The organism is Cribrihabitans marinus (genome assembly GCF_900109035.1).
In the GTDB taxonomy this organism is placed as follows: Bacteria; Pseudomonadota; Alphaproteobacteria; order Rhodobacterales; family Rhodobacteraceae; genus Cribrihabitans; species Cribrihabitans marinus.
The window spans coordinates 1-57671 of record NZ_FNYD01000010.1 but is presented as its reverse complement, the minus strand read 5'-3'; the positions used below and the strand labels follow the sequence as shown (position 1 = coordinate 57671).

Here is a 57671-nt window from a genome sequence, read left to right as displayed (position 1 = left end):
GACGTGAAGGAGATCGAGCTGGTGCTGCCGCGAAAGGACCGCTTCACCGTCCGCCTGCCCGACCCCGATGCGATTGCCCACCAGAAGGCGGTGATTGCCCGTGGCCACGACCCGGCCGTCCTGATGCCGACGATCTACGGCATGGTGGGCAGCGATGCGACCGCCGATGGCTGGCTGGAACTGCGCTCCGATGGCCAGGAGGACGCCGCGGCGGTCCACGAAGTGCGCCTGACCGCGGACGACCCGCTCGACCTGTTTCTCCATCCGTTCCTGGCCGGCTACAGCTGCGCGCAATGCACCTAGAGGCCAGCGGCGCCCTTCAAGAGTGAGCCGAGCCGCGCACGCTGGTCCGGGTCGGCCAGCGGAAAGAGCGACCGGAACCACGCCGCTAGCGCCGCGTCGTCGGGGACATCGTCCCAGATCCACCTTTGGCGGGCGAGGTGCGCGAACTCCGACCAGGCCGCCTGCGCCTCGGCCGGCCGCGCCTGGTGCCACAGCGCGGCCGCTTGCCAGCCGGGCACGTTCACGATCGCGGTGCCGCAGGCCTCGCAGGCCGCGATACATCCCTCCATGTCGCCGGCAAGGAACCGGATCGGCGCGTGGAACCCCCACTGGAAGGGTTCGGTCGTCCAGCCGGACGCGACCACCTGCCGGCTGAGATCGGTGGCCAGATCCAGGTCGCCTCCGAACGCCGCCCCCAGTGCCGAGGATAGCATCGTCCAGGGGTCGTTCGGGTTGCATTCGCGGGCAATATGGAACCCCGTCGCCGCCTTGGCATGCTCACCCAACAGGCAATGCGCCCAGGCGCGATGCAGATGCGCGCGGGTGTCCAACGGATCCAGGGCGATGGCCCGCGTCGCCAGATCCCGCGCCGAGATATGCTCTTCGTCCCGTCGCACATGCCCGGGCAGCATCAGATGCTGACCGTTCTTGAGCCGGGCCAGGCTGCTGTAGCCGATCGACGCGTCGGGCGCGAGGTCGATGACCCGCCGGAAGCATTGGTCGGCCCGGGTCAGGCCCTGCGCGTCGAAACGGTCAAGCTGCATGTTTCCCTGCAGCCAGGCATCGAAGGCCCTGGATCCGAAATCGACACGCGACAGGTGCCGCAGACGTTCCCGCGATACCCCCAGCGACAGCGCCGCGGCGATCCGGCTGATCACCGTGGCCTGCGTCGCCAGCCAGTTCTCGCCAAGACCTTGCCACCGGTCGCTCCAACTCACCGTGCCGGTATCTTCAGCCGTGAGAACCGCAAGCAGCAGTAGCTCGCCCGAGACCATGCCCACCGACAGGTCCAGGACATAGTCGGCAGCGTCGGCGGAATAGTCCCGATCCACCACGCGGAACGTTCGAAACCGCATGAGTGTCGCCGCCATCTCCGCCCGGACCAGACGGGCGACGCTGTCGACGGTCGCATCACCCACCGCCACCGTCCGCCCCAGCGCGATCCTGAGCGCCACGTCCCGCTGCCGCGCGGGCTGTGGCGCGGGCCGCAAGGGGGCGGCGGTCTTGATTGCCACGACAAGCGCCTGTGTCTCGCCATCCGGCTCGGTGTCATAGGTCTCATCCAGGTGCGTCCAGAGCCGCGCGTAGACATCCAGCGCCCGCGCCGTGCGCCCGGCGTGATAGTGGTGCTCCATCAGGTGGCGGGCGGCGCGTTCGTCGGCGGGCTCGATGGCAAGCATGGTCTCCGCGGCGTTCAGCCCCACGGCCTCGTCAGAACCCGCGAGGCACGTGTCGAGAGCTGCCTGAAGTCGCGTCAGGTAGGATTGCCGCTGAAGCTTCAACCATGTCTCGAACAGCTCTCCTCGATGCGGCTCGGCGCCCAGCAACCGGTCGGGCAAGGCGGCGCCGCTCTGCAGGGCTTCGGGCACCTGGCCTGACTCCATTTCCCGCAGGACATCATAAAGGTCGCTCCGAACCTGTCCCGCCAGTGCAACCGTGCCGCGATCGGCGGTCAGAACGGGCCATCGGCTGCCCGACGCCTGCCCCACCTTGTGCAGGGTCTGGCGCAGGTTGTGGCGCGCGGCGCCTTCATCGGAGTTTTCCCACAGCAACGTCGCAAGCCGCTGCCGATCTTCGCGACCCCCGGTGCTGAGCGCCAGATAAGCCAGTAGGATCCGCGCCGCCGCCGAACGCGGCGTGATTTCGACTCCGCCCCGGAACAGTCGGACAGGCCCCAGAACCTGCAGGCGAAACCCCACCTGTGTCATGGCCCCGCCGAGATGTAGAAAGGCCAGCGAACGTGGCCCGAGGGCGGCATCAGGTCGGGGCTGCTGACGCGCAGAACACCGGGATCGGCGGGGGCTGACTCGATGGACCAGCGCAGGCCGGCGCGGCGCAGGGCATGGGCGGGGTCTTCCGCCGGCGCTTCGGTTGCCTTCCCCTGGGGCAGCAGTCGCGCTTGCACTCCGTCCAGGGTCAGGCCGTGAGCGCGGGAAAGAACCGCTTGCGACGCCGGTGACAGGGTCACGCCCCTTGTCGCTCGGTGCCGCTCCAGGGCAAGTCCGAATTCCATCTGGTACAATTCCCGCAAGGCGCCCAGCGCCGCGTCGGATGCATTCGGGCGGCACGCGGCGCCGAAACAAATGGATCGCCCGGCCCCGTCGCAGGACCACGCGACAAGCACCGGCGGCAAACCGCCGGCGCCCAGTTGCACCAGCCCCGTCTTCCGCTCCCGACGCCGGGGCCAGGCCGCGCGGGCGTCGAAAAAGGCGCGCGCGGCCTGCGCGCCCGGCGCCAGTGCCCTGACATCCGAGGCCCCGTGCCACCATCCAAGGCATGTCCAGCGCTCGATCATCTCGCAAAGGGCCCTGCGCAGAACCGCATCGGGCCCATCGTCGCCCGCCGCCATTCCGGACAAGCCGGCCGGAGCCGGCATCACCACCGCCGCCCGCCGTTCGCGCCGTTCCGCGTCATGGCGCCGGCGCGCATCACGCGCCGTCCGGCCGACGCCGGTGGCGCTGACCACGCCGCCCGACCAGTTCGATGCCGATGCGGCAAGAAAAAGAGTGGGCACGTCCGGCATCGTCGACACGACGACGGCACCTGCCGATGCCCGGATCTCAAGGTTCTCGTCGCGGAGGTTTGGCGATGGCACGGACGAGTTCTCCCCAGCCGCTTGGATTGTGGTCGCCCCCTGCGTGCACAAGTCTGCAGCGATGCCCGTCGTTTGTCGATTCCGGATCGTGGCCGGAAATCGTCCGGGTTATGGCCTGGGCGCAGGCTTTTGGTTCGATATTACCCCGGGCGGTGTCACCGTGACCGCCGAGGAACCCGGTTGCGGCACGCATCCCGGTTCTGTTCGCTCCGGGCCCGCCGCCTCAGAGGCCGGCCAGCGATTTTACATGTGCCACGATCCGATCCGTTCCCTGGCCGGCCTTGAGGCAAGCGAACACAACAGGCAGGTCCCCTCGCATCCGGCCCGCGTCCCTGCGCATGACGTCCAACGAGGCGCCGACATGCGGGGCAAGGTCGGTCTTGTTGACGACCAGTATGTCGGACCGGGTGATCGCCGGGCCGCCCTTGCGCGGGATCTCCTCGCCCGCCGCGACGTCGATCACGTAGATCGTGAGATCCGCCAACTCGGGGCTGAACGTGGCCGAGAGGTTGTCGCCACCGGATTCGATCAACACGATCGCCACGTCGGGATGGCGCGCGCGCATCTCCTCCAAGGCGGCGAGGTTGATCGAGGCGTCCTCGCGGATGGCCGTGTGCGGGCATCCGCCGGTCTCTACGCCGATCACGCGATCCGAGGGCAGAACCTGCATTCGCATCAGCGCCTCGGCGTCCTCCTGGGTGTAGATATCGTTGGTGATCACACCGATGGAGTGGTCGTGCTTCAACAGCTCGGCAAGCCGCGCGGTCAGGGTGGTCTTGCCCGCACCGACCGGGCCGCCAATACCGACGCGCAACGGACCATTGAGTTTCGTCATGACTGGAACAACCTCGGTTCAAGGGTTTCGTGCCGCATCGCGGCTATGTCGGAGAGAAAGGCGTTGCCGAAGACGTCGTCCGCATCGGCACCCCTGGTCTGGTCCGCGACCTGCAGGCAGAGGTCCTGCAGGTGCAGGATCACCCGCTGCCCGGCCGTCTGCCCGACGGGAGAGAGCCGGATCGCCGCCGAGGTCAGGTTGGCGACAAAGGCCTGCAGGTAGAGCGCGACCGTCGCGTCGATGTCCAGCCCGGCCAGGCGCGCGGCGCGGCCGACGGCAACGGCCAGGAGCATGTCGGGCAAGGCCAAGTTCCAGATCGCGTTCACGGTGGCCACGAAGGCCGACCCTTGCCGCTCGGCCTCGCGCAGCCGCTCATGACCCAGGGTGAAGGCGCGGGCCTTGGCGTCGATCTCCAATGGGTCGTCCACGACATGCGCCAGGCGCAGCCAGATCGCATCGGCGCGGCCCGTACCGTCTGTCAGGCAGTCCCGCAACCAGGCTTCGAGACCGTCCGCATCGGCGATCCATCCGTCATGGATGGCGGTCTCGATCCCGTGCGAATAGGCGAAGGCGCCGGTTGGAAAGCCGGGCGCCAGCCATTGGGTCAGCGTCAGGAGCCGTGCGTCAATGGGCATGGGCCGTGTGTCCATGATCGTGGGAATGGGTGCGGCCATGACCATAGGCGCCGCCTTCGGGCGCAAAGGGTTCGGTGACCCCGGTCACAGAGGCGCCCAGGTGGCCCAGCATATGGGCGATGACGGGGTCGTCCCGGATCAGAAGCCGCGTTGCCTCGACCTGGCAGGGCGTATGCCGGTTGCCGATATGCCAGGCAAGGCGCGGCAGGTCCGGACCAGTTACTGCCAACAGGGTTTCGGCGGCGGCGACGACTTCCACCAGTCGTCCGTCGACCAGCTTCAGGGCGTCGCCATGATCCAGCGAAACGGTCCGCTCGAAATCCGCTATGAACGACCAGCCATCTTCGGTGGTCAGTTTCCTGCGGCGAAAGAACCGTTGCTCATAGGTGAGCGCGCACCGGACCGCGGGACCGGTCCAGGTGCCTGCGGTGCGGATCGTCTGGGCGAGGGGCAGTTCGGTCATGGGAGCCTCAAAACAGGAAATAGCGCTGCGCCATCGGCAACTCGGTTGCCGGCTGACAGGTCAGCAGCTCGCCATCGGCCCTGACCTCGTAAGTTTCGGGATGCACCTCGATTTCCGGCGTGGCGTCGTTCAGCACGAGATCGCTTTTGCCGATGGCGCGGGTGTTCCCGACGGCCAGCAACGTCTTGGCCAGCCCAAGGGCATCGCCCAGGCCCTCGGCCATCGCGGCCTCCGAGACGAAGGTCACGGCATTGGCCTCGACCGACCGGCCGAACGCCCCGAACATGGGCCGGGTATGGACCGGCTGCGGCGTCGGGATCGACGCGTTGGGGTCGCCCATCTGCGCGCAGACGATGCTGCCGCCGATCAGGACCATCTCGGGCTTCACGCCGAAGAAGGCAGGGTTCCAGAGCACCAGATCTGCGCGCTTGCCTTCCTCGATCGAACCGATATGCGCTGACAGGCCGTGGGCGATGGCCGGGTTGATCGTGTATTTCGCGATATAGCGCCGGACCCGGAAATTGTCGTTTTCACCGGCCTCCTCCGGCAGGGCGCCGCGCTGCTTCTTCATCTTGTCGGCGGTCTGCCAGGTGCGGATGATCACCTCGCCGACGCGCCCCATGGCCTGGCTGTCGGACGCGATGATCGAGAAGGCGCCCATGTCGTGCAGAATGTCCTCGGCGGCGATCGTCTCGCGCCGGATGCGGCTCTCGGCGAATGCCACGTCCTCGGGGATCGACTTGTCGAGATGATGGCAGACCATCAGCATGTCGAGATGTTCGTCGACGGTGTTGACCGTGAAGGGCCGTGTCGGGTTGGTGGACGACGGCAGCACATGGGCCTCGCCGCAGATCTTGATGATGTCCGGGGCATGCCCGCCGCCGGCGCCTTCGGTATGGAAGGCGTGGATGGTGCGGCCCGCGATCGCGGCGATTGTGTTCTCGACGAAACCGCTTTCGTTCAACGTGTCGGTGTGGATCATGACCTGGACGTCCATCGTGTCGGCGACCGACAGGCAGCAGTCGATCGCGCCGGGCGTCGTGCCCCAGTCTTCGTGGAGTTTCAACGCGCAGGCGCCCGCCCTGACCTGTTCCTCGAGAGCGGCGGGCAGCGAGGCATTGCCCTTGCCCGCAAAGGCGAGGTTCATCGGAAAGGCGTCGGCCGCCTGCAGCATCCGGCCCAGGTGCCACGGCCCCGGCGTGCAGGTGGTGGCCAGCGTGCCATGGGCGGGACCGGTGCCGCCGCCGAGCATGGTGGTCAGGCCGGAATGCAGGGCATGCTCGATCTGTTGCGGACATATGAAGTGGATGTGGCTGTCGAAACCGCCGGCGGTCAGGATCCTGCCCTCGCCGGCGAGTACCTCGGTGCCGGGTCCGACGATAATGTCGATGCCGGGTTGCGTATCGGGGTTGCCCGCCTTGCCGATCCTGTGGATGCGCCCGCCCCGCAGGCCGACATCGGCCTTGTAGATGCCTGTGGCGTCCACGATCAGCGCATTGGTGATCACCGTGTCGACGGCGCCGCCCGCGCGCGTGACCTGGGATTGCCCCATGCCGTCGCGGATCACCTTGCCGCCGCCGAACTTGACCTCTTCGCCGTAAGGTCCGGTGAGATCGCGTTCGACCTCGATGATCAGGTCGGTGTCGGCCAGGCGCAACCTGTCGCCCGTGGTCGGGCCATACATACCCGCGTAGTCATGCCGGGAGATCCGGGTCGGCATCAAAGCTCTCCCATCACGTGCCGGTTGAATCCGAAGACCTTGCGCGCGCCGCCGATCGGGATCAGCTGCACCTCGCGTCTCTGTCCCGGCTCGAAACGCACGGCGGTGCCCGCCGCGATGTCCAGCCGCATGCCGCGCGCCACGTCACGGTCGAACTCGAGCGCCGCGTTTGCCTCGCCGAAGTGGTAATGCGAGCCGACCTGCACAGGGCGGTCGCCGGTGTTGGCGACCATCAGGGTGATCGCATCGGCCCCTTCGTTCAGGAGGATCTCGCCCGGTGCGGGCAGCAATTCGCCTGGAATCATTTGCACACCCGGACCATCCGGCGCCGGAGGAGCGCACCGGGAATGGGGCAGTCCCTGGCAGTCGTGACAGGCTTTGTGGGGTCCATTCGACTCTCCTATCGGATCGGATTGTGGACGGTGACCAGCTTGGTGCCGTCGGGAAAGGTGGCTTCGACCTGCACCTCGTGGATCATCTCGGCGATCCCGGCCATGCAGTCTTCGCGGCTAATGACCTCGGCGCCCGCCTCCATCATGTCGGCGACCGAGCGGCCGTCGCGGGCGCCCTCGACCACCGTGTCGGTGATCAGCGCGATGGCCTCGGGGTGGTTGAGCTTCACACCGCGCGCAAGACGCTTGCGGGCGATTTCGGCGGCCAGGGCCACCAGGAGCTTGTCCTTTTCACGAGGGCTGAGCTGCATGGGTCAGAGGCTCCAAAATTTCGGCAAGACCGACCGGGTCAGGCATTCCAGAACCGGCACGAGGGTTTGCCGCAAGAGATAGGAATCCTCGGCAAGCAGCCGGATTGTCAGAAAATCGGGGGCGACGAGGCTCGCGCCGCCGGTCCGTGGCAGTATCTCTCGGACCAGGCGCAAGAGCGCCTCGGCCCGAGGTCCGATGTAGAGGGCGCTGGCCAGGGCGGTCAGACCCCGGGCGATGGCCGGGCGGCAAAGACGGGCGCTCATGAGGCCGGACAGGTCGATCCGGTCGCAATATAGCGGCGTGCCGCCGCGGGTGACCGTGATCCGGTCGCGGAAAACACCCGAGACCCGCGTCTCACCCATGGCACGACGTCCGAAGATGACCGGTTCGACAAGAACCGCCTCGGCCCCGCCCGCCACATCGAGATCCAGCCGACGATCAAGAGCGGCCCCGTCGAAGACGATCATCTCCTGCGGCAGCCAGTGAAGAGTCGCACCTTCGGCCGCGGACAGTCGCGTTCTGATCCGCGCGGTTCCGGACTGGCTGCGATAGGCGCGCTCGGCGGCTTGCGTGGTCAGGACAAGCTGACTGTCCGGCCCGGCCCTTGCATCGGCCTGGAACCGGTCGCCACCGGTGAGGCCGCCCGAGGTGTTGAGCATGATCGCCTCGACCGCATCTGCGCGGCGGGGGAACACCACCTTGGTGGCGCCCGAGGTTCGAAACCTGTCGATCCCGTTGCGCCCTGCGTGACACTTGGCCGACAGGGTCATGGAACCGATGGACCTCGGGGCGGCAAATGCCTCTCGCGGTGTCAGAAGAGCTTGAACCATCTGCGCTGTGCCCTCGAATGCCGGCCCGAAAGGATCAGCACGGGCAGAGCGGGCGTTCCACCTTGCGGCCCGGGAGAAGAGCGGGGTCATGGGCGTCTGCACAACTGCCGGGCTGAATCGCGCCGAACCGCTCAGAACTTGTGCAGATGTTTGATGTCGGTCCTGCCCTGCGGCCTCATCCGATGGCTGACGCACCACGGGTCTCCGGTTACATCGATCCGGCGGCAGACCCGAAAGCGACCGCTTGCCGGCACCCGTCCGGGCCGTTGGAATATGTCGATGGCCTGGCAGTCACTCGGCCTCGATCCGGATATTCCGCCCCACATTCCCCCGGCCCATGACCACGCCCTTCCGGAAGTTCAGAACATGCGGGTTTTCCAGGAATATCCGTTGCTCGACCCGGCTGAAGCAGGTGCCATATCTCCCGCTTCACTTGATCCGGTCAGGCGACGGAGGCCAGGCGCTCGCGGCAGCGTTCGAGAAGGTAGTCGATGAACAGGCGCACCTTGGCGTCCTGCAGCCGCCGGTGCGGGTAGAGGCAGCCCAGCAGCGAGGACTCGGGCGGGGTGTCAGATAGCAACTCGACCAGCGCGCCGCTCGCCAGATGCTCCTCGATGTCGAAGCGGGGCTTGTTGACGATGCCGCGCCCGGCCAGCGCCCAGTCGGTCAGCACGTCGCCATCGTCTGAATCATAGCTGCCCGCCACTTCCAGTTTCAGCGGACCGTCTGGCCCTTTCAGGGTCCAGAACCATTCGGGCGAGCGGGGATAGCGCAGCAGCAGGCAATTGTGGTGGCGCAGGTCCTCGGGCGTGCGCGGAGTGCCGCGTCGCTCCAGATAGGCCGGCGCGGCGCACAGGACCCGCGGCGCATCCATGATCTTCCGCAGCTTCAGGTTCGAATCCGGCGGGCGCCCGACGAAGAAGGCCACGTCCAGCCCGTCCTCCACCAGGTCCACCTTGCGGTCAGACAGGCGCAGCCGCACCGAAACGTCGGGATAGAGATCGACGAATTCCGGCACCAGCGGCGCCACGATGCGCTTGCCCACGCCCAGCGGGGCCGTCACCCGGACGATGCCGCGCGGCTGGGCGGAGAAGCCCGACACCGCGGCCTCGGCGTCCTCGAGCGACTGCACGACCTGCCGCGCGTGGTCATAGAGGGTATGGCCGACCTCGGTCGGGGTCAGCTTGCGCGTGGTGCGGTTGAACAAGCGCACGTCCAGCCGCCGCTCAAGCTCCTTGATGCGGTTGCTGGCCACCGCGGGGGTCAGCCGCAGGTCACGTCCGCCCGCGGTGATGCTGCCCAGCTCGACGACACGGACGAAGACACGCAGACTTTCAAGATAGGGCACGGGTGACCTCTTGTGATTTTATACGATTCGTTGAAATAGCTTACCGTCTTGCGCTGTATTTTTGGACAATCACTTGAAGTAGAGTGTCAGGGTCGGCTTCGATATCGCCCACCGACACCGGAGGACAGATGACACACAGAACCGAGATACGCTTCCTGTTGAACGATCAGACCGTCACGCTGGACCGCGTCGGCGCCAGCGACACGCTGCTGGATTTCCTGCGGCTGGAACGGCGCCTGACCGGGACCAAGGAGGGCTGCGCCGAAGGCGATTGCGGCGCCTGCACCGTGCTGGTCGGACGGCTGCAGGATGGCGCGGTGCGCTATGAGCCGGTCAATGCCTGCATCCGGTTCCTGGCCTCTCTGGATGGCTGCCACGTGGTGTCGGTCGAATACCTCTCGGGCCCCGAGGGGCGGTTGCACCCTGTCCAGCAGGCCATGGTCGAACATCACGGCAGCCAGTGCGGCTTCTGCACACCGGGCTTCGTGATGTCGCTCTATGCGCTGTGGATGGAAAACCCCGACCCGTCCGAGACCGAGATCGAGACCGCGTTGCAGGGCAACCTGTGCCGCTGCACCGGCTACGAGCCGATCATCCGCGCGGCCAAGGCCGCCACCGCGCTTGGAACCCCGGCCGAGGATGCGCTCACCCGCGAGCGGGACAGCGTCCTGCGCAAGCTCGAGGCGCTGCGCGACGGCAGGCGCGTTGTCATCAGCCGAGGAGACAGCCGGTGCATCCTGCCCGCATCGGTCGATGATCTGGCGGAGGTGCTGGTCGAGAACCCCAAGGCCACAATGGTCGCGGGCGCCACCGATGTCGGGCTCTGGGTGACCAAATTCCTGCGCGACATCTCGCCCGTGGTTCTGCTCAGCCATCTCGACGGGCTGCGCAACCTGACCGTGGGCGCGGAAAGTATCGAGATCGGCGCCGGCGTCAACTATACCGACAGCCGCGGCGCGCTGACCGCCGACTACCCGCAGCTGGGCGCGTTCTGGGATCGCATCGCCGGCTGGCAGATCCGCAACATGGGCACGATCGGCGGCAATGTCGCAAACGGATCGCCCATTGGCGACACGCCGCCGGTGCTGATCGCGCTGGGGGCCACCATCACCCTGCGGCGCGGGAGTGAGCGGCGCCGCCTGCCGATCGAGGATTTCTTCATCGACTACGGCAAGCAGGACCTGGCCGAGGGCGAGTTCCTGGAGGCGATCAGCGTGCCGCGCCCCACCGCAGGCGCCATTCACGCGGCCTACAAGATCTCGAAGCGGCGCGACGAAGATATCTCGTCCGTCTGTGCGGCCTTCAACGTCAACGTCACGGATGGGCGCATCACCGAGGCCCGCATCGCCTTCGGCGGCATGGCCGCCACCCCGAAACGCGCGGCGAATGCCGAAGCCGCGCTGGTCGGTGCAGCCTGGAGCGAGGCGGCGCTGATCGCGGCGGCCGACCGGCTGGAGGACGATTTCACCCCGCTGACCGACTGGCGCGCCTCGTCCGAGTACCGGATGCAGGTGTCGAAAAACCTGTTCCGCCGCTTCTGGCTGGAGAGCCAGGACAGTGACGCCGCGCGGTTGAGCGCCTGAGGGAGGATCTGGACATGAGCACCGACAAGACAGTCACCGCCCCCGTGGACACCGAGCTGCGCAGCGACCCGCCGGTCACCGACCGGCTGATGCGGGCCGACCAGGACCGCAGCGGGATCAAGGGCGCGGTCCATACCGACCTGCACCATGACAGCGCCATCAAGCACGTGACCGGGCGGGCCGAATACTGCGACGACATCGCCGAGCCGGCGGGCACCCTGCATGCCTATCTGGGCCTGTCGACCCGTGCGCACGCGCGGATCCGCGACCTGGACCTGGAGGCGGTGCGCAGCGCACCGGGCGTTGTGGGCGTTCTGACCGCCAAGGACATTCCCGGGGTCAACGACGTCAGCCCCACCGGCCTGAACGACGAGCCGGTCCTTGCGGATGGCAAGGTGGAGTTCTGGGGCCAGCCGATCTTTGCGGTGATTGCCGAAACCCGGGATGCCGCGCGCCGCGCGGCCAAGCGCGCCTCGGTGAGCTACGAGGATCTGCCGCATGTGCTGGAACCGGACGCCGCGCGCGAAGCCGACATGCCCTATGTCACGCCGCCCCTCACCCTGAAGCGTGGCGAGGCGGTCTCGGCGATGGAGAACGCCGCGCACCGGATCAAGGGCCGCATGCGCGTGGGCGGGCAGGACCACCTCTATCTCGAAGGCCATATCGCCTTTGCCATTCCGGGCGAGGACGAGGACGTGATCGTGCATTCCTCGACGCAGCACCCGTCCGAGGCGCAGCACATGGTGGCGCATGTCCTGGGTGTGCCCTCGAACGCCGTCACCGTGAATGTGCGCCGCATGGGCGGCGGTTTCGGTGGCAAGGAAACCCAGATGAACCTGTTCTGCGCGGTGGCCGCCGTGGCCGCCAAGAAGTGGAACCGTGCTGTCAAGATCCGCCCCGACCGCGACGACGACATGAGCGCGACCGGCAAGCGGCATGATTTCGTGATCGACTACGAGGTCGGCTTCGACGACACCGGCCGGATCCAGGCCGTGACCGGCGAGTTCGCCGCGCGCTGCGGATTCTCGGCCGACCTGTCCGGCCCGGTCACCGACCGCGCGCTGTTTCACGCCGACAACGCCTATTACTATCCCGACGTCCTGCTGAACTCGCACCCGATGAAGACCAACACCGTCTCGAACACCGCCTTTCGCGGCTTCGGCGGGCCTCAGGGCGTGATCGCGGCGGAACGCATCATGGAAGAGATCGCCTATCATCGCGGAGTCGACAGCCTGGAGATCCGCAAGCGCAACTTCTACGGCGAGGACGGGCGCGACGTGACGCCCTATCACCAGACGGTCGAGGACAACATCGCCCCCCGGATCGTCTCGGAGCTGGAGCAGAGCGCCGATTACCAGGCCCGGCGCCAGGCGGTGCTGGACTGGAACGCCAAGGGAGGGATCGTGCGCAAGGGCATCGCGCTGACGCCGGTCAAGTTCGGCATCTCGTTCACCGCGACCTGGTACAACCAGGCGGGCGCGCTGCTGCACATCTATTCCGACGGTTCGATCCACCTCAATCACGGCGGCACCGAGATGGGCCAGGGCCTCAATACCAAGGTGGCCCAGGTCGTCGCGGACGAGTTGCAGGTCGATATCGACAAGATCAAGATCACCAAGACCACCACCGAGAAGGTGCCCAACACCTCGGCCACGGCCGCCTCTTCAGGCTCGGACCTGAACGGCATGGCGGCCCGGGACGCGGCCATCCAGATCAAGGACCGGCTGACCGCTTTTGCCGCCGAACGCTGGCAGACCGAGGCCGCGAAGGTGCGTTTCGTCGCCAATGCCGTGCAGATCGGCGACGAGACCGTTCCCTTCGCCGACTTCATCCGCGAAGCCTATATGGCGCGGGTGCAGCTGTCGGCGGCGGGGTTCTACAAGACGCCCAAGATCCACTGGGACCGGGCCACCGGCAAGGGCCGGCCGTTCTACTACTTCGCCTACGGCGCCGCCTGTTCCGAGGTTTCGGTGGACACGCTGACCGGCGAGTACCGGGTCGAGCGCACCGACATCCTGCACGACGTGGGACGGTCGCTGAACCCGGTCATCGACAAGGGCCAGGTCGAGGGCGCCTTCATCCAGGGTATGGGCTGGCTGACCACCGAGGAGCTGTGGTGGGACGACAAGGGCCAGCTGCGCACGCATGCGCCCTCGACCTACAAGATCCCGCTGGCCTCGGACCGCCCGCGCGTCTTCAACGTAGCGCTGGCCGACTGGTCCGAGAACCGGGAGCAGACCATCAAGCGGTCCAAGGCCGTGGGCGAGCCGCCCTTCATGCTGGGCATCTCGGTTTTCGAGGCGCTGTCGCATGCAGTCGCCAGCGTGGCCGACTATTCCGTCTGCCCCCGGCTCGACGCCCCGGCCACGCCCGAGCGCGTGCTGATGGCCATCGAAAGACTGAAGGGCTGATCGCGATGTCGCTGGCCACGTTCCTCGAAACCCACCGGTCGGTCATCGAAACCCGCCTGGTCCGTGTGCGCGGCTCGTCCCCGCGCGAGGCAGGGGCGACGATGTTTGTGGCGGCGGATGCGCTGTTCGGCACCATCGGCGGCGGACAGCTGGAATACATGGCGATCGACAAGGCGCGGGCAATGCTGCGCAGCGGGGCCGAAGCGGCCGAGATGGACGTGCCGCTGGGCCCCGAGATCGGCCAGTGCTGCGGCGGCCGGGTGGAGCTGTCGCTGCGGCAGATGGCCGAAGCCGACCGCGCGCAGGCGCTTGCGGCCGAGACCCACCGCCTGGCCGCTCTGCCGCATGTCTACATTCTGGGGGCGGGCCATGTCGGACGTGCGCTGGCGCAGCTGTTCCAGCACCTTCCGGTGCGCAGCGTGCTGGTCGACGGGCGCGCGCCCGAGCTGGAACTGTGTGACGCCGATGTCGAGAAACGCCTGTCGGTCATGGCCGAGGCCGACATCCGCAACGCCCCGCCGGGCAGCGCCTTCATCGTGCTGACCCATGATCACGCGCTGGACTTCCTGCTGACCGCCGAGGCGCTGGCGCGGCGGGACGCGGCCTATGTCGGGCTGATCGGGTCGACCACCAAGCGCGTGAAATTCGAACGCTTTTGCGCAGAGCAGACACCACCCGCCGATGCCACCGGACTGACCTGTCCGATCGGCGCCGGCGGCGGTCCGGACAAGCGGCCCGAGATCATCGCGGCCTTCGTCGTGGCCGAGGTCATGGCAACCCTGACCGCCACCGCGGACCAGGCAAGGGAAGACGCCCGCTAGGGGCACACCAACCAGACGAGAACGGACATGATCCGGTCGCCAATCGGCGCCGGACAACGAGGGAGGAGCTCGCAAATGTCAGATGCCACCTACGACTACAAACTCTTTTCACGGAGCGATTTCAGTGCCTTCTGGGCGCTCTTCACCGACAACCTGGTGAACCTGCTGATCCTGTCGGGGATCTGCCAGTTCGTCTTCCAGATGCCCGCCGAGATCGTGTTCGGCCGCATCGTGCCCGGTGCGGCCATCGCGATCATCGCCGGCGTTGCGGTCTATACCCTGATGGCCAAGCGCGCCGCGCAAAGGCATGGCCGGGACGTCACCGCCCTGCCCTACGGCATCTCGACGCCGGTGATGTTCGTCTATCTCTTCGGTGTCATCGGCCCGATCTACTGGGCCACCGACGACCCGCTGCTGGCCTGGCAGGTGGGCATCGGCGCGGGCTTCATGGGCGGCGTGGTCGCGGGGCTGGGCGCGCTTGTGGGTCCGTTCCTCAAGCGGATCACCCCGCGCGCCGGCATGCTGGGCACGCTCTGCGGCATCGCGCTGGTGTTCATCGGGTCTGTGCCGCTGGCCGAGATCTTCGAGCACCCGATCATCGGCTTCACCTCGCTGCTGTTCATCCTGTGGGGCCTGATCGGGCGGTTCCGCCTGCCGGGCAACGTGCCCGCCGGCCTGGTCGCCATCGCGGTCGGCACGGTGATCGCGATCTTCCTGGGCAAATCCTCGTTCCAGACCGAAGGCATCGGGTTCTACCCGCCGATCCCCTATCTGGGCGACATGCTGGCGGGGATCCAGTATCTCTTTGCCAATCCCGAGCTGTTCCTGGTGCTGATCCCGGTTCAGATCTACAACTTCATCGAGACGATGAACAACGTGGAATCCGCCGAGGCGGCGGGCGACCACTACCCGGTCGCGGCCTGCCAGGTGACAGACGGCGCGGGCACCATGATCGGCGCGCTGTTCGGCTCGCCCTTTCCCACCACGGTCTATATCGGCCACCCGGCATACAAGCGCCTGGACGCGCATGCCGGGTATATCGTCGGCGTGGCCCTGGTGATCGGCGCGGCGGCCTTTCTGGGCTTCCTGTCCTTCCTCGCCGGGCTGATCCCCATCGCGGCCGCCGCCCCGGTGCTGGTCTTCGTCTCGGTCAGCCTGATCACCAACACCGCCTTTGCCGTGAAGCCAATGCACATGGCTGCCGTGGCCTTCGCCATCCTGCCGCATATCTCGGCCTTCCTGGTGACCAAGTGGGGCTCGCTGATGAACGCGCTGCGCAGCGTCGGCACCGAAGGTCTGCCGGGGCTGGGCGATGCCGAGCTGACCGCCGCGCTGCTGAGGGAGGGCGCGCATTACGAAGGTCACCTGGCGCTGTCGCAGGGCGCAATCCTGACCGGTCTGGTCTGGGGCGCCATCGTGGCCGACGTGATCGACGGACGGTTCCGCACCGCCGCCGGGTTTGCGATTGCCGCAGCCGCCATGTCCTCGGTCGGCGTGATCCATGCCTACACGTTGCAGGCGCCGCAGTTCGACGGGATCACCATCGGTTATCTGATCATCGGCGGGTTCCTCTACATCTACCCGATGCTGGCGCCCAAGGAGGATCTGGAACACCGGATCATCGTGCCGGACGAGCCCGATTTCATCGACGACGACACGCCGGCGCGGCAGGCCTGACACACGCGGCGGGGCGGCCATGCGGGCCGCCCCGTCCCCAACCTTCGACCAACGAGGCATGCAATGACCGACACGCTGCTGCGCGGGCGCATCCTGACGTTCCACCGCGATCCCGGCGACGGGACGGATCCGGGGGCGCAGACCTATCTTGAAGATGGCGGCCTGCTGCTCCGCGACGGCATGATCGCGGCCTGCGGACCCTTTGACGAAGTGGCCCGCACCGCCCCCGGCGCAGCCATCACCGATCACCGCCCGCACCTGATGATGGCCGGGTTCATCGACACGCACATCCATTTTCCGCAGGTCCAGATCGTCGCCAGCTGGGGCAGTCAGCTGCTCGACTGGCTCAACGGCTATACCTTTCCGGCCGAGGGGGGATATGCCGACGCCCAGCATGCCCGCGCAATGGCTGGCCGGTTCTGCTCGCTGCTGACCGATCACGGCACCACCACGGCGGTTGCCTTCTGCTCGGTGCACAAGGCCTCGGCCGAGGCGTTCTTTGCCGAGGCCGCCGCGCGCAACATGCGCATGATCGGCGGCAAGACGATGATGGACCGCAACGCGCCCGAGACGGTTCTGGACACGCCGCAGTCGGCCTATGACGACAGCAAGGCATTGATCGCGGCCTGGCACGGCAAGGGCCGCGCCTCCTATGCGATCACCCCGCGCTTCGCCATCACCTCGACGCCCGAGCAGTTGGAGATGGCGGGCGCACTGGTCGCCGAGCATCCCGACTGCTACGTACAGACCCACCTGTCCGAGAACCATGCCGAGATCGCCTATACCGCCGAGCTCTATCCGCAGGCGCGCGACTATCTCGACGTCTACGAACGGTTCGGCCTCCTGGGGCCGCGCACCCTGCTGGGACATGCCATCCACCTCAGGGAGCGCGAGATCGCCGCCCTGTCGGACACCGGCGCGCACCCGGTCTTCTGCCCCACCTCGAACCTGTTTCTCGGCAGCGGCCTGTTCGACGACGCCGGCCTGCGCGCGCGCGGCATCTCGAACGGGATCGCCACCGATATCGGCGCCGGCACCAGCTACTCGATGCTGCAGACGCTGAACGAGGGCTACAAGGTGCTGCAGCTGCAGGACCAGAAACTGCACCCGCTGCGCGCCTTTCACTGGATCACCCGTGGCAATGCCGAGGTGCTGGGCCTTGCCGACCGGATCGGCACGCTGGACGCCGGGACCGAGGCCGACATCGCCGTGCTGGATGCGCGGGCGACGCCGGCCATGGCCCTGCGCATGGACCGCGCCGAAACCCTCGCCGAAGAACTCTTTGCCCTGCAGATCATGGGCGACGACCGCGCCATTGCGCAGACCTATGTCGCCGGGACACCCCAGAAAGGACACGCCAGATGATGACCGTCACAAGACTCGACGCCGCCGATGCCGAGACCCTCATCGCCGGGGCCGAGGCCCATGCCACGCGGATCGGCGTGCCCATGTGCATCGCCATCACCGACGAGTCCGGCCAGCTCATCGCCTTTCGCAGGATGGATGGCGGCAAGGTCACCTCGGCGACCATCGCCATCGACAAGGCCTTTACCGCCGCCGCCGCCCGCAAGGCCACGCATGAATACGGCACCGCCAGCCAGCCGGGCGCACCGGCCTATGGCATCGCCTCGGCGCTGGGCGGCCGGCTGATGGTGGTCGGCGGCGGGCTGCCGGTGATCGTCGACGGCGAGGTCGTGGGCGGGATCGGCGTCAGTTCCGGCACGCCGGACCAGGACCGCGCGGTGGCGCAGGCCGGGATCGACACGTTCGGCGCGGGCGGCTGACACGCCGGAACAGCGATATTCGAATAGGTAGACCCTATCGAACAATAGAGAACAACGATTTTACATATGGTGCCGGGGTGGCATGATTTTCGGGCCGGAGGGGAGGCCCGATTGCCGACACGACCGAATGTCCTGCTGATCGTGATCGACCAGTTCCGCGCCGACCTGCTGCGCGACGGCCCGTTGGGCGCTGTGGCGCAGCTGCCGAACCTGCGGGCGTTGATGCGCGAGGCGGTCAGCTTCGACAACCACTTCTCGGTCGTCGCACCCTGCGGGCCCAGCCGGGTGTCGCTGCTCACCGGCCAATACGCGATGAACCACAGGGCGGTCCGGAACGGAACGCCCTTGCGCCACGACACGCCGAACCTCGCCACCGCAACGCGGACGGCGGGATACGCGCCGCAACTCTTCGGCTATACCGACACCGCGCAGGATCCGCGCGTGCTGGAACCCGACGACCCGCGCCTGGCCAGTTATGAAGAGCTGATGCACGGGTTCGACGAGGCGGTGCGGATGCGCATGGAATCCGGCGACGCGGCCTGGCGCGCGCATCTGCAGGCGCAGGGCATCACGCTGCCCGACTATCCCGACACCTACCGCCCCGCCGGCGACCGCATCGACGATCCCGCACAATACCCAGCCGAGCACAGCGACACCGCCTTTCTCACCGACTGCTTCCTGGAGCGGATGGGGACCGCCGAACCGGGCTGGTTCGGACTGCTGACCTATATCCGGCCGCACCCGCCGCTGGTCGCACCCGATCCCTACAACCGGATGTACGATCCCGCGCGGATGCCCCCGCCCGCCACGGGCGCGCTGGAGCATCCCTTCCTCGCGCCCGCCCGCGACAAGCAGGCGCCCAGTTCGATGGTCGTGGGTTTTCCCGACCTGGAGCGGTCCGAGGCCACGACGGCCGCCCTGCGGGCACTCTACCTGGGGCTGGCAAGCGAGGTGGATCACCATATCGGGCGAGTGATGGACTGGCTGAAATCCAGCGGCCAATGGGACGACACGATCCTTGTCGTCACCGCCGATCACGGCGAGATGCTGGGGGATTTCGGGCTCTGGGGCAAGGGCACGTTTCACGATGCCGCCTTTCACGTGCCGCTTATCATTCGCGATCCCGTCCGGCCGGAGATGCACGGACAGGCGGTCGCGGGCATGACGGAATCCATCGACGTGCCGGTGACCCTGCTGGACCGGCTCGGTATCGACGTCCCGCACGCGATGAACGGCCAGAGCCTTCTGCCACATCTCGCCGACACCGACACGCCGGGGCGGGCCTGCGCGGTTTCTGAATACGATTTCGGAAACCCTGTGTCGCCCACCGCCTGGATGCGCCACCTGGGCCTTGCCTCGAACGAGGCGAATTTCGCCGTGCTGCGGACCCGGCAGCACCGGTTGGTGCAGTTTGCGGCCGAATTGCCGCCGATCCTGTTCGACATGACCGGCGACGGCGAAGGGCGCGACCTGTCCGGGGAGTCCGGGGCGGAGTCGATTTTCCTTGATTTGACGCGAAAGATGCTTTGCCATCGCATGAGGAACCCCGAGGGAACCTTCGCCCGCACCATGGTCGGCGATGGCGGGGTCCGGACGGGGAATGAATAATTGAAAACGAAATCCTGCCGCCATGTCATGACTACGTTACCGATGCCGGTCAGGAAACGGCCGCGGCCGCCGTCACGCCACCCGGCACGCATTGAAGGAGACCACGCTTTTCAGATCCCGGCCTGACACGATCAGGCCGACAACCAAGGCGGGGCAAACCCGCTGCATTTGAACCAACTACGGGAGACAACATGAAACGGATTCTACTTTCAGGCGCGGCGCTGGCCCTGCTGCCCGGCTGGGCGCTGGCCAATTGCCCCTCCATCACCGTGGCCGACATGGGCGGGGTCGCGCCGGGCGCGTTTCCGCAGCAATATGAGCTGAGCGAGTTCCAGGACGCCGCAGGCTGCGAGATGGAATTCTCCGCCAACCCCGAGATCGACGACCTGAACGCCAAGATCAAGGGCAACGGCGCCCTGCCCCCGCTGGCCGACCGCCTGCCATCCGAGCCGCTGGTCATGGTCCCATATGAAAGCGTCGGGAAATATGGCGGCACGCTGGACGTGCTGTCGAACGCGACCGAGGCCGGCACATCGGATTTCCTGTCGGTGCGCCACGTCAACCTCGTGCGCTATTCCGACGACCTGCAGACCATCGTGCCCAACGTGGCCAAATCCTGGGAATGGAACGACGATTACACGCAGCTGACGATGAAACTGCGCGCGGGCCACAAGTGGTCCGACGGAGCGCCCTTCACCTCGGCGGATGTGAAGTTCTGGCACGACAACCTGATGCTGGACACCAACATCTTCGAGAAGCCCAAGGATTACGTGACCGTGGGCGGCGAGACGATGACCGTCGATGCCCCGGACGACACTACCGTGATCTTCAATCTGCCCTCGCCCAAGCCGGGGCTTCTGGCGCATTTCGCCACCCATTACGGCCAGGGCTTCCAGCCCATGCACTTCCTCGGGCAGTTTCACCCCGACATCAACGCCGATGCCGACAGCTATGCCCAGAGCCTGGGTTTCGAGAACGGTTATGACGCGATCAAGGCCTATTACGGCAACTCGGACTGGACCGACACGCCCACTCCGATGCTGTCGCGCCCCGAGCTGATCGACGGGCTGCCCAAGGCGACCTATCCGACGCTGGAAAGCCATATCTACGTGACCGACACCACCGAGGGACGGCACCTGGTCGCGAATCCCTATTTCTTCCAGGTGGATCCGACCGGGCAGCAGCTGCCCTACATCTCCGAACAGGACGAGGTCTATATCAACGACAACGAGGTCCGGCTGCTCAAGATCGTGAACGGCGAGGTCGACTACAAGGCGCAGTCGCTGCAGCTCGCCTCGGCGCCGATCCTGCTGGAGGGTCAGGAGAAGGGCGGCTATACCGTTCATCTGAAACCGGAGATCACCATCGGCGCCTTCGGCTTCAACGTCACGCATGAGGATCCGGCCAAGCGCGAGGTCTTTGCCGACCTGTCTTTCCGCGAAGCGATGAGCCAGGCCATCAACCGTGACGAGCTGAACGAGATCGCGTTCTTCGGCCAGGGCAAGCCGCAGGCCTATGTCGGCTTCTCGCCGCTGCCCGATTTCGTCGATCCGTCGCTGCATGGCTACATGGCCGAGTACGACCCCGACGCGGCCAAGGCCAAGCTGGACGCGCTGGGCCTGATGGACACCGATGGCGACGGCATGCGCGAGCTGCCCAATGGCGACAAGCTGGTTCTGAACATGAACTTCTCGACCCAGGGCATCGCCGGGCAGACCGTCGAGCTGGTGTCGCAGTTCTGGGCAGATGTCGGCATCGCCTCGGTGGTCAAGGAGGTGACCCCGGACGAATACCGCTCGGCGCAATCCTCGAACAAGCTCGACCTGTCCATGTGGCGCAAGGGCCAGCCGCTGGCCATCGTCCTGGGCAACAACGAGCTGTGGGTGCCGCCATATGAAAACTATTTCGGCAACCGCAACGCGATGCTCTGGGCCGAATGGGTCGACTCGGGCGGCTCGGCCGGTGTGGAGCCGCCGGAATGGGCCCAGCAGATGATGGACGACATCAACACGCTGCAATCGGCGGCCCAGGGGTCGGAGACATTCAACGAGGTTGGCGCACGCATGGCCGAGACGATGACCCAGCAACTGCTGTTCATCGGCACGGTCAATGCACCTGCCCCGATGATCCATCGCAATGCGCTCAAGAACTTCACCGAGACCAAGACGCATTCCTACGAGTACTACCGGACCTATCCCTACCGCGCCACGCAGTGGTGGCTGGACGAATAGGCCCCGGGTGTCTCTGTAATCGACAAAAGCGGGGGCGGGCATCCGTCCGCCCCCGGACAAACAGGTAGGATCCGCAACGGAAACACCCGGACATACCGGGGCTTGGCACGGATCGAGGGCTGAAGATGCTGAACTTTGCGCGATTTGTCGGGACGCGTGCCATCATGGCAGCGATCACGCTGATCATCGTCTCCCTGGTCGTGTTCTCGCTGATGGAACTGGTGCCCGGCGACTGCGCCGAGCGCTACCTGGCCTTCAAGAACACGCAAGGGTCGGGCATCTCGGTCGCGGATATCGAGCTGGAACGCCAGCGGCTCGGCCTCGACAAGCCGTTCATCGAACGCTGGAGCCTCTGGATCGTCAACGCCTTCCAGGGCGAATTCGGTGACAGCTGCATCCTGCGGGTGAACATCGCACAGCTGCTGGGCGACAAGTTCTGGCTGTCGCTGTCGATCTGCCTGGCCTCGCTGATGCTGGCCTATGCCATCGCGATCCCGGTCGGCATCATCGCCGCCGCCTCGCATAACGCGGTGCTGAACAACTCGCTGCGGATCGTCAGCTATCTGGGCCTGGCGATGCCGAATTTCCTGCTGGCGCTGATGATCATGCTGTTCGCCACAGTCTATTTCGGCGAGACGCTCACCGGCCTGTTCTCCAGCGAATACAGGGACGCGCCCTGGTCGATGGCCAAGTTCCTCGACCTGCTCAAACATGCCTGGCTGCCGATCTTCATCCTGGGCTGGTCGGCCACCGCCTTTGCGCTGCAGACGGTGCGGGCGCTGATGTCGGACGAGATCGGAAAGCTCTATGTCACCGCCGCCGCCGCGCGCGGGGTGCACGGGCGCAAGCTGCTTTGGGGGTATCCGGCGCGGCACGCGCTGGGGCCGATCATCAACTCGCTGGGCTTCGACCTGAACCGCATCTTCAACGAGCTGCCCATCGTGGCGCTGATCCTGGTGATGACCGATGCCGGCGCCCTGCTGATCGAGGCGCTGGCGCGTTCGAACGACCAGCAGCTGGCCGGTGCGATCATCTTCCTGCTCACCGCCTCGATCGTGACGCTGAACTTCCTGACCGATGTGCTGCTGGCGGTGATCGACCCCCGCGTGAGAAAGAGTATCGTGCGATGACCGACCCGCTGAAGCCGAACCTCGCCGAAACCACCGGCCCCGATGTCGCGGTGGTCGAGACCGAAGCCGCGGTGGAACGCCGCGCCAAGGAGGCCTATTTCACCGCCTCGCAGCGGCAGCTGATCTGGGCCCGGTTCAAGAAACAGCGCGCGGCGATGGTGGCCGCCGTGATCCTGCTGGCGCTGGTGATCTCGGGCATCTTCGCACCCTTCCTGTCGCCCTATGACCCCACCATCGCCGGCCGAAACAAGGACTATACCAACGGCGCGCCGCAGATGCCGCAATTCTGCGACAAGAACGGCTGCTCCCTGCGGCCCTTCATCCACCTGGTCGAGCGGGAACGCTCCATGGCCACGAATTTCCGCTGGGTAACAAAGGTGAACGAGGACGAGCGCAACTATCTCACCTTCCTGCCCAAGGGTGACCGCTACAAGCTGTTCGGCTTCATCCCCGGCGACCGCCACCTGTTCGGCGTGCAGGAGGGCAAGATCCACGTGTTCGGCACCGACGAGGACGGGCAGGACATCTTCAGCCGCACCCTGCATGCGATCTGGACATCGTTGCAGGTGGGCACCATCGGGGTCTTCATCGCCTTTGTCCTGGCCCTCATCATCGGCGGAATATCCGGCTATTACGGCGGTTGGATAGACGGGTTCATCCAGATGATCACCGATGCGGTGCGAACGGTGCCGGCGATCCCGCTCTTCATGGCGGTGGCGGCCTTCATGCCGCCCGAGATGAGCGCCGAGGCGCGGTTCTTCTACATATCCATCATCCTGGGTTTCATCGGCTGGCCGACGCTGGCGCGGCGCGTGCGCACGCATCTTCTGACCGAGCGCAACCAGGAATACGTGCTGGCCGCGCAGCTTTGCGGCGCGTCGTCGTCGCACGTGATCCGCCGGCATCTGCTGCCGTCCTTCACCTCCTACATCATCGTCGATCTGGTGATCTCGTTCCCCTACATGGTGCTGTCGGAAACCGCGCTGTCCTTCATCGGGCTGGGGCTCAAGGATCCGGTGTCGTCGCTGGGCGTGATGCTGCAAAAGGCGACCAGCGCGGATGTAATGCTGAACTACCAGTGGTATTTCATCCCCGTGATCTTCTTCATCGCGCTGGTCATGGCCTTCGTCTTTGTCGGTGACGGGCTGCGGGACGCGGCCGATCCCTATTCGGAGGCCAACAAATGACGCCACTGATCGAGGTCGAGAACCTGACCCTGCAATTCCGCACCGACGAGGGGCTGATCACCGCGGTCGAGGACGTGTCGTTCACCCTGATGAAGGGCGAGGTCATGGGCCTTGTCGGCGAGAGCGGATCGGGCAAGTCCGTCACCGCCAAGGCGCTGATGCACCTGAACGCGCGCAACGCGGTCTATGCGCCCGGATCCAGGATCACCCTGCACACCGAGGCCGGGCCGGTGGACGTGCTGTCGCTGAAGACCCCGCGCGAACTGAACATCGTGCGCGGCGGCGCAATCAGCATGATCTTTCAGGAGCCGATGGCCAGTTTCGCCCCCGCAATCACTATCGGAAAGCAGATGGTCGAACAACTGCAGCTCCATTCCGACATGACCAGGGCCGAGGCCAAGGCGCTGTCGATCGAGATGCTGGACCGGGTCGGCATCTCGGATACCGCGCGCCGCTTCGGTCAATACGCCTTCGAGCTCTCCGGCGGGATGCGGCAGCGGGCCATGATTGCGATGGCCCTGTCGACCAAGCCCGCCCTGCTGATCGCCGACGAGCCGACCACCGCGCTGGACGTGACGATCCAGGCCCAGGTGATCGACCTGATGAAGGATCTGGTGGACGAGTTCCACATGGGCATCATCTTCATCACCCATGACCTTGGCGTCGTGGCGCAGACCGCCGACAAGGTCAACGTGATGTATCTGGGCCGGCTGATCGAGGAAGGGCCGGTGCGCGGCGTGATCCGCGACCCGAAGCACCCCTATACCCAGGGCCTGATCGCGGCGCTGCCCAAGCTCGACGATCTGGATGCGCCGTTGACACCGGTGCCGGGCGACATCCCCTCGCCGCTGGAACGCCCGCGCGGCTGTGTCTTCAACACCCGCTGCGCACAGATCGTCGGCGAGGCGTGCCACCGGACCATGCCGCCCGAGATCCCCGTGGACGAGTCGCACCAGGTCGCCTGCCACATCTACCGGGAGGACAGGGAATGAGCGATCCGCTGATCCGCGCCGATGGTCTGTCGGTGCATTTCACTCTGGGCGGCCTGTTCGACCGCCGGATCCTGAAGGCGGTGGACAACGTGTCGCTGGATATCGAGCAGGGATCGTTCTTCGGGCTGGTAGGCGAATCCGGCTCGGGCAAGACGACGTTGGGCCGCGCGCTGCTCAAGGCGGTCACGATCTCGAAGGGCTCCGCACGCTATGACGACGGCGAGGTCAGCCACGATCTCGCAAGCCTGGACGGGCCGGACCTCAAGGACTACCGCAAGCGCGCGCAGTTGATCTTTCAGGATCCCTATGCCGCGCTCAGCCCGCGCATGACCGTGCGCGACATCATCGCCGAACCGCTGGAGGTGATGGGCCTGACCGCCAACCGCGCGGAGACCGACGAACGCGTGCGCGAAATCGCCGCGAAATGCCGGCTGAATCTCGAGCACCTGCGCCGGTTCCCACATGCCTTCTCGGGCGGTCAGCGGCAGCGGATCTCGATCGCGCGGGCGCTGGTCTCGGGGCCGAAATTCATCGTGGCAGATGAAAGCGTGGCCGCGCTCGACGTGTCGATCCAGGCGGATGTTCTGAACCTTCTCAAGCAGTTGCAGGACGAACTTGGCCTGACATTCCTGTTCATCAGCCATGACCTGTCGGTCGTGGCGCATACCTGCGACCATGTCGCGGTGATGTATCTCGGTCGGCTGGTCGAGACCGCGCCCACGCGCAAGCTGTTCGCGGCGCCGAGGCATCCCTATACCAAGGCGCTGTTCTCGGCGATCCCTTCGCTCGATCCCGACGACCGCGGCACGGCGCAGAAGCTGACCGGCGAGATCCCCTCGCCCACAAACCAACCCACTGGCTGCAAGTTCCACACCCGTTGCCCGCATGCCATCGACCTGTGCATGCGCGAGGAGCCGCAACTGGAATCAGAGGGCGGGCATGACGTGGCCTGCCACCGCTGGAAAGAGCTGATGAGCGCAGTGCCGGCCTGAGCCGCGCCGTCAGGCGCTGGCCACCCGGCCCCCTTCCCAGTGGCCGGCATTCTCGATGATGCGCTCGGCATCCGTGTATTGCTCGCGCAAGAGACGCTCGTAGAGCGCGCCCTCGTCCGCGCGGCTGATCGGCGCGGGCCGGCCGATCAGTTCCGCCAGCGCTGTCTCAAGCGCGCTGACGGTGCCCGACCCCTCGTCGAACTGCGCCTTCTTGCGCCACACCAGGTCATGCGGCAGCAGATCGGCGCAGGCCTTGCGCAGGATCCATTTCTCGGTCGTGGGGCCGGTCGATTCCGGCGCCTCGGGATCAGTGCGCCGCAGCTTGAGCGTGGCCGGCACGGATTGCGCGAAGTCGATCAGGTCGCGATCCAGGAACGGCGTCCGCGCCTCCAGGCTTTCGGCCATGGTCACGCGATCGACCCGCTGCAGGTTGATGTTGTGCATGGTGCCCAGGCTGCGGGTCAGCTCGTCGGCCAATGCGCGCGGGTTGTCGATATAGTCATGGTGATAGCTGTAGCCGGCGAAAAGCTCGTCGGCACCCTCGCCGGTCAGGACCGCCTTGACCCGCTCGCGTGCCAGCCGCGCCGCAAACAGCGTGGGGATCGCGCTGCGTACCAGGTCGATATCCGCGCTCTCCAGGTGGTAGATCACATGCGGCAGATCGCGGATCAGGTCTTCGGCGGTAAAGGCATATTCGTGGTGGTCCGACCCGATATGGTCGGCCACGACCCGCGCGGCCAGCAGGTCGGGCGACCCCTCGGTGCCGACCGAAAAGGTCTTGAGCGGCCCCTTGCCGGCCTTGTCGCGGATTTTCTGCGCGATGGCCGCGATGATCGAGCTGTCGAGACCGCCGGACAGGAAGGATCCGACCTCGACATCGGCCACCATCCACTTGGCAACCGCCTCCTCCAGCACCAGCCGCAACTCGCGCGCGGTGCGCGCGACATCCAGATCCGGCTCGGGTTCGGCGGCGCCGTGCGGCGTGCGATACCAGTCGCGCCACCCGTCCACGCTGTCATAGAGCGACCCCGGCGGGATCGCCTCGACGCTGTCCACCGCAATGCCGTCGAACGCCTTGAGTTCCGAGGCGAAGGCAAAGCCCGCACCGATCCGCGCCACGTAGAGCGGCTTGATCCCCAGGGGGTCGCGGGCGGCGATGATCCGGTTGCGCGTGGCCAGAACGAAGGCGAACATCCCGTCCAGCTTGCTGATCCAGCGGCTTTCACCGGACCGGAACAGGTGCAGGATCGCCTCGCTGTCGCTGGCGGTTTCAAAGGCGCTCTCGCCCAGGATCGCGCGCAGATCCTCGTGATTGTAGATTTCGCCATTGGCGACCAGCAGGTCATCGGTCTGGTGGATCGGCTGCGCGCCATCCTCGGGTCCGATGATCGACAGCCGGCAATGCGCCATGATCACCGGAGCACCCGGCAGGCGCGACACCTGCACCGCATCCGGACCCCGATGCGCGATCTTGCGGATCATCCGGTCCGCCAGCGCCTCGTCACCGATATTCCAAAGACATACGAAGCCGCACATTGGCTCATCCCCCGTTCAGGTCGGGACGAGACCTAGCATACCCCCCGAAAGGTGCAAGGGACGCGGCCTGCGGGTCAGCCGGTCAGGGCCGCGCGGCTGATCTGCTCGAACCGCCCGTCGGGACGTTCGCCCAGCAGCGCGACGGCATCGAGATGAAAGGGCGACGGCAGCGGCGGCAACAGCCCGTGCAGCAGGTCGGCGACCTCATCGACCTGCCGGCGCGGGAGGCGTCCGGTCAGGGTCGTGTGAAAGCGGAATTCGTCGAGCACATAGGGGTATCCCCAGCGACGCAGCAGGGCCTCCTGCCGATCGGTCAGATGGGCCTTGCGCCGGCGCGCCAGCTCGGCATCTTCCGGGGGCGCGCGGAAGGCGTCCAGCTCCCGCACGCAGGCGGCGGCGACCCGCGCCAGCCCGGTCGCATCGCCAACCGGCGTCAAGGCCAGGAAGCGGCCAAGCCGGGTCAGGTGCAACCCGTTGCAGCGTGCGGGCGCTGTGCGCGCCGCCAGCCCGGCCACCGCATCGGCCAGCGCTTCGGGGGTTTGGTCCGGTGTTAGGCGGAATGGCGGCTTGAGCGTGGCGTGGAAGCCGTACTTGGCGGGCCCTTCGGTCATCTCGGCCACGCCTTCGATATCGGGCTGCACAACGGCCCGGCCCCGCACCGCGTCCCAGCCCAACCAGCGCGCGCCGAACGCGGCCAGCGGCCCGTCGGCCGGAAGGAAATAGACCGCAAAGCGGGTGTAGGACATGGCCCCGCGCCTCCCTCAGCCCGACCCGTCCGGTCAGAGCCGCTTTTCGGTCTCCGGGTCGAACACCACGGCCTTGTCCATATTGACGGCAAACGCCACCTCGGCACCCGCGCGCACATCGGTATCCGCCCGCATCCGCGCGATGCAGGTCTTGCCCGAGATCGTCGTGGTGACAAATGTGTCCGATCCCGCCGGCTCGGTCACGTCAACGACGTTGTGCAAGGTCTGGATATTGCCGGATTTCCGGTCGGCCCCTTCCGGGTCGGTGATGGCCTCGGGCCGGATGCCCAGAAGCACCTCGCGCCCGGAATGCGCCGCCAGCCCCGGGTCGGAGAAGCGCAGCTGCGCCGTCTTGCCCCCCTCCAGTCTGATCTTCGCATGCGGCTCGCCGTTCTGATCGACCACCCGCGCCGGGATCAGGTTCATCGAGGGCGACCCCATGAAGGACGCCACGAACACGTTGGCCGGATCGTCATAGATCTCCTTGGGAGTGCCGAGCTGCTGCACATAGCCGCCGTTCATCACCGCGATCCGGGTCGAGAGAGTCATCGCCTCGATCTGGTCATGGGTCACGTAGACGATGGTGGTGCCCAGCTTCTGGTGCAGCTTCTTGATCTCGGTGCGCATGTCGACGCGCAGCTTGGCGTCCAGGTTGCTGAGCGGTTCGTCGAACAGGAACACATCGGGGTTGCGCACCAATGCCCGCCCCATCGCGACCCGCTGACGCTGACCGCCCGACAGGTGCCCGGGCTTGCGGTCGAGCAGCTGTTCGATCTGCAGGAGCGAGGCCACGTCACTCATCGCCTTCTCGCGTTCGGGCTTGGGCACGCCGTGCATTTCGAGCCCGAAGGTGATGTTCTGCCCAACGGTCATGTTGGGATAGAGCGCGTAGGACTGGAACACCATCGCGATGTTGCGCTTGGACGGGTGCACCCCGTTCATCGTCTGCCCCTTGATGGCGATCTCGCCCGTGGTGATCTCCTCCAGCCCGGCGATCATATTCAGAAGCGTGGATTTCCCGCAGCCCGAGGGGCCGACCAGCACGAGGAACTCGCCCTCCTCGGCCGAGATGTCCACCCGGTGCAGCACCTCGACCGGGCCATAGGACTTGGTGACGCTCTTGATGTCGAGAAAACCCATGTGTCAGCCTTTCACGCTTCCGGCCATCAGGCCGCGGACAAAGTACCGCCCGGCGACGATATAGACGAGCAGCGTCGGCAGCGCGGCCAGGATCGCGCCCGCAAAATGGACGTTGTATTCCTTCACGCCGGTCGAGGACTGCACGAGATTGTTCAGCGCCACGGTCATCGGGGCGCCGTCGCCCGACGCGAATGAGGCGCCGAACAGGAAATCGTTCCAGATGTTGGTGAACTGCCAGATCACCGACACCACCGCGATCGGCCCCGAGGACGGCAGCAGGATCCGCCAGAAGATCTGGAAGAATCCGGCCCCGTCGATCTGCGCCGCTCGGACCAGCTCGGTCGGGAACACCGCGTAATAGTTGCGGAAATAGAGGGTGGTGAACCCCACGCCATAGACCACATGCACCAGCACCAGGCCTGCGGTGCTGCCCGCCAGTCCCAGCGTGCCCAGCACCGCCGCCATCGGGATCAGCACGATCTGGAACGGGATGAAACAGGCGAACAGCATCAGCCCGAACAGGATCGTGTCGCCGCGGAACCGCCACTTGGTCAGCACATAGCCGTTGAGCGCACCCAGCACCGTCGAGATCGCCACCGCCGGCACGACCATCGAGATCGAGTTCCAGAAATACGGCCGCAGCCCGGTGGGCTGGACCCCGATCTGCGCGGTCGACCAGGCCTTGAGCCAGGGTTCGAGCGTCCATTGCGCCGGCAGGGACATCATGCCGCCGCCGGTGATCTCGTCCAGCGGTTTGACCGAGTTCACCAGCATCACGTAGAGCGGCAGCATGTAGAACAGCGCGAACAGCAGCAGCACCAGGTAGATCAGCATGCGTGTGACGCGGCCGGTCCGGACGGCGCTGTCCTGGGTGGCGGCGGCCATCACTTCTTCTCCTTCAGTTCGGCGTAGAGATAGGGGATCATGATCGCCGCGATGGTCATCAGCATGATCACTGCCGAGGCTGCCCCGATTCCCATCTGGTTCCGGCTGAACGTGTAGGAATACATGAAGGTCGCCGGCAATTCCGTGGCCCGGCCGGGCCCGCCGCCGGTCATGGCGATCACCAGGTCGAAGGTCTTGATCGCCAGATGCGCCAGGATCACGAAGGCCGACAGGAAGGCGGGCCGCAGCTGCGGGATGATGATCCGGCGATAGAGGTTCCAGTTCGACGCGCCGTCCATCTGCGCGGCCTTCAGGATCTCGTTGTCGATGCCGCGCAGCCCGGCGAGGAACATCGCCATCACGAAGCCGCTGGTCTGCCAGACCGCGGCCAGGACGATCGTGTAGATCGCGAAATCGCGGTTCTTGATCCAGTCGAAGGAAAAGCTCTCCCAGCCCCAGGCCTGCAGGATGTTCTCAAGCCCGATGCCGGGGTCGAGAAACCACTTCCACGCCGTGCCGGTCACGATGAAGCTGAGCGCCATCGGATAGAGGTAGAGCGGCCGCAGCGCGCCCTCGCCACGGATCTTCTGGTCGAGGAAGATCGCCAGCAGCAGGCCAATGGCGGTGCAGATCACGATGTAGAGCCCGGCGAATACGGCCATGTTGCCCAGCGCGATCTCCCAATGCGACAGGCGGAACAGCTTTTCGTAGTTGGAGAACCCGATCAGGTCGAAGGTCTGCTGGCCGTTCTTGTCCACGAAGGGCAGGATCCGGCTGTCGGTGAAGGAAACATAGACCGTGAACAGGATGAACCCGTAGACGAAGACAAAGATCAGCGCCAGCGACGGGGACAGCACCAGTTTCGGAAGCCACGCCTGCAGGCGTGTCCTGAAATCCGCCTCGGCATGAGCGGCCATGAATTTCACCTCTCGTCGATTGCGCGCGGTCGGAACGGGTTGTCGGGGCGGCCGCTGCGGGCCGCCGCTCCGGTCTGCATCACTTGGCGATGGACACCGCGTCGACCAGCTCGGTCACGGCGGTCTCGCTGTCATACTCGCCGTTGAAATGCGCGGTCACGACGTCGTAGATCGCGTTCTTGACCGCCGCCGGGTTGGCGTGGCCATGCGCCATCGAGCCATAGAGGTTGCCCGATGCAGCCGCTGCCGCCAGATCCTCCATCCCCTTCTTGCCGCAATCGTCGAACGCCTCGTTGCTGACATCGGTGCGCGCGGGCACCGAGCCCTTGACCACGTTGAACGCCGACTGGAAGGACGGCGACAGGATCGCCGAAGCCAGCGCGGCCTGCTCTTCGCTCACGGTGCCGCCCTGGTCGAACATGGCGAACTGGTCGGCGTTGAACGTCACCTGGTCCTGCGTGCCGGGGAAGCGGAAGCACAGGAAATCCTCGCCCGGCACCTTGCCGGCGTTGAGGAATTCGCCCTTGGCCCAGTCGCCCATCATCTGGAACGCGGCCTCGCCATTGATGACCATCGCCGTCGCCAGGTTCCAGTCGCGGCCCGAGAAGTTCTCGTCCACATGCTCGCGGATGAATGACATGCGGTCGAACGCCTCCTTCATCGTGTCCGAGCCCAGCGCCTCCTCGTCCAGATCGATGAAGGCCGATTCATAGAAGTCCGGGCCCCCGGTGGACATCACCACCGCGTCGAAGATCGTGGCGTCCTGCCAGGCCTGGCCGCCATGGGCGATGGGCGTCACGCCGGCCGCGTCCAGCTTCTCGACCGCCGCGGTGAACTCCTCCCAGGTGGTCGGCACCGAAATGCCATGCTCGTCCAGCACCGCCTTGTTGGCCCAGACCCAGTTGGTCGAATGCACGTTGACCGGGGCCGAGACCCACTTGCCGTCGACCTGCGCGAACGCCTTGAGGGCGTCGGGAACGACCTCGTCCCAGCCTTCCCTGGCCGCCACTTCGTTGAGGTCGGCCAGAGCGCCCTGGTTGCCCCAGTCGAGGATGTCGAAGCCCAGCATCTGTACCGCCGTGGGCGCATCCCCGGCCGTCACGCGCGCGCGCAGGACGGTCATCGCCTGCTCGCCGCCGCCACCGGCCACGGGCATGTCCTGCCAGCCGATTCCCTGTCCTTCGAGGTCCTGCTTGAGCACGTTGAGCGCCGCCGCCTCGCCGCCCGAGGTCCACCAGTGCAGCACTTCCACTTCATTCGCCTGCGCGGCCCCTGCGCTCAGCGCAACGGCGGCCACGGTGGCCCGCAGACCCAGTCCAAGTCGTGTCATGTCTCTCTCCCTGAGTGTTCTTTGGCGGCGTTCCACGCCGCTTGCCCCTTTTAAACGCGCTGATGTCATTTGGGTCAACAGAGAGTTGCAGGCCAGGCGCGCTTGCCCGCGCCTCGCCCGACAGGTCCGGCAGGATCGGGCCGTCGGGGCGGTCGTCCCGGTGACGGGCCGCGACCGGCAGCAAGGCGTCGGGCGCAAGGCTGCAGCCGGGCAATCTCGTTATCGGTCCGGCGCAGCTGCCCGGCAGCCGTCTCCCGGGCGCGGGCCGAAACCTTTTTGCCGGGGCCGGTATGTCACCCCGGGCGTCCGGTCGTCACCGCGCCGGCCAGCGGGGGTGGGTGTCGTCGATCACGAAACCATGCTCGTGCCGGCGGCTGCCCTGCAGATGCGGGTGGTCGAGCGGCAGGTCGTCATGGCTGTGGTCCAGAACCTCGGGATCGTGGTGCGGCCAGACCCGCAGCGCTATGGCGACGCCCGTTCCGGCTAGGACCGCCAGACCGAGCAGCGCCGGGATTGCCCCGGCGGCGGTCATCAGCCAGCCCGCCAGCGGATAGGTCAGCAGCCAGCAGGCATGTGACAGCGCGAACTGCGCCGCGAACAGCGCCGGCCGGTCCTCGGGATGGGCGGACCGACGCAGGAGCCGTCCCGATGGCGTGAGGACCGCCGAGAATCCCAGCCCTATGACGGCCCAGACCAGCAGCAGCACAGGCCAGGTCAGCCCCGCGAACCCGATCGCGGCGGCCAGCGCCAGTAGCGCGAGGATCATCAGCACCGACCCGCCCAGCATCACCGGCCGGTCGGACATCCGATCCAGGATCCGCGGCAGCGCGATGGCCGCGGCCATCGAGCCGACCCCGAAGGCGAACATCGTCCAGGCCAGTGCCGACTCCGACAAGCCCAGCGTGCCGCGCACCAGAACCACGGTGTTGACCAGCACCATCGCCCCGGCCGAGGAAACCGCGAGGTTCAGCCCCAGCAACCCGCGCAGGCGCGGCGTGGCCAGGTAGATACGGATACCCCGCGTCGTGCGGTCATAGACGCCGCGCGGCTGCGCCGGTTTGGGACTGGGCAGCAGCACCGACACCACCAGAACCGCCGAGGCCAGAAAGCCGATCACCGTGCCAAAGAACAGCGCGTTGTAGGACACTAGGGCCAGCAGCAGGGCCGCCAGCGTCGGGCTGGCGATGGTCTCGAGATCATGCGCCAGCCGGGTCAGCGACAGGGCACGGGTATAGCGCGCCTCGTCGGGCAGCACGTCGGGGATCGTGGCCTGGAATGTCGGCGTGAAGGCGGCCGAGGCCGAATGCAGCAGGAACAGCAACCCGTAGATCTGCCAGACCTCGGTGACGAAGGGGAGCGCCAGCGCCACGGCCGCCCGCACCAGGTCCAGCGTGACCAGCAGCGCGCGCCGGTTGACCCGCGCGGCAAAGGCGCCGGCGATGGGCGCGACCCCCACATAGGCCACCATCTTGATCGCAAAGACGGTGCCCAGCACCATCGATGCCCCCTCGCCCGCCAGGTCGAAGGCCAGCAGCCCCAGCGCCACGGTGGCAAGCCCGGTGCCCAGAAGTGCCACGACCTGCGCGCCGAACAGGTGGCGATAAGTGCGATTGGCAAGGATCTCCAGCATGGTCGGTGCCCCGGTTCGGTTGCCCGCTGCGTCTTGGCGGTTGCGAAAACGCTATCGGGTCGCGACGGGACCGACAAGGCGAAGGCCACAAAGCCCGGGATCAACCCTTCACCCGCTCCATGCGGGGATCGTAAAGCGGCGCCAGCGTGACCTCGGCCCGGACCCGCTCGGTCGCGACCTCCAGCTCGTAGGCGCCCTCCAGGACATAGTCGCGAGTCACTCCGTCGGGATTGCGCACATAGCCCATTCCGATGCTCCGGCCGAGCGCATGCCCATAGCCCCCCGACGACAGCCAGCCGCAGCGCGTACCGTTGCGATAGATGGTCTCGCGGCCCGACAGGATCACACCGGGGTCGGCGGTGAAGGTGGCCAGCATCTTGGTCACGCCGCCCTCGCGCTGGGCCTGCACCGCTGCGCGGCCGCGGAAATCCTGGTTGGTGCCCAGCTTGACGGCCCAGCCCAGCCCGGCCTCGTCCGGCGTATGGTCCGGCCCGATATCGGTCCCCCAGGCGCGATAGCCTTTCTCCAGCCGCAGCGTCTCGATGGCGCGGTAACCGGCGTTGCGCAACCCGTGATCCGCCCCCGCCGCCTGCAGCGCGTCATGGACGGTGCAGGCATATTCCACCGGCAGGTGCAGCTCCCAGCCCAGTTCGCCCACATAGGTGATGCGCAGGGCCAGCACGGGGCAGCCGGCGATTCCGATGCGACGGGCGTGGCCAAAGGGAAAGTCCGCATTGCTCACGTCGTCGCGCGTGCAGGCCGAAAGGATGTCCCGCGCGCGCGGCCCGAACAGGGAAAGCACCGCGTTGGCCGAGGTCACATCGACCAGCTGTGCGTTCAGGCCATCGGGGATATTGCGCGAGATCCAGTCGAAATCATGGGTGGCAAAGCCGGTGCCGGTGACGATGTAGTACTCGTCGGGCGCGGTGCGCACGCAGGTCAGGTCGCATTCGATCCCGCCGAGATCGTTGAGCATCTGGGTATAGATCACTCGCCCCACCGGCCGGTCGACGCGGTTGGCCGCGATCCAGCCCAGCGCCGCCTCGGCATCGGGCCCCTTCAGCACGAACTTGGCAAAGGAGGTCTGGTCGAACAGCGCCGCCGCCTCGCGCACAGCCCGGTGTTCGCGCCCCACCGGGTCATGCCAGTTGGGCCGCTCGAACGTGTAGATGTCGCGCGCGTCCTCGCCCGGCGCGGCATACCAGTTGGGGCGTTCCCAGCCCAGCTTCTCGCCGAACACCGCCCCGGCCGATTTGAGCGTGTCATAGAGCGGCGAGCGGCGGCAGGGCCGCCCGCTCTCGTGCTCTTCGGACGGCCAGGCCATCGTGTAGTGCTTGCCATAAGCCTCGAGCGTGCGGGTGCGCACCCAGTCGGTATCCTGATGCGGCCGACCGAAGCGCCGTATGTCCACCGGCCAGAGGTCATAGGGCGGCGCGCCGTTGACCACCCATTCCGCCAGCGCCATGCCCGCGCCGCCGCCCGAGGCGATGCCGAAGGCGTTGAACCCCGCCCCGACAAAGAGATTGGCCATCTCGGGCGCCTCGCCCAGGATGAAATTGCCATCCGGGGTGAAGCTTTCGGGTCCGTTGATCAGCTGCTTGATCCCGGCGGTCTCGAATTTCGGGACGCGCGGCAGGGCCAGTTCGACCAGCTGCTCGAAATGGTCGAAATTGCTCTCCAGAAGCTGGAAATCGAACGGGTCCGGGATGCCGCCCACCGCCCAGGGGATGCCGTTGGGCTCATAGCCGCCCATCACCAGCCCGCCGACCTCTTCCTTGTAATAGGTCAGCCGGTCGGGATCGCGCAGCGTCGGCAGGTCGGATGGCACGCCGAAGGGTTCGGTGATCATGTATTGATGCTCGACCGGCACAAGCGGGACATTCACACCAACGGTTGCCGCCAGTTCGCGCGTCCACTGACCGCAGCACAGCACCAGCCGCTCGCAGGACACGTCGCCCTGCGGCGTGCGCACGCCGCTGATCCGCCCGCCATCGACCAGGATCTCCTGGGCCGGCATGTTCTCGACCAGCACCGCGCCCTTGTCGCGGGCGCCACGCGCCAGCGCCTGTGTGATGTCGGAGGGGCTGGCCTGTCCGTCGGTCGGCAGGAAGGCCGCGCCCACGACATCGCCGATATCCATCAGCGGCCACAGGTCCTGCGCCTCCTGCGGGGTCAGAAGCTGCATGTCGAGGCCGAAGGAATGGGCGGTCGTCGCCTGCCGTTTCACCTCGGTCCAGCGCTCGGCGTTGCAGGCCAGTCGCAATCCGCCATTCATCTTCCAGCCGGTGGCCAGCCCGGTTTCCGCCTCCAACCGGTTGTAGAGGTCGATGGAATAGCCCAGAAGCTGGGTGATGTTGGCGTTCGAGCGCAGCTGTCCCACCAGCCCGGCCGCGTGCCAGGTCGAGCCGGAGGTCAGTTGCGCCTTGTCCAGCAACAGCACCTCCTGCCCCATGCGGGCCAGGTGATAGGCGGTCGAGCAGCCGATGATGCCGCCGCCGACGATGATGATTTTGGAAGAGGATGGCAGGGTCATGTATGGCCTCAGGCGTTCTTGAAATCGGACAGGGCGGCACTCAGCCGGGCCATGTTCTCGGCGGTATAGGCGGCATAGTCGAAATCCAGGTCGGAATGGATCTCCGAGACCATCGACCACAGCGTCTCGCGCATCAGCGAGGCGCATTTCATCGCCTGAAAGGCCCGCCAGTGCGGGTCGGGATCGGCCTGGAAATAGCGTTCCAGCATCGCGCGTTCCTGCGCCTCGGACAGCCCGTTATTCGAGGCGAGCCCGGCCAGGTCGAAAAGCGGCGTGTTGAATCCGCCATATTCCCAGTCGATCAGCCACAGCCGGGCGCCATCGTCGAGGATATTGGCCGCCAGCAGGTCGTTGTGCCCGACCACAAGCGTCACCGGTCCGGTCGCCACCTCCAGCGCGGCGGCCTGCGTCACCAATTCCGGCAAGGCCCCGGCATGGGCCGAGCCGTCGGCGCGCAGCCGCGTGGCATAGCTGCGGATCACCTGGAACGGCCAGAAGGTCAGCACCGGGGTCGTCAGGTGTTCGGCGATGTGGCGATGCACCCGCGCCACCAAGTCGACGATGCGCGGCAGGTTGGCGGGGTCGCGCACATCCGCCTCCTCCAGCGCGCGCGCCTCGATATAGTCCAGAACCAGCACGCCCGGCTCGGAATGCACCACCGCCGGCGAGATGCCTGCCGCCTCGGCCGCCCGACTGAGCGCCAGTTCGTTCCAGCGCATGATGCCGTGCTCGGGGATGTCCTCGCCCAGACGCACGACATAGCGGCGGCCACCGTCGCGCAGGCTCAGGTTCACATTGGTGATGCCGCCGCTCAGCGGCTGGATGTCCTGCGGGTCGGAAAAACAGGAAAGCGCCGCGGCGCGGGCGATCGGATTTTGCGTCATGTCAGTCCCAGCCTCCTGCGTTGCCCCTCGGCCAGCGCGCTGAGGATGCGGTCGGCGGTGATCGCGATGAAGGCCACGGCCAGGCCGGCGACGATGCCCTGCCCCGCATTGGCCTTGGTCAGCGCGATATAGACCTCCTGCCCCAGGTCGCGGGTGCCCACCAGCGCGGTGATGACCAGCATCGACAGCGCCAGCATGATGGTCTGGTTCAGCCCCAGCAGCAGGTGCGGCGTGGCCAGCGGCAGCTTGATGCGCCACAAGAGCTGCCGCCTGGTGCAGCCCGAGACCAGCCCCGCCTCGATCAGCTCCGGCGGCACCGCGCGAAGCCCGTGGGCGGCATAGCGCACCGCCGGCGCCAGCGCATAGAGGATCACCGCCACCATCGCGCTGAAATCTCCGACCCGGAACAGCATCACCACCGGGATCAGGTAGACGAAGCTGGGCAGCGTCTGCAGCGTGTCCATGATGCCCAGGATCACCCGCCCCGCCCCCGGCCGCTCGGCCGCCCAGATGCCCAGCGGGATGCCGATCAGCGTCGCCAGAAAGACCGAGACGCCGCACAGGTAGATCGTGACCATCGCCTTGGCCCAGAGCCCGTTGGCGGCGATGAACCCCATCAGCAGCGCCGCCAGCAGACCCAGCCGCCAGCCGCCCACGCGCCAGGCCGCCAGTCCCGTCGCGATGATGCCCCAGGCCCAGGGGATGCCGGCAAAGAACTTCTTAACCGGCAGCAGAAGCCATTGCAGGATGAAGGTCTTGATCGCCTCGAACGTGTCGAAGAAATTGACGTTGATCCACTCCATCGCCTGCGACCAGACCGGCCCCGTGGTCACGGTCAGCGCCTCGGGATAGCTCTGCACCGCCGGCAGGAAACGGCCCAGGATCAGGGTGGCGGCGATCACAAGGACAACCGTGCCGGTCCAGGGATGGCGTTGCAGGATGTTGCCGCCGGGGGCATGGCGCATCGTGCGATCGGCAAAGGCCTGGCTGGCCCGGTCCAGCGCGATCGCCATGACCACGATCGCCAGACCCGCCTCGATCCCGCCGCCGATGTCCAGGCGGCGCAGGCTGGACAACACGTCGAAACCCAGGCCCCCGGCGCCGATCATCGAGGCGATGATGACCATGTTCAGCGTCAGCATGATGACCTGGTTGACCCCCACCATCAGCGAGGGCGTGGCGGCGGGCACCAGCACCTTCCACATCATCTGCCGCCGCGTGCACCCGGCCATGCGCCCGGCTTCGGCGATCTCGGGTGGAACCGCGCGCAGGGACACGATGGTGATGCGCACCATCGGCGGCATGGCATAGATCACCGTGGCCACCAGCGCCGCCACCGGGCCGAAACCGAACAGGATCAGGATCGGCACCAGATAGGCAAAGACCGGCACGGTCTGCATCAGGTCCAGCACCGGACGCAGGATCCGCTCGACCAACGGCACGCGAAAGGCGGCGATGCCCAGCATCAGCCCGCCCGCCGCGCCGATGGGCACCGCGATCAGCACCGAGGCCAGCGTGATCATCGCACTGTCCCACTGGCCGAAGACGGCGAGATAGAGGAAACACAGGCCCACAAGCGTCGCCAGCCAGATGTCGCGGGCATAATGCGCGATGGCCGCGATGGTCACGATCACCGCGATCCAGCTGAGCGAGGGCGCGATCTGCACCGCGCTGTCGCCCTGGCCCGAGACGAAGCCCTCGATCAACAGGTTGCGCAGGAACTGATAGGGCGCCTCGATCACCGCCGCGATGGCGCGGGTCAGGTCCTTGAAGCTGAAGAAATAGAAACTCGCGCTGTCGACCAGCCAATCCAGGAAATCGCTGATCCGCCGTTCCAGCGGCAATTGCCAGCCCTTGGGAAAACGGATGACCCAGCGCGCATCGAGCGCCTTGTAGATCTGGAAGGAATAGGCCGAGAGCGCCCAGGTCGCGGCAAACAAGCCAAGCCAGAACAGCCCGCCCGACCCGATGCGCCGCACCGTCATGCCCGGCCCACCAGCACGTCGATGATGGCGGCCCGCGTGATCTGTCCGACCGCCGCGCCATCGCGGAGTACGCGATGCGGCCGATCCGCGGCCTCGACACGGTCGGCGATATCCTCGATCACGGCATCATGGGGCACGTCGCCCGCGAACCGGCCTTCCCCGACCGGCTCCATCACCGAGGCCGCGCGCAGCACCTTGGCGCGGCTGACATGGCGGGTGAATTCCGCGACATAATCGGTGGCCGGGTTCAGCACCAGCTGCTCCGGCGTCGCCACCTGTTCGATTGCGCCGTCCTTCATCACCGCGATGCGGTCGGCCAGCCGGATCGCCTCGTCGAAATCATGGGTGATGAAAACGATGGTCTTGTGCAGGATGTTCTGCAGGCGCATGAACTCGTCCTGCATCTCGCGCCGGATCAGCGGATCGAGCGCCGAAAACGGCTCGTCCAGAAACCACAGGTCGGGCTCCACGGCCAAGCTGCGGGCGATGCCCACGCGCTGCTGCTGACCGCCCGACAATTCGCGGGGATAGTAATGCTCGCGCCCCTTCAGCCCGACCAGTTCCACGACCTCGCGGGCCCGGGCCTCGCGTGTCTTGCGGCCGACGCCCTGCACGTCCAGCGGAAAGGCGGCGTTCTCCAGCACCGTCAGATGCGGCAACAGCGCGAATTGCTGGAACACCATGCCCATCTTCTTGCGGCGGATCCGGATCAGCTCGGCCTCGGAGGCGCGCAAAAGGTCCCGATCCTCGAACCGTATCTCGCCCGCCGTCGGCTCGACCAGGCGCGACAGGCAGCGCACCAGCGTGGACTTGCCGGATCCCGACAGGCCCATGATGACGAAGATCTCTCCGCTGTGGATCCGAACATTGGCCGCGCGCACCGCCCCGATCAGCCCCGCCTTTTTCAACTGTTCCGGGGAAGGATCGGGATGGGTCGCGAGAAAGCTGTCCGCCTGCGCGCCGTAGAGTTTCCAGACATCGCGGCAGTCGAGGATTACGGGTTTGGTCATCCAGCCCTCTGCGCAGGGAACGGTGGCGGCACGGAGCGGTGCGCCAGCGGGAGGCAGGCGCACCGGTGATCGGCAGGGCTACTTGGCGATCCAGCCCATCCAGGTGTCCTTGTTGTCCGCCATCCAGGCCGCCACGGTGTCCTCGACCGATTTGCCCTCCAGGTCGACCTCGGCCACCATCGCGCCCATGTCCTCGTTGGTGATGGTAAAGTTCTCGATGGCCTTGGCCGCGCCGGGCCATTTCTCGGCCACGCCGGACCATGCGACCTTCCAGATCGGGCCGCGCGGCTTGCCGCAGTCATAGGCCGCGTCGGGATTGATGCCCACCGAGGGATCCTCGTAGCACTCGGCCGAATAGGGCGGGAACTCGACGAATTCGCCATCGTATTTCGACGGCGCCCAGTGCGGGGCATAGACCCACATCACGATCGGCGCCTGCCGCTGATAGGCCGATTCCAGTTCGGCGAAGAGCGCCGCGTCGGTGCCGGCGTGAACCACTTCGAAATCCATCTCCAGCGCCTCGACACGCTCGTCGTCGAACCCGCCCCAGGTCACCGGACCGCCCAGGTAGCGGCCCAGCGGCGCGGTCTCGGGCGTGGCGAATTCCTGGGCGCAGTCGTTCAGCGCCTGCCAGTCGGGCAGCCCCGGGCAGACCTCCTTCATGTAGGCGGGATACCACCATTCCTCGATCGCGTTCATCCCGGTCGAGCCCAGATTGACCACGTTGCCGGTGCCGGTGGCCTCGTCCATCGCCTCGCGGCCGGTGGTCTCCCAGATCTCCATCGCCACGTGCAGGTCGCCTGTCTTCAGCCCCGCGAATTGCGCGATATAGTCGGCCTGGACATATTCGACATTGTATCCCGCCTCCTCCAGCACTTCGCCCATCAAGGTGGTGGTGATCAGCTGGCCGGACCAGTCATGCAGGGTCAGCTTGATCGGATCGCTGGATTCTTGCGCAAGCGCAGGCGCGGCGGCGATCAGCCCGCACATTGCCATCGAAAGACGCTTCATTCCTCTTCTCCCTGTTGCGGCCGGCCATTGTTTTTCAGGTCGGGCCCTCGCCCTCGGAGTGCCGGCGTCATGAATTCATTCAACAAGCTTGGGCGCGCATTTCAACAAAAATCAACATTTTGTCGCCCAATATGTAGATTTTGGTCGCAACCGCCCGGGTTACGGGCCGCCCGCTTGCAATCCTGTGGCCTCACCCGGCGCGCACGACCGCGACATGCGCGGCAAAACCCGGGTCGTTCATCAGGGCCTTGCACCGTTCGAACCGGCCGGTGGAATAGGCCCAGAAATCCTCGGCCTCGTTTCCATCGGCATGCTGGATCAGCCCCCAGAGCGTCCACAGCAGGTCACACATCGCCTTGTAGATGACCATGCGCCCTGTCTCGGCCGGTGTCGGCGCGCGCCCGAAATAGGCGTGCATCATCTCGGCGTCCTGGTCCGCGTCCATGCCGGCCTCGACCGACAGGTCGCCCAGGTCCCAAAGCGGGTCGTTCATGCCGGAATACTCCCAGTCGACGATCCACATCACCTCGCCGTCATCCAGGAAATTCTCGCACAGCGGATCGCAATGGCAGGGCGCCAGCGGCAGATCCGCCGCATCCAGCGCCGCGCGCACCGGCGCGGCGGCGGCGACCACCTGGTGATACCCCTCGGGCAGATCCACCTGCTTGCCGCCCAGCAGGTCGAGATAATCGTCGATCATCGCAAAAAGCTCGAAGCGGAAGCGGAACGTCTCGCCCGAGCCGTGGAGCCGCGCCAGCGCGCGGCCGGCCCGGGCCGGCGCGCCCTTCCGCGAACGGAAGAACGGGGGCGTCATCGTCTCGATATCGGGAACCGTGCGGGTGATCATTACCCCGCTTTTCGCATCGGCATGGATCACCTCGGGCGACACGCCGGCGCGGGCCGCGGCCTCTGCATTATGCGCCTCGACCTCGCGGTCGATATAGGCCTCGGTGCCCTCGCCCGGGATACGCACGATCACAGACTCCGTGCCGATATCAACCCGGTGCACCAGGTTGGTCAGCCCGCCCAGCCGCGTGATCGCATCGGCCCGCGTCACCTCGGCAAAGCGCGGCACCTGCCGCAATGCCGCCATCACCTTGTCTTCCAGTTCAGTCATTCGCCTCCCCTTTCATGCCTTGAGCCGGGCGTTTTCCGGATCATAAAGCGGCCCCTCGACCCGGGTGATCGCGTGGCGCTCGCCAAATACCTCCACGTCGAACCCTCGCTGGCCCCAATGCGCCCGGTCAAGATAGCCGCGCAGGATCGTGTGCTTGACGGTGCAGCCATACCCGACGGAGGTCGCAAGCGAGACGACCTGGTCGCCCAGCAGGATCGCCTCGCCCCCCGTGAGCGGCAACGGCTCGGGCGTGGTGAAGGTGCACAGCCGGCGCGACACGCCCTCGGCCTTCTGCCGCTCCAGCGCCGCGCGCCCCAGGAAATCCCCCTTGGATTTCAGATGCACGCGAAACCTCAGCCCCGACTCGTAGGGCGTGTAATCCGGCGAGATGTCGCCCGACCAGTAGACATACCCCTTTTCCATCCGCAGGCTCTCGATCGCGCGATAGCCGACATTGGCGATGCCGTGCGCCTGACCGGCCTGCCAAAGCGCGTCATAGACATGCAGGGCAAATTCCGTCGGAATGTGCAGCTCGAAACCCAGCTCGCCGACATAGCCGATGCGCAGCGCGCGAACCGGCGCCGCGCCGACGACGATATCGGCCATCATGGCGAAGGGGATCGCCGCGTCCGACACGTCGCTTTCCGAGGCAGCGGCCAGAACGTCGCGCGATTTCGGCCCGGCGATATTGATGACCGCATACCCGCTGGTGACCTCGATCATGCTGACGCTGCCATCGGCCGGCAAGTGGCGGCGGATCCAGTCGCTGTCATGCAGGCCGAACCCCGATCCGGTGATCATGTAGAAGTGGTTTTCCGCCAGCCGGACAAAGGTGACATCCGCCTCGATCCCGCCGCGCTCGTTGCAGAGCTGTGTGTAGATGACCGCGCCTGTGGGCTTGTCCATGTTGGAAACCGCAAGATGCTGCAGCACGTCCAGCACGCCCGGGCCCAGGATCTCGAACTTGGCAAAGCTCGACTGATCGATCAGCGCCACACGCTCGCGCACCGCCGCATGTTCCTGCGCGGAATGGCGTTTCCAGCCAGGGTCGAGGAAATCCAGTTGGTCCACCGGCTCCACGCCCTCGGGCGCGAACCAGAGCGGGCGTTCCCAGCCGTTCTTGGACCCAAAGACCGCGCCCTGCGCCTTGAGCAGGTGATAGAGCGGCGACAGGCGCAGCTGCCGGGCGGTATCGGCCTCCTGACCGGGATAGCGCATCTTGTAATGATGCGCGTAATGCTCGACCGCCCGCGGATACATGAAGGCGCGTGTGCCGTGATGCGGCCCGAACCGGCGCACGTCGAGCGGCCAAAGATCCAGCGAGGGGCGCCCTTCGACCACCCATTCGGCGATCATCTCGCCCGCGCCGCCGCCCGCGGCGATCCCATAGAGAAAACCCGTCGCCAGCATCAGGTTGTCGATCCCCGGCTGCCAGCCCATCACGAAATCGCCATCCGCCGAATAGGGGATCGGCCCGTTGATGACCTGCCGGATGCCCACTTGGTCGAGCACCGGTGTCACCTGTGCCGCGCGTTCTGCAAGCGGCAGGAACCGGTCCAGGTTCTCGGGCAGCAGCTGCCGCACGAACCGGCCGGGGATGCCTTGCGCGCCGAAGGGCAAGGTATCCTCCTCATATCCTCCGATGACCAGCCGCCCGCCCGCGTCGGGCTTGTAATAGACCAGCCGCTCGGGGTCGCGCAGTGTGGGAAAGCCGCCGACATCCTGGCCGGTCGGTTCGGTGACGACATACTGATGCTCGACGGCGCAGGCCGGCACGCGCAATCCCAGCTTGGCCCCCAGCTCGCGGCTCCACATGCCGCTTGCAAGGATGACGGTCTCGGCCTCCCAGGTCCCGTCGGTGGTCTCGATGGCGGTGATCCGACCGCCGCTCAGCGTGAAATCCAGCACCTCGACCCCTTGCCGGATCTCCGCCCCCTGCCGTCGTGCGGCGCCCGCGATCGCCTGGCACAGGGATGCCGGATCGACATGGCCGTCGCTGGGGATGAAAGCCGCACCCTCCAATCCTTTCGGGTCGATCAACGGAAACAGGTCTGCAGCCTCGGCCGCCGTGATGATGCGCATCTCAAGCCCGAAACTGCGCGCCATGGTGGCCAGGCGGCGCGCTTCGAGCAGGCGGTCGCGCGTGGCCGCCAGCCGCAGCGAGCCGGTCTTCTTCCAGTCGAATTGCAGACCGTCCTCATCCTGCAGCCGGTCATACATCTCGACCGATTTCTGCAGCATGCGCGTGGTGTTGCGCGAAGACCGCAGCTGTCCCACAAGCCCCGCGGCGTGCCAGGTCGCGCCTTCGGTCAGGTTCGCCCGCTCCAGCAGAACCACGTCCCGCTCGCCCATGCGCGTCAGGTGATAGGCCACCGAGCAGCCGATGATGCCGCCCCCCACGATCAGGTGTTTTGCCGAATTCCCCGCCATGTGACGCCCCCACGGATCGAGCCCTTGCGGGTCAGCCTAACAATAATCAACACACCCTCAACATATTTGTTGTTTTTTGTTGAAATTGGCCCCGGAAACCCGTTCAAATCGTCTAGCTCCTCCTGTCGAACCGGTGTAGCGGAGTGTCGATGTCAAAATACGAAGATCAGCTTCTGCAGACGGTCGACATGCGCGGCACGGTCAGCGTGCAGGAACTGTCGCGCCTGCTGGGCGTGTCGGACCAGACGATCCGGCGCGTCTCGCGACCGCTGGTCGAGCGCGGGGACCTGCGCAAGGTCCACGGCGCGCTGATGTCGAACCGCCCGGCCTCGGACCCGCCCTTCCTGGCCCGGATGAACGTCAACCGCGCCGCCAAGGTCGCCATCGCCCGCCAGGTGGCCGAGATCATCGGTGACGGCGACAGCGTGGCGATCGACACCGGATCGACCTCGGCCTTCGTGGCGCAGGCGTTGCGCAGCCGCCGCAACCTGTCGGTGGTCACCAACTCGGCCTTCGTGGCCAGCACGCTGGCGATGATCCCGGGCAACAACGTGTCGATGGCCGGCACCCAGCTGCGCGACCATGACGGCGCCGCCTTCGACCGCTCGGCCTTCGAGGTGATCGAGCGGATGCAGGTGGATTACGTTCTGCTGTCGGCCTCGATGGTGGAACCCGACAAGGGGTTCCTGGTGCATGAACAATGCGAAGTCGATATCGCGACCGCCATGCTCGCCAATGCCTCACGGGCGATCATGGCGGTCGATCACTCCAAGTTCCAGCCGCAGTCGCGCAAACCGGCCCTGCGGCAGCCCACGCTGAAACCAGGCGACATCCTGGTGTCGGACAAGCCGCCCCCCGCCGCGTTCGACGCGCTGTGCGAGGGGCTGGATCTGCGCCTGGGCTGAGCCCTGCCCCGTTTCGGCCGCGCCTATTCGGCGGCGTCGCGCCGGGGCAGCACCCAACCGGGGCGCGGGAAATGGCAGGTATAGCCACCCGGGAACCGCTGCAGATAATCCTGGTGCTCAGGTTCCGCCTCCCAGAAATCGCCGGCCGGCTTGACCTCGGTGACCACCTTGCCCGGCCACAGGCCCGAGGCCTCGACATCCGCGATCGTGTCCTCGGCGACCGCCTTCTGTTCGGGCGAGGTATGATATATGCCCGACCGATAGCTGGCCCCGACATCGTTGCCCTGCCGGTTCATCGTGGTCGGATCATGGATCTGGAAGAAGAACTCCAGCAATTGCCGATAACTGATCCTGTCGGGGTCGAAGACGATCTCGATCCCTTCGGCATGGGTGCCGTGATTGCGATAGGTCGCGTTCTTCACGTCGCCCCCGGTATATCCGACGCGAGTGTCCAGGACGCCGGGCAGCTTGCGGATCAGATCCTGCATGCCCCAGAAGCATCCCCCCGCCAGAACGGCTCGTTCAGTCATTGGCTTTCCTCCACCTGGTCGAGATATTCGCCGTACCCCTCGGCTTCCATCCGGTCCTTCGGGACAAACCGCAGCGCCGCCGAGTTGATGCAGTACCGCATGCCGCCCAGCTCCTTCGGCCCGTCGTTGAACACGTGGCCCAGATGGCTGTCGCCATGTGTCGAGCGAACCTCGGTTCGCAGCATGCCCAGCGAGGCATCGCGGTGCTCGGTCACATGCGCGGAGGTGATCGGCTTGGAAAAGGCCGGCCAGCCGCAACCCGAATTGTACTTGGCCGACGAGGCGAATAGCGGCTCGCCCGACACGACATCGACATAGATCCCCGCCTCGAAATGCTGGTCATAGTCCCCGGTAAACGGCCGCTCGGTGCCGTTCTGCTGCGTGACGTTGAACTGCTCGGGCGTCAACCGCGAGATGGCCTCGTCTGTCTTGCGATACGTCATGCGACCCTCATCCTTGCACATCTCCCCATATCTGGGGCGAGCGGACCGACTTTGCCACCACTTGCCGCCATCCACCACGCGTTTTTGATGAGCCGCACGCGGCGCTCAATCGCAGTGTCCAATCGCCGCACCAGTTGACGCGCTTTGAAAATGAGCCGCACGGCGTTTTCGCAGCGGGTGCATTGCGCAAAGACATCGCAAGAGGATGGTGTCCTCGGACCCGCGGCGGACAGACGATACGCTCGGTTACCCGGCTACGCGGTCAGAAGCGTGGTATCCCCGAAACACAGCCGCCCGCGGCCGGTGGCGCGGGCGGCTCGGGTTCTGGGTAGGACGGGTTAGTCCTGTGTCTCAAGCTCGACAAGCTTGAGATTGTTTCTTTCAAGGCGCCGGGTCAGATCGAGTGCCTTTCTTTGATAATCCTTTGCCACGTTGCCGAATGCTACCTTGCGCTCTTCGGGGTCGCTGGGCATGTCAGTTAAATGATCATTGTGCCACAGGATTCTCGCCAGCTTCGTGCGCAAGCGCAGTTCCTCTTCGGTTGCCTTGGATCGTACGGTCTCGCTTGGCATGGATTTAGCTCCCTTTCCTGTCAAAAACTGCGATGTCGCCTTAACTTGGCGCGGCGCCACGGCACTTACTTCCTCGTAACAACCCTCGCGCAGCTGCTCAAGGGCTTGGACCAGGGTTTCAGGGGTCGTCGGCCCCTGTGTCACGGCTTTGTCCCCAAGCAATTCCTGCACTGCATCGAATTGCTGCAAAGCTACATCGACCAACTCGTCGAGCGAAGAAATCGCCTCCGGGTGCGCTGCCCCCACGTCGGAAAACGGTTGGCCCAGCCGATCCTCCATCCAGGCGATGTCATCGCGCTCTGCTTCGAGCAGCGGTGCTAGCATCTGCGGAGAGAAGCAGAATTTCCTGTGGCCAATTGTTGCAAGTCGGGAAATATAGGCATTGTTTGCCGAATGCGCGCCATCGAAGCCGGCAACGAAACCACGCCCCAGTTTCCGCTGAACATAGAGCAACGCGACCGCCTCCAGGCTCAGGCTTTCGTTGGTGCGGATGATTTGATCGTCCGCCAAGGGAGCCACGCCGATTAGGTCGGCAAAGTCCTTCACCACATCACGCCCGAGCAACTGATCAGGCATAAAGCTCTTGATCACGACATTCTCGCGGCCAAGGATCCTGTCAATGTGTTCAAATCTTCTTCGATATTGCGGTGACGTGCTTCCGTCTGAAAGATTTGGAACAAATCCACCTTTCAATCGTTGTTGAAATGCGCTTGCCCTAAAGTCGCCTGGAGGGCGAGCGTAACCGATGACGGTGACCTCATTTGACCAATCAGAAAAAAAAGCATGCATTCGCTGCACAGCACTTTGGAGAGACGGAGCCGAAATACTCTCAGCCGAAAAAACCACGGTCTTGGTCCCAGCTTGCGCCAGCTGGTTCGAGACATGCTCTTGCCACTCCTTGCGCAACATGGGCAAGCCTTGAATGAACTCCGACCCGCGGTGCGCGAAGCTGTCGTATTCAGCAAGCTTATCAATGTCCTCGAAAAGAAGAACAAAGAGTGCAGAGTGATTGCCGCTGATACCCCAGTCGATATACTCAAGATCAGGATGCTCGAGCCGTGCAAAAGTGCTCTGGATCGAACTCGACCCAGTCTTGTGCATCCCGATGTGGATGACGATTTTCATAGCCATCATTTCCCCATGTGATCATAGATCAGTCGCTCCAGCCGTTTGAGACGCTGCGCCTGGTCAAAGGTCACCTCGACGAGGTAGTCGATCACCCGGCGTTGAAGCTCGGTATCGTCCGGCAAGTTCGAAGGCCGAGGCTCCTCGTCAAAGAAATCGAACCCGATGTTGTCGCGGATATACTCGAACAATTCCCGCTTCTCAGCAATGATCTCTTCGGCGGCCTGGTGGTTGAAGCATCGCTTCGCCATATCCTGAAGGGAGGGAGGCGGCGCGCTTGAAGAATTCGTGACGAACCTGTCAAACTCATCGGGCAGAACCTTGTCTTGAAAGCGAGTGTTGAACATCGCTCGCAGCAGGGTGTCGGCCGGTTCAGCGCGCTCAAGCCTTCGGGTGTCGGACTTGGGCAAGTCCAAACCCAAAATCCCTGCGAAATCCTGAATGACATCCAAGCTGCTGTCGAACGGTTTCACTTTCAGGGCGGTCCCGAAATTCTCACGCCAGAACCGGATCATCTGGTATTGCGTAATCAGGCGTCGGGCGGCGGTTGGAAAGTCCTGAACCGGGCCTTCGTTCGTCTTGTGCCGGATCGCCCATTGCGTATAGGCCGAAGGTAACCACGCCCTCGGGTCGCGCAAATAAACCACAAAGGAAATAGAGAGCCCTTGTGCCTGTAAGGTGCTAAAAAAGAGCTCTAGTTGCGGCCCAGCCTGAAACAAGCCTTCATTCGAGAAAATGTAAGTTTCGATGCCTTCTTTCTCAGCACGGTCAACAAGGTACCTATGGAATACTTCAGCACTCAATATTTTTTTCTCATCGGCTTCACCTACGAAACGAGAGAACCCCTGTAGCCCCCCGTACGCCGGATCAATCGCATCAAACCACATGCCCATGTAAGCTGATTTCTGATTTGCCAGGGCAGTGGTGCTGTTCGCCAAGGCGTGCTGAATGGAAGTGGTTCCAGTTTTTCCCATCCCTATATGAAAAACGATCCGCATTTCGGTCACACCCTTTTCTGATCCGGCTTGTCCAGGAATACCGCGTTCAGCCCTGCCATTGCGCTCGCCGCCGGCCAGAGCCGCTCGATCAGGTGATAGACGGTGCCGTCAGTGGCAATGGGCTCGTTCGGCCAGGGGTAGTTCTCCCCGAATATTCCGTTCATCTCGGCAACGACCCGTCCGCGTGTCCAGAACATGTTTCCCACCGGGAACAGCAGCGCGTGTTCAGGGATCGGCCCCGGCAGCCTGGGCGCGATTTGCGGCAGAAGGCGGCGCGATCCGGCCCAGTTGCTGACGCCGGGATCGAAGGCCGTGACAAGGCCGGTCTCGGGCGCGGCGACCAGTTCCAGCGCTGCAGAAAACCGGGTGTCGTCACCAAGCAGGATCGCCATCAGGAAGCGGCGCCAGGTCTCTCCCGCGTCCGTGACCTCGAGGGACTTCTTCTGGTGCACATGGCACCAGATTTCATCTTCCTGCGCATGGCCATTGGCGAAGAGCTGCATGAAGGGCAGGATATCGCGGCCCTTGTTCGGAACAACGATAGTCTCAACCCCGATGCCGGCCTGCCTGCCTATCTGGGCGATCCGATCCGCCTTTTCGGTGCTGTCGGTCGTAACGACGATGCGCCGCGCCTCGTGCAGGGTCCGGTAATAGAGCAGGTCGCCACCGAGGTTGTCGAGATAATGGGCGTGGATATGCACGGAGTAGTCGACGGGCGGCACAGTGTCGCTCCAGGCGAAACGCTCTATCCGGCAGTTCTGGTGCACCCAGTTGTCGGAGGCGGCCAATTCGGCTTCAGCCTGCGCGCTTGACCGCCAGACCCAGAGCCGGTTGTAGGACCACATCTTCTCGCGTTCGTTCCTGCGTGCCTCACGGTCGCGTTCATACGTCGTGAACAGCATCGGTATGTCGTAGTCTCCGCCGCCGGCAACAAAATGGCGTTGCTCGGAAAGGCGTTTGTTCAGAGCCTGGGATATGGACTGAAACACATCGGCATCCGATCGCTTGCGCGGGAACGACGGCAGGCCAATTCGGGCGGGTTGTTTCATGGGGGCCGAGAGAAGGGCATCGCAGGCCCCGACCAGGTCCCCGTATTCCACGCGCTGGAGTTCGTCTATGCCTGCGTACACATCGTCGTCGAACGACGTGGCCTTTTCGAATAGAACTGCGCGCGCCCCGAACTGCATCGCTTCAAAAACGACATTCGGCTGTGGATCCGACCTCGACGGGAGGAACAACACGTCGGATGCACGGCACACGTCAAGATAATGCTGTCCAGTGGGTAGAAAGAACAGGTTTCCGCCGGGGTCGTTCGCCCCCGCCTCACGCATATGCTTGTCGAGCCAAACGCCGAAGGGCATGTGCTCGTGATTCAGCCCATCCCCGACCCATACGAACAGAGAATCTGGATCACGCTTCCGCGCCATTTGCGCCGTTAACACGAACAAGTCAGTGCCCTTGCGCCAGTCAACAAAGCCGACACCATAGACTACGCGCCGATTCCTACAATCAACGCCAATTAGTCGCGACAGATGCTCGCGGGCTTCGGAGTATTCCTTTGCCACTACATTCTTTCGCTGGATGACCCGCTGTGGAATGATGACAGAGTCCTGCGCTACATCAAACCGCATATCCTTGAGCATAGGCGTCCAGTTCTGCCTCATTTTTTCCGAAATGAAGACCATAAGGTCAGAGAAGAGCGCGCTCCAAAAAGCCTGACGAACTGGAATATAGTCGGTGAATTCGTGAATGTAATTCGCATACGGGATCGATCGGCGAATGAAGGCCTTGGCAAACAAAAAGGATGCAGCGGAGTTGAGAATTGCGAAATCGACTTGTCCACCGTTGGGCAGGTCAAGAAAGTCAAAATCTTCGTCCGGCCGCGAAGTTACGACAACCATGTTGGCCACCGATTGGAATTCAGCCAGCAAAGGTCCCTGCTCCAGGGACATAATGATTACATTATGCGTATTTTTGGCACCGCGTGCCATCCCAAGGGCGACAATCGGTGCCCCAGTTTTTGTCAACTGATGAACACAGATACAGCATGTCGGCTTTGTTCTGTCGAACTCCAGACTGCCGCGAAACTGGTTCTCGCGAATGTCGCGCAAGCTTCGGCGACCTTCGGTGATGCCAAACCGAGTGAAATGGTGCAATGCAACCAGGCCAGCTTTCTGGACATCCGGGTAAGCCTGAAAATACTGTTGCTCAGAGAAATGCGACAGCATCCTGTCGATCGGGTCGCCGAGCGACAGGAGCTCGAAGATCAACTCGAAGACGCCGTCAGTCTCGGCCTCGATTTCGGCTCGCAACCGGGGGTCGACGGTGATGTCGGCCAGCCGCCGGTTGAGATCAGGCACATGTTTCAGCGTTTCCTGATAGGCGTTCGCGAAACGTCCCTCGGTCTTGCCGTGACTCTCGAAATGCTTACGCAGATCGACACCCGTTGCGACAAGATCGGGGTGGCGGGCACCGTAGAACGCGGGATCAAAGCGAAAATCGGGGCGTTGCTCCAGATGGCCGGTTTCAGCCAGGATCTCTTGCCACAGGTCATCAAGGCTCATCAGGACTGCTCCGCCCTTTGCCAGACGAGATGCTGTTCCATCAACTCGAGACAGCCGCCGATCTGCATTTCCGTTACGCCTTCGTGCAGATTAACGAAGTAGCCCTGGAACAAGGGGTTGGTGACAATTCTCTCACCTAGAACCAGCTTTGAGAACGTGCCATCCGTCGGGTCAGTCTTGGACTCGATCAACCAAGGATCCTGCCTTACTGCAATCTCCAGACGCCGGACCTCCTTGCCTGGAACCTCCTTGTTGCAGAACAGTAGCGGACCGCTCATTTCGATCCTCGCGCGGGCGGCGCGTCCAATGGCGATACGCAGGGCGTCGAAGCTGCTCGCGGGTGCTGTCGCAAAGTCGATCACAACAAAGTCGCCCGGATGCGATGGCCTCGTTTCGCGCTTTGGTTGAGCTTCAGGGTCAGAAATCATGATCCGAGGGCCAGGCCAAGTCATCATGCGGTGCTTCGGGTCAAGCGCCGATAGGTTATCTACTGTAGTGATGATCATGCATGCGCTCCACCAAAATTCACGAGCCTATCCGCTCCTATCAACGCAGCTGTCGCCCGAGGGTTGATCATTCTGCGCGTTTTGGGCCCGCCACATGGTAGCAACGGCCAGCCTGGAACAGGGTCGGCGCAAGGACCCATTGACTACTGCCGCGTCGTAACCACCGGCGAGGAGGGCTGCAAGACCAAACCGCGGCATCTCTGTAAGTAATTGTTTTATTTCTATTTCTCATGCATGCAGTCCAACTCACTCTGCGATCAGGAGCTTTGATCACAATGCTCTCTCTTACACACGACCCGGTATCGCCTAACGGCTGGGATTCCAAGGATCAACCCACCCACCAAAAAGATTGAGCTAAAGGGCGCTTCGGTGCAGCCGCTCAGAGGGTCGGATGAATCGATCCGGCCTCGTTTTGCAGCAAGCGGGAATACGACAAATGCGGGTACCGAAGCCGAGTGCCATCTGGCGACGAACCTGAAATTGGCGCATGTCCATCATGCATAGGACCATTAGATGCCCTACAGTTCCTGGTTGCAGAACCAAGGCTGGATTGTTAGCAGCAGAGAAACCGATAAGCGGTGGCCCATTGGTTCGCACGACCAATGCAGAGGAACAAGAAGTAAGCATGCGCGAATAAGGTGGTCCGAAAGGGGATGGTCGTCCTTTACCGCGTGAACTGCTGGATCATACCGGGACCTTTGCCCAATGAACGAGCGTGTTTTTGTAACAGGCGGTGTCGGCTTCGTCGGAGCAAAGCTTGCGGAACGCTGGGCGCGCGATGGTGCCCATGTGACCGTCTTCGACAACTTCCATCAGCAGGTGGCCAGCATCCACGCCGCGAACCGTAGGCGGCTTGCCTGGCTTGGCGTTGACGTCATTGAGGGCGATGTCCGCGATCGTGCAGCCCTGGACGCGGCAATCGACAAGGCGGCTCCGGATATCGTCTACCACCTCGCGGCGGAAACCGGCACGGGCCAGTCTCATGACGTTCCCGCACGTTATGCCGACGTCAACGTCACTGGAACGGCCAAACTGCTTGAGGCTCTGAAAGCATCGCGGTCTGAGGTTCGAAGGGTCATCCTTGCTGGTTCACGCGCCGTCTACGGCGAGGGCGCGTGCATTGACGCCGACGGAAATCCCGCTGTTGCAGTTGCACGAAAAAGTTCGGCCCTGGCTGCGGGTGATTTTGCGCCGAAGGACCGTTTCGGCAACCGCTTGACCCCAATTGCCACCGATGCAAACTGCCCTGCCAACCCAACGTCAATCTACGCGACGACCAAACTTATGCAGGAGTACATTCTGCAGCAGGGGTTCTGGGGAAGCGGGACCGAAGTCGGTATCCTCCGCTTGCAGAATGTCTATGGCCCGGGCCAAGCGCTGGGCAACCCCTATACCGGCGTCCTGACGATTTTTGCCCAGCAGATCGCCGAGCGAAGGATCCTGGACATCTACGAAGACGGTGAGATCACCCGGGACTTCGTATATGTCGATGATGTCGTTGCAGCATTTTTCCGCATGGGCACTGTCGAAGTCATGCCGGAAGGCATTCTCGACATCGGCAGTGGTGAGGGAACGACAATCGTGGAAGCCGCAAGACGGTTGTTGCTGAATATGTGTGCAGACGACGGGCAACTACGGATCTCCGGCGGGTATCGCCCCGGCGATATCCGACACGCCGTGGCCGACAATTCTCGCGCAAGGCTTGAACTGGGATGGCAACCAGAGTTTGACCTTGTCAACGGAATGGCCCAACTGACCGCTTGGCTGGCCGAGGCGACGTCGTCGACTTCCGGCGACCGAAACGACAATCGGCCAAAGCCAACTGCGGCCCTCGTTGGATTTGACAGCGACACATGAAGACATCACACCGACGGCTGGTTTTACATATTGGGCCCCACAAAACGGCATCCAGTTTCATCCAGGTAAACCTGGAAGAGAGCGGCCTCCCTTTGGGTCAAAGTGGCTGGCTGTACCCCGATGCGGGTACAAAGGAATTGGGAGCGCATCATCACCTTGCACATAATGCGGATGAATACCTTCACCCGCAGGCCCCGCGTCGAAACGTTCTCGAAAAGTTGGGTGAGACAGCTCGCGCCGACAACCGAAGCATCCTGTTCTCCGCCGAAGGGTTTTGCCGTTGGAAGCCAGCGAGTTTCGACATCTTGGCCGACCGACTCGGGTTCGACACATACGAACTGATTTACGTCGTCCGTGATCCGCTCGACGTTTTTCCGTCCTTCTGGGCCGAAGAGGTCAAGCAAGGGCGTTCTATGGGGTTCGCCGAGCGATTTTCCTTGGCAGCCGCGGACCCGTTGCGGTCTCGCCTGCTCAATCCTATGCGCGATCTCAACCATCTGCTTGCCCGGAACCGGGCTCGAATTCATGCGGTGCCGTACGACATTCTAAAGAGGCGCGACATTGACATATATGAGCATCTGACAGGCGCGATTCTGAATTTGCAAGGTTTCCGTGCGCGGCATGTCAATCCGGTCAACGTGAAGTACCCAATCGAATTGACCGAGTTCTTGCGCCTGATGAACCTGATATACGGCCAGGGTCAGCCCAATGTCGGTTCGGACTTGCGCTTGCGGTTCACACGCTCCGTTTCGGTGGAAGAACAACGCGAAATCCGCAAGCTGGTGCAGGAACATGCGCACAGCGCCCGCCGTGTGATCTCTGTACCAAGTGACTCCTTGTTGCGGCTTCGGATCGAAAAAGTCTTGAAAGATCGCCTCAGGGGCACCTGGAGCATCGATGTAGGCGAAGACGAGCAGTTGTTTTCAGCCGAACCGCGAAAGTATGTCCATTACAATATGTATCTTCTGTCCATGGCCGACCCCATCCGCCAGGCCGCAGAGGCCATGGTGCAAAGACTGACAACAAACGAAAGGACAGCGCGATGAATTGCACCGCCATCTATGTCCTACCGCGTGGCCGGATCGGCACGGCGCCGGCAGACCACGCCCTGGCAGAATTGCGCGCGTCGTGCGACCGGCTCGTTGTTGTCACCTCGCACCAGGATGTCAACGGCACGCTGGACCGGTTCCTGCCGGATGATGTTCTGATTGAGCCCCGTGCGGAGACATCCTACCTCGCCGGGCTGCGGGCCGGTTTGCTAGCGGAAACGAGCGGGTCGACAGACCCCAGAGTCCCGATCATCGCAACCGGCGGTCATGTGATTGCGCCAATAGGTCCTGTGGCGCCGATACTCGAGCAGATGGAGGAAACCCAGACCGGGTTGTTTTCACCTTACTGGCACAATACCCAAATCGACGTTCGCATGAAGAACGAGGGACTGCCATCACGTGTGCCCTATCTGGACTTTGCTATTTTCAGTGCCACGTTGCAAGCCGCCGACGGGTTTCGGGATTTCTGGCACAAGGTCAAGGGCAGCGACGACTGGACGGATTTCAGGCTCGGCCTGGGACCGTTCGCACGCTTCCTTGAAACGCAGGGGCATAGCGTCCTGTTTCCACTCGCGCTCGATCAGCTACAAACCAACGATCCACGGCTCTACGAGGTCCATCGCCTTGTCGCGCAAGGATGCCCTTGCCTGCCACTGGAGGTTCTCTCTCTCGATCCGCTGCTCCACGATATCAACGCCATCGCCCTCAGACCCGCACTCGACCTCCTGCGCAAGCGTCATCCGGCGGCATACCAAACGGCAGTTCGCCACACGGTTCTCACAATACCGATGCGCGAATTCAACGCGATCGCCGACCAGTTCGAGGTTTTGCCTACAACGGCGCCGCCATCCGAAAAGAATGAATGGAAATTCGGAACAGTCGCTGTATTCATCCATGCCTACTATCCCAGTATGATCACCGAGCTGACCGAGTTGGCGAAGAATATTCCCGCTCCTCACCACCTGTTTGTCACTACTGCCAGCGAAGACGACAGGCAGAACATCGAGCGCTACCTAACGGAGGCTGGTTACCCGATCGATGCAGTGGAGGTGCGTGTTGTCGAACAGAATCGCGGACGCGATATGGCGTCACTGTTCATCACCTTCCGGGATGTGATCTTGTCCGACAAATATGAGGTGGCTCTTCGCCTGCATTCCAAGCGCACGCCACAGGTTTCGCCACGGGTGTCAGAGGAATTCAAAACACATCTGTTTGAGAACCTGGTTGCCAGCCGCGGCTATGTCAGCAATCTCCTCGACAAGATGGAAGCTGAACCGGATCTGGGCCTCCTGATTCCGCCAATTATCCACATCGGCTTCGGCACCTTGGGTCATTCCTGGTATAACAATTACGCTCCGGCGCGCAGGTTGGCAAATGAACTGAAGCTCAATGTCCCCCTGGACAAGGCCACACCTGTAGCTCCCATCGGCACAATGTATTGGTTTCGCACCAAAGCGCTGCGCCAGATGTTCGAAAGGCCTTGGGAGTGGGAGGAGTACAACAAGGAACCTCATCATGTCGACGGGGGGCTCGCCCATGTGCAGGAACGGCTGATCGGGTATTGTGTGCAGGCCGCCGGCTACCGAGTGCTCTCGGTGATGACTCCGCGGTCCGCCGCACGAAACTACGCCAAACTAGAATACAAAATGCAGCGGCTGATGTCTCATCTCAGTACCGGGAATGTCGTCGACCAGGATCGTACTCTTTCACAGTCCCGAGAAACTTGGCGCGGCAAATTGTTCCATGTCTGTTACGAAACGTACGGCGGGATAATCAGACGCTGGCCGGCTTCCAGACGCTGGCTCAGACCGGTGGTTCGACCAGTTGTAAGCGCCTCGCCGATCCCCTCCTGCCGCTCTGAGGCTGTCTGTGCGAGTCCTGCTGTCGAGATTAGGCAGAGGACTGGACGGCAAAATGGAC

At 64.6% G+C, this 57671-nt stretch carries 47 protein-coding genes (1 of these 47 running past the window's edge); 17 read left to right on the top strand and 30 right to left on the bottom strand.

The genetic code is table 11. From position 1 onward, the window contains the following. A protein-coding gene (locus tag BMX57_RS16110; protein WP_092369483.1) for a hypothetical protein crosses the window boundary here: on the top strand, positions 1-303 show its 3' portion. 240 nt of this gene lie to the left of the window's left edge; the window shows 303 of its 543 coding nt (coding positions 241-543); its start codon lies off the left edge, out of view; its stop codon occupies positions 301-303. On the opposite strand, the gene BMX57_RS16105 is transcribed toward BMX57_RS16110, so the two are convergent. The 10 genes from BMX57_RS16105 to BMX57_RS16060 all read right to left on the bottom strand — a co-directional run bounded on the left by BMX57_RS16105 (position 300) and on the right by BMX57_RS16060 (position 9632). Next, the gene (locus BMX57_RS16105; protein ID WP_092369480.1) at positions 300-2210 is read right to left on the bottom strand and encodes an AfsR/SARP family transcriptional regulator; all 1911 of its coding nucleotides are present in this window, start codon (positions 2208-2210) and stop codon (positions 300-302) included. The two genes, BMX57_RS16110 and BMX57_RS16105, sit on opposite strands and share 4 nt — an antisense overlap. Beyond that, positions 2207-3016, bottom strand: coding sequence for a YcaO-like family protein (locus BMX57_RS16100; protein WP_177175482.1), 810 nt, complete (start codon positions 3014-3016; stop codon positions 2207-2209). The genes BMX57_RS16105 and BMX57_RS16100 overlap by 4 nt, the downstream gene beginning before the upstream one ends. Positions 3017-3320: 304 nt before the next feature. Beyond that, a complete protein-coding gene (ureG, locus tag BMX57_RS16095) occupies positions 3321-3932 on the bottom strand; it encodes an urease accessory protein UreG (RefSeq protein ID WP_092369474.1) in 612 nt (203 codons plus the stop codon). Continuing rightward, positions 3929-4567 carry an urease accessory protein UreF gene (locus BMX57_RS16090; RefSeq protein WP_092369471.1) on the bottom strand — a complete coding sequence of 213 codons (639 nt, stop codon included), beginning with the start codon at positions 4565-4567 and terminating at the stop codon, positions 3929-3931. The genes ureG and BMX57_RS16090 overlap by 4 nt, the downstream gene beginning before the upstream one ends. Next, positions 4557-5030 (bottom strand): urease accessory protein UreE, encoded by a 474-nt coding sequence (locus tag BMX57_RS16085; RefSeq protein ID WP_092369468.1) that lies wholly within the window; start codon positions 5028-5030, stop codon positions 4557-4559. The genes BMX57_RS16090 and BMX57_RS16085 overlap by 11 nt, the downstream gene beginning before the upstream one ends. Positions 5031-5037: 7 nt before the next feature. Then, complete coding sequence (gene ureC, locus BMX57_RS16080; RefSeq protein ID WP_092369465.1) at positions 5038-6750, bottom strand: urease subunit alpha; 1713 nt, start codon at positions 6748-6750, stop codon at positions 5038-5040. After that, a complete protein-coding gene (locus BMX57_RS16075) occupies positions 6750-7055 on the bottom strand; it encodes an urease subunit beta (RefSeq protein ID WP_092369462.1) in 306 nt (101 codons plus the stop codon). Before BMX57_RS16075 ends, ureC begins: the two co-directional genes overlap by 1 nt. A gap of 95 nt (positions 7056-7150) precedes the next feature. After that, entirely contained in the window at positions 7151-7453 is a 303-nt protein-coding gene (locus BMX57_RS16070) for an urease subunit gamma (protein ID WP_092369459.1), read from the bottom strand. A gap of 3 nt (positions 7454-7456) precedes the next feature. Then, a complete protein-coding gene (locus BMX57_RS16065; protein WP_229724268.1) occupies positions 7457-8224 on the bottom strand; it encodes an urease accessory protein UreD in 768 nt (255 codons plus the stop codon). Between the two features lie 502 nt (positions 8225-8726). Further along, positions 8727-9632 (bottom strand): LysR family transcriptional regulator, encoded by a 906-nt coding sequence (locus BMX57_RS16060; RefSeq protein ID WP_092369453.1) that lies wholly within the window; start codon positions 9630-9632, stop codon positions 8727-8729. A gap of 128 nt (positions 9633-9760) precedes the next feature. Here BMX57_RS16060 and xdhA point away from each other — a divergent pair, with 128 nt between their 5' ends. The 12 genes from xdhA (at position 9761) to BMX57_RS16000 (ending at position 26048) form a co-directional block, all read left to right on the top strand. Next, a complete protein-coding gene (gene xdhA / locus BMX57_RS16055; protein ID WP_092369450.1) occupies positions 9761-11215 on the top strand; it encodes a xanthine dehydrogenase small subunit in 1455 nt (484 codons plus the stop codon). An 89-nt stretch (positions 11216-11304) separates the two neighbouring features. Then, entirely contained in the window at positions 11305-13626 is a 2322-nt protein-coding gene (gene xdhB / locus BMX57_RS16050; protein WP_092369746.1) for a xanthine dehydrogenase molybdopterin binding subunit, read from the top strand. A gap of 5 nt (positions 13627-13631) precedes the next feature. Next, on the top strand, positions 13632-14447 hold the full coding sequence (xdhC, locus tag BMX57_RS16045) for a xanthine dehydrogenase accessory protein XdhC (protein WP_092369447.1): 816 nt from the start codon (positions 13632-13634) through the stop codon (positions 14445-14447). 75 nt (positions 14448-14522) lie between these two features. Then, a complete protein-coding gene (locus tag BMX57_RS16040) occupies positions 14523-16124 on the top strand; it encodes a xanthine/uracil/vitamin C permease (RefSeq protein ID WP_092369445.1) in 1602 nt (533 codons plus the stop codon). Positions 16125-16187: 63 nt separating this feature from the next. Further along, a complete protein-coding gene (guaD, locus tag BMX57_RS16035; protein WP_092369442.1) occupies positions 16188-17489 on the top strand; it encodes a guanine deaminase in 1302 nt (433 codons plus the stop codon). Then, the gene (locus BMX57_RS16030; protein WP_092369439.1) at positions 17486-17908 is read left to right on the top strand and encodes a GlcG/HbpS family heme-binding protein; all 423 of its coding nucleotides are present in this window, start codon (positions 17486-17488) and stop codon (positions 17906-17908) included. Before guaD ends, BMX57_RS16030 begins: the two co-directional genes overlap by 4 nt. Before the next feature lie 111 nt (positions 17909-18019). Next, positions 18020-19516: a sulfatase-like hydrolase/transferase gene (locus tag BMX57_RS16025; protein WP_092369743.1), complete on the top strand. Its 1497-nt coding sequence runs from the start codon at positions 18020-18022 to the stop codon at positions 19514-19516. Positions 19517-19707: 191 nt separating this feature from the next. Then, a complete protein-coding gene (locus BMX57_RS16020; RefSeq protein WP_092369436.1) occupies positions 19708-21747 on the top strand; it encodes an ABC transporter substrate-binding protein in 2040 nt (679 codons plus the stop codon). A gap of 125 nt (positions 21748-21872) precedes the next feature. Beyond that, a complete protein-coding gene (locus BMX57_RS16015) occupies positions 21873-22877 on the top strand; it encodes an ABC transporter permease (protein WP_092369433.1) in 1005 nt (334 codons plus the stop codon). Further along, positions 22874-24064, top strand: a complete 1191-nt coding sequence (locus BMX57_RS16010) for an ABC transporter permease (protein WP_092369430.1) — start codon at positions 22874-22876, stop codon at positions 24062-24064. The genes BMX57_RS16015 and BMX57_RS16010 overlap by 4 nt, the downstream gene beginning before the upstream one ends. Then, the gene (locus BMX57_RS16005) at positions 24061-25056 is read left to right on the top strand and encodes an ABC transporter ATP-binding protein (protein ID WP_177175481.1); all 996 of its coding nucleotides are present in this window, start codon (positions 24061-24063) and stop codon (positions 25054-25056) included. Before BMX57_RS16010 ends, BMX57_RS16005 begins: the two co-directional genes overlap by 4 nt. After that, the gene (locus BMX57_RS16000) at positions 25053-26048 is read left to right on the top strand and encodes an ABC transporter ATP-binding protein (protein WP_092369427.1); all 996 of its coding nucleotides are present in this window, start codon (positions 25053-25055) and stop codon (positions 26046-26048) included. The genes BMX57_RS16005 and BMX57_RS16000 overlap by 4 nt, the downstream gene beginning before the upstream one ends. Positions 26049-26057: 9 nt before the next feature. Here BMX57_RS16000 and asnB read toward each other — a convergent pair whose 3' ends face one another. From asnB to BMX57_RS15930, 14 genes are all read right to left on the bottom strand, one after another. Beyond that, positions 26058-27584, bottom strand: coding sequence for an asparagine synthase (glutamine-hydrolyzing) (gene asnB, locus BMX57_RS15995; RefSeq protein WP_092369424.1), 1527 nt, complete (start codon positions 27582-27584; stop codon positions 26058-26060). Positions 27585-27658: 74 nt separating this feature from the next. After that, entirely contained in the window at positions 27659-28330 is a 672-nt protein-coding gene (locus BMX57_RS15990; protein WP_092369421.1) for a DUF1045 domain-containing protein, read from the bottom strand. Between the two features lie 33 nt (positions 28331-28363). Then, the gene (locus BMX57_RS15985) at positions 28364-29470 is read right to left on the bottom strand and encodes an ABC transporter ATP-binding protein (protein WP_092369418.1); all 1107 of its coding nucleotides are present in this window, start codon (positions 29468-29470) and stop codon (positions 28364-28366) included. A gap of 3 nt (positions 29471-29473) precedes the next feature. Continuing rightward, complete coding sequence (locus tag BMX57_RS15980; protein ID WP_092369415.1) at positions 29474-30355, bottom strand: carbohydrate ABC transporter permease; 882 nt, start codon at positions 30353-30355, stop codon at positions 29474-29476. Continuing rightward, positions 30355-31272, bottom strand: coding sequence for a carbohydrate ABC transporter permease (locus BMX57_RS15975; RefSeq protein WP_092369412.1), 918 nt, complete (start codon positions 31270-31272; stop codon positions 30355-30357). Before BMX57_RS15975 ends, BMX57_RS15980 begins: the two co-directional genes overlap by 1 nt. Positions 31273-31351: 79 nt before the next feature. Further along, complete coding sequence (locus BMX57_RS15970; protein WP_092369409.1) at positions 31352-32602, bottom strand: ABC transporter substrate-binding protein; 1251 nt, start codon at positions 32600-32602, stop codon at positions 31352-31354. A gap of 313 nt (positions 32603-32915) precedes the next feature. Further along, complete coding sequence (locus BMX57_RS15965; RefSeq protein ID WP_092369407.1) at positions 32916-34232, bottom strand: MFS transporter; 1317 nt, start codon at positions 34230-34232, stop codon at positions 32916-32918. Between the two features lie 100 nt (positions 34233-34332). Next, positions 34333-36765 (bottom strand): GcvT family protein, encoded by a 2433-nt coding sequence (locus BMX57_RS15960; RefSeq protein ID WP_092369404.1) that lies wholly within the window; start codon positions 36763-36765, stop codon positions 34333-34335. 8 nt (positions 36766-36773) lie between these two features. Continuing rightward, positions 36774-37649: a phosphotransferase gene (locus BMX57_RS15955; RefSeq protein ID WP_092369401.1), complete on the bottom strand. Its 876-nt coding sequence runs from the start codon at positions 37647-37649 to the stop codon at positions 36774-36776. Continuing rightward, positions 37646-39634 (bottom strand): ABC transporter permease, encoded by a 1989-nt coding sequence (locus BMX57_RS15950; RefSeq protein ID WP_092369399.1) that lies wholly within the window; start codon positions 39632-39634, stop codon positions 37646-37648. Before BMX57_RS15950 ends, BMX57_RS15955 begins: the two co-directional genes overlap by 4 nt. Beyond that, entirely contained in the window at positions 39631-40644 is a 1014-nt protein-coding gene (locus BMX57_RS15945; RefSeq protein WP_092369396.1) for a quaternary amine ABC transporter ATP-binding protein, read from the bottom strand. The genes BMX57_RS15950 and BMX57_RS15945 overlap by 4 nt, the downstream gene beginning before the upstream one ends. A 78-nt stretch (positions 40645-40722) precedes the next feature. Continuing rightward, complete coding sequence (locus tag BMX57_RS15940; RefSeq protein ID WP_218142432.1) at positions 40723-41655, bottom strand: ABC transporter substrate-binding protein; 933 nt, start codon at positions 41653-41655, stop codon at positions 40723-40725. Between the two features lie 190 nt (positions 41656-41845). Further along, positions 41846-42772, bottom strand: a complete 927-nt coding sequence (locus BMX57_RS15935; protein ID WP_218142431.1) for a choline kinase family protein — start codon at positions 42770-42772, stop codon at positions 41846-41848. A 12-nt stretch (positions 42773-42784) separates the two neighbouring features. After that, entirely contained in the window at positions 42785-45202 is a 2418-nt protein-coding gene (locus tag BMX57_RS15930) for a GcvT family protein (protein WP_092369391.1), read from the bottom strand. Positions 45203-45351: 149 nt separating this feature from the next. On the opposite strand from BMX57_RS15930, the gene BMX57_RS15925 reads away from it, so the two are divergent. Then, a complete protein-coding gene (locus BMX57_RS15925; protein WP_092369388.1) occupies positions 45352-46107 on the top strand; it encodes a DeoR/GlpR family DNA-binding transcription regulator in 756 nt (251 codons plus the stop codon). Positions 46108-46130: 23 nt separating this feature from the next. On the opposite strand, the gene msrA is transcribed toward BMX57_RS15925, so the two are convergent. The 6 genes from msrA to BMX57_RS15895 all read right to left on the bottom strand — a co-directional run bounded on the left by msrA (position 46131) and on the right by BMX57_RS15895 (position 52845). Further along, positions 46131-46637 carry a peptide-methionine (S)-S-oxide reductase MsrA gene (msrA, locus tag BMX57_RS15920; protein ID WP_092369385.1) on the bottom strand — a complete coding sequence of 169 codons (507 nt, stop codon included), beginning with the start codon at positions 46635-46637 and terminating at the stop codon, positions 46131-46133. Further along, positions 46634-47080, bottom strand: coding sequence for a peptide-methionine (R)-S-oxide reductase MsrB (msrB, locus tag BMX57_RS15915; protein ID WP_092369382.1), 447 nt, complete (start codon positions 47078-47080; stop codon positions 46634-46636). Before msrB ends, msrA begins: the two co-directional genes overlap by 4 nt. A 338-nt stretch (positions 47081-47418) precedes the next feature. Continuing rightward, positions 47419-48777 carry a hypothetical protein gene (locus BMX57_RS15910; RefSeq protein WP_143057937.1) on the bottom strand — a complete coding sequence of 453 codons (1359 nt, stop codon included), beginning with the start codon at positions 48775-48777 and terminating at the stop codon, positions 47419-47421. 5 nt (positions 48778-48782) lie between these two features. Further along, positions 48783-49775 carry a hypothetical protein gene (locus BMX57_RS15905; protein ID WP_092369376.1) on the bottom strand — a complete coding sequence of 331 codons (993 nt, stop codon included), beginning with the start codon at positions 49773-49775 and terminating at the stop codon, positions 48783-48785. A 5-nt stretch (positions 49776-49780) separates the two neighbouring features. After that, positions 49781-52339, bottom strand: coding sequence for a rhamnan synthesis F family protein (locus BMX57_RS15900; RefSeq protein ID WP_092369373.1), 2559 nt, complete (start codon positions 52337-52339; stop codon positions 49781-49783). Further along, positions 52339-52845 carry a hypothetical protein gene (locus BMX57_RS15895; protein ID WP_092369370.1) on the bottom strand — a complete coding sequence of 169 codons (507 nt, stop codon included), beginning with the start codon at positions 52843-52845 and terminating at the stop codon, positions 52339-52341. The genes BMX57_RS15900 and BMX57_RS15895 overlap by 1 nt, the downstream gene beginning before the upstream one ends. Before the next feature lie 705 nt (positions 52846-53550). Here BMX57_RS15895 and BMX57_RS15890 point away from each other — a divergent pair. From BMX57_RS15890 to BMX57_RS15875, 3 genes are all read left to right on the top strand, one after another. Next, complete coding sequence (locus BMX57_RS15890; RefSeq protein WP_092369367.1) at positions 53551-54702, top strand: NAD-dependent epimerase/dehydratase family protein; 1152 nt, start codon at positions 53551-53553, stop codon at positions 54700-54702. Next, positions 54699-55748 (top strand): hypothetical protein, encoded by a 1050-nt coding sequence (locus BMX57_RS20465; protein ID WP_143057935.1) that lies wholly within the window; start codon positions 54699-54701, stop codon positions 55746-55748. The genes BMX57_RS15890 and BMX57_RS20465 overlap by 4 nt, the downstream gene beginning before the upstream one ends. Next, positions 55745-57671, top strand: a 1927-nt coding sequence (locus BMX57_RS15875; protein WP_092369359.1) for a rhamnan synthesis F family protein, incomplete at its 3' end; no start/stop codon positions are given. The genes BMX57_RS20465 and BMX57_RS15875, both read left to right, overlap by 4 nt.

Excerpts from the sequence above, each read along its gene's own strand:
- BMX57_RS16105 (WP_092369480.1), bottom strand. The coding sequence starts at position 2,210 with ATGACACAGGTGGGGTTTCGCCTGCAGGTTCTGGGGCCTGTCCGACTG.
- ureG (WP_092369474.1), bottom strand. The coding sequence starts at position 3,932 with ATGACGAAACTCAATGGTCCGTTGCGCGTCGGTATTGGCGGCCCGGTC.
- BMX57_RS16090 (WP_092369471.1), bottom strand. The coding sequence starts at position 4,567 with ATGCCCATTGACGCACGGCTCCTGACGCTGACCCAATGGCTGGCGCCC.
- BMX57_RS16085 (WP_092369468.1), bottom strand. The coding sequence starts at position 5,030 with ATGACCGAACTGCCCCTCGCCCAGACGATCCGCACCGCAGGCACCTGG.
- ureC (WP_092369465.1), bottom strand. The coding sequence starts at position 6,750 with ATGCCGACCCGGATCTCCCGGCATGACTACGCGGGTATGTATGGCCCG.
- BMX57_RS16075 (WP_092369462.1), bottom strand. The coding sequence starts at position 7,055 with ATGATTCCAGGCGAATTGCTGCCCGCACCGGGCGAGATCCTCCTGAAC.
- BMX57_RS16070 (WP_092369459.1), bottom strand. The coding sequence starts at position 7,453 with ATGCAGCTCAGCCCTCGTGAAAAGGACAAGCTCCTGGTGGCCCTGGCC.
- BMX57_RS16065 (WP_229724268.1), bottom strand. The coding sequence starts at position 8,224 with ATGACCCTGTCGGCCAAGTGTCACGCAGGGCGCAACGGGATCGACAGG.
- xdhA (WP_092369450.1), top strand. The coding sequence starts at position 9,761 with ATGACACACAGAACCGAGATACGCTTCCTGTTGAACGATCAGACCGTC.
- xdhB (WP_092369746.1), top strand. The coding sequence starts at position 11,305 with ATGCGGGCCGACCAGGACCGCAGCGGGATCAAGGGCGCGGTCCATACC.
- xdhC (WP_092369447.1), top strand. The coding sequence starts at position 13,632 with ATGTCGCTGGCCACGTTCCTCGAAACCCACCGGTCGGTCATCGAAACC.
- BMX57_RS16040 (WP_092369445.1), top strand. The coding sequence starts at position 14,523 with ATGTCAGATGCCACCTACGACTACAAACTCTTTTCACGGAGCGATTTC.
- guaD (WP_092369442.1), top strand. The coding sequence starts at position 16,188 with ATGACCGACACGCTGCTGCGCGGGCGCATCCTGACGTTCCACCGCGAT.
- BMX57_RS16030 (WP_092369439.1), top strand. The coding sequence starts at position 17,486 with ATGATGACCGTCACAAGACTCGACGCCGCCGATGCCGAGACCCTCATC.
- BMX57_RS16020 (WP_092369436.1), top strand. The coding sequence starts at position 19,708 with ATGAAACGGATTCTACTTTCAGGCGCGGCGCTGGCCCTGCTGCCCGGC.
- BMX57_RS16015 (WP_092369433.1), top strand. The coding sequence starts at position 21,873 with ATGCTGAACTTTGCGCGATTTGTCGGGACGCGTGCCATCATGGCAGCG.
- BMX57_RS16010 (WP_092369430.1), top strand. The coding sequence starts at position 22,874 with ATGACCGACCCGCTGAAGCCGAACCTCGCCGAAACCACCGGCCCCGAT.
- BMX57_RS16005 (WP_177175481.1), top strand. The coding sequence starts at position 24,061 with ATGACGCCACTGATCGAGGTCGAGAACCTGACCCTGCAATTCCGCACC.
- BMX57_RS16000 (WP_092369427.1), top strand. The coding sequence starts at position 25,053 with ATGAGCGATCCGCTGATCCGCGCCGATGGTCTGTCGGTGCATTTCACT.
- asnB (WP_092369424.1), bottom strand. The coding sequence starts at position 27,584 with ATGTGCGGCTTCGTATGTCTTTGGAATATCGGTGACGAGGCGCTGGCG.
- BMX57_RS15990 (WP_092369421.1), bottom strand. The coding sequence starts at position 28,330 with ATGTCCTACACCCGCTTTGCGGTCTATTTCCTTCCGGCCGACGGGCCG.
- BMX57_RS15985 (WP_092369418.1), bottom strand. The coding sequence starts at position 29,470 with ATGGGTTTTCTCGACATCAAGAGCGTCACCAAGTCCTATGGCCCGGTC.
- BMX57_RS15980 (WP_092369415.1), bottom strand. The coding sequence starts at position 30,355 with ATGGCCGCCGCCACCCAGGACAGCGCCGTCCGGACCGGCCGCGTCACA.
- BMX57_RS15975 (WP_092369412.1), bottom strand. The coding sequence starts at position 31,272 with ATGGCCGCTCATGCCGAGGCGGATTTCAGGACACGCCTGCAGGCGTGG.
- BMX57_RS15970 (WP_092369409.1), bottom strand. The coding sequence starts at position 32,602 with ATGACACGACTTGGACTGGGTCTGCGGGCCACCGTGGCCGCCGTTGCG.
- BMX57_RS15965 (WP_092369407.1), bottom strand. The coding sequence starts at position 34,232 with ATGCTGGAGATCCTTGCCAATCGCACTTATCGCCACCTGTTCGGCGCG.
- BMX57_RS15960 (WP_092369404.1), bottom strand. The coding sequence starts at position 36,765 with ATGACCCTGCCATCCTCTTCCAAAATCATCATCGTCGGCGGCGGCATC.
- BMX57_RS15955 (WP_092369401.1), bottom strand. The coding sequence starts at position 37,649 with ATGACGCAAAATCCGATCGCCCGCGCCGCGGCGCTTTCCTGTTTTTCC.
- BMX57_RS15950 (WP_092369399.1), bottom strand. The coding sequence starts at position 39,634 with ATGACGGTGCGGCGCATCGGGTCGGGCGGGCTGTTCTGGCTTGGCTTG.
- BMX57_RS15945 (WP_092369396.1), bottom strand. The coding sequence starts at position 40,644 with ATGACCAAACCCGTAATCCTCGACTGCCGCGATGTCTGGAAACTCTAC.
- BMX57_RS15940 (WP_218142432.1), bottom strand. The coding sequence starts at position 41,655 with ATGAAGCGTCTTTCGATGGCAATGTGCGGGCTGATCGCCGCCGCGCCT.
- BMX57_RS15935 (WP_218142431.1), bottom strand. The coding sequence starts at position 42,772 with ATGACTGAACTGGAAGACAAGGTGATGGCGGCATTGCGGCAGGTGCCG.
- BMX57_RS15930 (WP_092369391.1), bottom strand. The coding sequence starts at position 45,202 with ATGGCGGGGAATTCGGCAAAACACCTGATCGTGGGGGGCGGCATCATC.
- BMX57_RS15925 (WP_092369388.1), top strand. The coding sequence starts at position 45,352 with ATGTCAAAATACGAAGATCAGCTTCTGCAGACGGTCGACATGCGCGGC.
- msrA (WP_092369385.1), bottom strand. The coding sequence starts at position 46,637 with ATGACTGAACGAGCCGTTCTGGCGGGGGGATGCTTCTGGGGCATGCAG.
- msrB (WP_092369382.1), bottom strand. The coding sequence starts at position 47,080 with ATGACGTATCGCAAGACAGACGAGGCCATCTCGCGGTTGACGCCCGAG.
- BMX57_RS15910 (WP_143057937.1), bottom strand. The coding sequence starts at position 48,777 with ATGAAAATCGTCATCCACATCGGGATGCACAAGACTGGGTCGAGTTCG.
- BMX57_RS15905 (WP_092369376.1), bottom strand. The coding sequence starts at position 49,775 with ATGCGGATCGTTTTTCATATAGGGATGGGAAAAACTGGAACCACTTCC.
- BMX57_RS15900 (WP_092369373.1), bottom strand. The coding sequence starts at position 52,339 with ATGAGCCTTGATGACCTGTGGCAAGAGATCCTGGCTGAAACCGGCCAT.
- BMX57_RS15895 (WP_092369370.1), bottom strand. The coding sequence starts at position 52,845 with ATGATCATCACTACAGTAGATAACCTATCGGCGCTTGACCCGAAGCAC.
- BMX57_RS15890 (WP_092369367.1), top strand. The coding sequence starts at position 53,551 with ATGAACGAGCGTGTTTTTGTAACAGGCGGTGTCGGCTTCGTCGGAGCA.
- BMX57_RS20465 (WP_143057935.1), top strand. The coding sequence starts at position 54,699 with ATGAAGACATCACACCGACGGCTGGTTTTACATATTGGGCCCCACAAA.